46 protein-coding genes (1 of these 46 running past the window's edge) are annotated in these 44,231 nt (G+C 67.6%); 37 read left to right on the top strand and 9 right to left on the bottom strand.

The window, feature by feature from the left end; all coding sequences use genetic code 11:
• From ACODRX_RS03535 to ACODRX_RS03565, 7 genes are all read left to right on the top strand, one after another.
• Positions 1-1,176, top strand: partial view of a TonB-dependent receptor gene (locus ACODRX_RS03535; protein ID WP_488869661.1) — the 3' portion only. 1,086 nt of this gene lie to the left of the window's left edge; the window shows 1,176 of its 2,262 coding nt (coding positions 1,087-2,262); the start codon falls outside the window, past its left edge; it ends in the stop codon at positions 1,174-1,176.
• Between the two features lie 225 nt (positions 1,177-1,401).
• Complete coding sequence (locus ACODRX_RS03540; protein ID WP_488869662.1) at positions 1,402-2,553, top strand: alpha-hydroxy acid oxidase; 1,152 nt, start codon at positions 1,402-1,404, stop codon at positions 2,551-2,553.
• Between the two features lie 95 nt (positions 2,554-2,648).
• Positions 2,649-4,901 (top strand): ATP-dependent DNA helicase RecG, encoded by a 2,253-nt coding sequence (recG, locus tag ACODRX_RS03545; protein WP_488869663.1) that lies wholly within the window; start codon positions 2,649-2,651, stop codon positions 4,899-4,901.
• 145 nt (positions 4,902-5,046) lie between these two features.
• A complete protein-coding gene (locus ACODRX_RS03550) occupies positions 5,047-6,015 on the top strand; it encodes a LysR substrate-binding domain-containing protein (RefSeq protein ID WP_488869664.1) in 969 nt (322 codons plus the stop codon).
• 140 nt (positions 6,016-6,155) lie between these two features.
• On the top strand, positions 6,156-6,704 hold the full coding sequence (locus ACODRX_RS03555) for a Dps family protein (protein WP_488869665.1): 549 nt from the start codon (positions 6,156-6,158) through the stop codon (positions 6,702-6,704).
• A 140-nt stretch (positions 6,705-6,844) separates the two neighbouring features.
• The gene (locus tag ACODRX_RS03560; RefSeq protein ID WP_488869666.1) at positions 6,845-8,233 is read left to right on the top strand and encodes a DUF1800 domain-containing protein; all 1,389 of its coding nucleotides are present in this window, start codon (positions 6,845-6,847) and stop codon (positions 8,231-8,233) included.
• 2 nt (positions 8,234-8,235) lie between these two features.
• Positions 8,236-9,411, top strand: coding sequence for a DUF1501 domain-containing protein (locus ACODRX_RS03565; protein WP_488869667.1), 1,176 nt, complete (start codon positions 8,236-8,238; stop codon positions 9,409-9,411).
• Here the strand turns inward: ACODRX_RS03565 and ACODRX_RS03570 are convergent, their stop codons facing one another.
• The 4 genes from ACODRX_RS03570 to ACODRX_RS03585 form a co-directional block, all read right to left on the bottom strand.
• Positions 9,412-9,750 (bottom strand): DUF4148 domain-containing protein, encoded by a 339-nt coding sequence (locus ACODRX_RS03570; RefSeq protein WP_488869668.1) that lies wholly within the window; start codon positions 9,748-9,750, stop codon positions 9,412-9,414.
• A 125-nt stretch (positions 9,751-9,875) separates the two neighbouring features.
• A complete protein-coding gene (locus ACODRX_RS03575; RefSeq protein ID WP_488869669.1) occupies positions 9,876-13,016 on the bottom strand; it encodes an efflux RND transporter permease subunit in 3,141 nt (1,046 codons plus the stop codon).
• A 23-nt stretch (positions 13,017-13,039) separates the two neighbouring features.
• Positions 13,040-14,311 (bottom strand): efflux RND transporter periplasmic adaptor subunit, encoded by a 1,272-nt coding sequence (locus ACODRX_RS03580; RefSeq protein ID WP_488869670.1) that lies wholly within the window; start codon positions 14,309-14,311, stop codon positions 13,040-13,042.
• On the bottom strand, positions 14,308-15,597 hold the full coding sequence (locus tag ACODRX_RS03585; RefSeq protein ID WP_488869671.1) for a TolC family protein: 1,290 nt from the start codon (positions 15,595-15,597) through the stop codon (positions 14,308-14,310). The genes ACODRX_RS03580 and ACODRX_RS03585 overlap by 4 nt, the downstream gene beginning before the upstream one ends.
• A 129-nt stretch (positions 15,598-15,726) precedes the next feature.
• Here ACODRX_RS03585 and ACODRX_RS03590 point away from each other — a divergent pair, with 129 nt between their 5' ends.
• From ACODRX_RS03590 to ACODRX_RS03605, 4 genes are all read left to right on the top strand, one after another.
• Positions 15,727-16,413: a heavy metal response regulator transcription factor gene (locus tag ACODRX_RS03590; RefSeq protein ID WP_488869672.1), complete on the top strand. Its 687-nt coding sequence runs from the start codon at positions 15,727-15,729 to the stop codon at positions 16,411-16,413.
• Complete coding sequence (locus tag ACODRX_RS03595; RefSeq protein WP_488869673.1) at positions 16,410-17,765, top strand: heavy metal sensor histidine kinase; 1,356 nt, start codon at positions 16,410-16,412, stop codon at positions 17,763-17,765. Before ACODRX_RS03590 ends, ACODRX_RS03595 begins: the two co-directional genes overlap by 4 nt.
• Before the next feature lie 39 nt (positions 17,766-17,804).
• Entirely contained in the window at positions 17,805-18,698 is an 894-nt protein-coding gene (gene ubiA, locus ACODRX_RS03600; RefSeq protein ID WP_488869674.1) for a 4-hydroxybenzoate octaprenyltransferase, read from the top strand.
• Between the two features lie 80 nt (positions 18,699-18,778).
• Positions 18,779-19,045 (top strand): hypothetical protein, encoded by a 267-nt coding sequence (locus tag ACODRX_RS03605; protein WP_488869675.1) that lies wholly within the window; start codon positions 18,779-18,781, stop codon positions 19,043-19,045.
• Positions 19,046-19,335: 290 nt separating this feature from the next.
• Here ACODRX_RS03605 and ACODRX_RS03610 read toward each other — a convergent pair whose 3' ends face one another.
• Positions 19,336-20,616, bottom strand: coding sequence for an aspartate carbamoyltransferase (locus ACODRX_RS03610; protein WP_488869676.1), 1,281 nt, complete (start codon positions 20,614-20,616; stop codon positions 19,336-19,338).
• 228 nt (positions 20,617-20,844) lie between these two features.
• On the opposite strand from ACODRX_RS03610, the gene ACODRX_RS03615 reads away from it, so the two are divergent.
• Positions 20,845-21,489 carry a DUF1269 domain-containing protein gene (locus ACODRX_RS03615; protein WP_488869677.1) on the top strand — a complete coding sequence of 215 codons (645 nt, stop codon included), beginning with the start codon at positions 20,845-20,847 and terminating at the stop codon, positions 21,487-21,489.
• Positions 21,490-21,582: 93 nt separating this feature from the next.
• On the opposite strand, the gene proC is transcribed toward ACODRX_RS03615, so the two are convergent.
• Positions 21,583-22,422, bottom strand: coding sequence for a pyrroline-5-carboxylate reductase (proC, locus tag ACODRX_RS03620; RefSeq protein ID WP_488869678.1), 840 nt, complete (start codon positions 22,420-22,422; stop codon positions 21,583-21,585).
• A 31-nt stretch (positions 22,423-22,453) separates the two neighbouring features.
• Entirely contained in the window at positions 22,454-23,602 is a 1,149-nt protein-coding gene (locus tag ACODRX_RS03625; RefSeq protein WP_488869679.1) for an esterase-like activity of phytase family protein, read from the bottom strand.
• A gap of 223 nt (positions 23,603-23,825) precedes the next feature.
• Between ACODRX_RS03625 and aqpZ the strand changes: the two genes are divergently transcribed.
• Positions 23,826-24,527: an aquaporin Z gene (gene aqpZ, locus ACODRX_RS03630; protein ID WP_488869680.1), complete on the top strand. Its 702-nt coding sequence runs from the start codon at positions 23,826-23,828 to the stop codon at positions 24,525-24,527.
• 70 nt (positions 24,528-24,597) lie between these two features.
• Here the strand turns inward: aqpZ and glpK are convergent, their stop codons facing one another.
• Positions 24,598-26,091 (bottom strand): glycerol kinase GlpK, encoded by a 1,494-nt coding sequence (glpK, locus tag ACODRX_RS03635; RefSeq protein WP_488869681.1) that lies wholly within the window; start codon positions 26,089-26,091, stop codon positions 24,598-24,600.
• A 110-nt stretch (positions 26,092-26,201) separates the two neighbouring features.
• Positions 26,202-26,966: a DeoR/GlpR family DNA-binding transcription regulator gene (locus tag ACODRX_RS03640; RefSeq protein ID WP_488869682.1), complete on the bottom strand. Its 765-nt coding sequence runs from the start codon at positions 26,964-26,966 to the stop codon at positions 26,202-26,204.
• A 173-nt stretch (positions 26,967-27,139) separates the two neighbouring features.
• Between ACODRX_RS03640 and ACODRX_RS03645 the strand changes: the two genes are divergently transcribed.
• The 24 genes from ACODRX_RS03645 to rplQ all read left to right on the top strand — a co-directional run bounded on the left by ACODRX_RS03645 (position 27,140) and on the right by rplQ (position 43,936).
• Positions 27,140-28,213: an ABC transporter ATP-binding protein gene (locus ACODRX_RS03645; protein ID WP_488869683.1), complete on the top strand. Its 1,074-nt coding sequence runs from the start codon at positions 27,140-27,142 to the stop codon at positions 28,211-28,213.
• Positions 28,214-29,296, top strand: a complete 1,083-nt coding sequence (locus tag ACODRX_RS03650) for an ABC transporter ATP-binding protein (RefSeq protein WP_488869684.1) — start codon at positions 28,214-28,216, stop codon at positions 29,294-29,296.
• Positions 29,293-30,201 (top strand): carbohydrate ABC transporter permease, encoded by a 909-nt coding sequence (locus ACODRX_RS03655; protein ID WP_488869685.1) that lies wholly within the window; start codon positions 29,293-29,295, stop codon positions 30,199-30,201. Before ACODRX_RS03650 ends, ACODRX_RS03655 begins: the two co-directional genes overlap by 4 nt.
• Entirely contained in the window at positions 30,194-31,006 is an 813-nt protein-coding gene (locus ACODRX_RS03660) for a carbohydrate ABC transporter permease (protein WP_488869686.1), read from the top strand. The genes ACODRX_RS03655 and ACODRX_RS03660 overlap by 8 nt, the downstream gene beginning before the upstream one ends.
• A gap of 20 nt (positions 31,007-31,026) precedes the next feature.
• Positions 31,027-31,335, top strand: a complete 309-nt coding sequence (locus ACODRX_RS03665) for a DUF2160 domain-containing protein (protein ID WP_488869687.1) — start codon at positions 31,027-31,029, stop codon at positions 31,333-31,335.
• An 87-nt stretch (positions 31,336-31,422) separates the two neighbouring features.
• Entirely contained in the window at positions 31,423-33,156 is a 1,734-nt protein-coding gene (locus tag ACODRX_RS03670) for an ABC transporter substrate-binding protein (RefSeq protein ID WP_488869688.1), read from the top strand.
• Between the two features lie 135 nt (positions 33,157-33,291).
• Positions 33,292-34,899: a glycerol-3-phosphate dehydrogenase/oxidase gene (locus ACODRX_RS03675; protein WP_488869689.1), complete on the top strand. Its 1,608-nt coding sequence runs from the start codon at positions 33,292-33,294 to the stop codon at positions 34,897-34,899.
• A gap of 270 nt (positions 34,900-35,169) precedes the next feature.
• Positions 35,170-35,538: a 50S ribosomal protein L14 gene (rplN, locus tag ACODRX_RS03680; RefSeq protein WP_184705451.1), complete on the top strand. Its 369-nt coding sequence runs from the start codon at positions 35,170-35,172 to the stop codon at positions 35,536-35,538.
• A 10-nt stretch (positions 35,539-35,548) separates the two neighbouring features.
• Positions 35,549-35,869 (top strand): 50S ribosomal protein L24, encoded by a 321-nt coding sequence (gene rplX, locus ACODRX_RS03685; RefSeq protein WP_488869690.1) that lies wholly within the window; start codon positions 35,549-35,551, stop codon positions 35,867-35,869.
• Positions 35,870-35,879: 10 nt separating this feature from the next.
• Entirely contained in the window at positions 35,880-36,419 is a 540-nt protein-coding gene (rplE, locus tag ACODRX_RS03690; protein WP_488869691.1) for a 50S ribosomal protein L5, read from the top strand.
• A gap of 8 nt (positions 36,420-36,427) precedes the next feature.
• On the top strand, positions 36,428-36,733 hold the full coding sequence (gene rpsN, locus ACODRX_RS03695) for a 30S ribosomal protein S14 (protein ID WP_488869692.1): 306 nt from the start codon (positions 36,428-36,430) through the stop codon (positions 36,731-36,733).
• A gap of 18 nt (positions 36,734-36,751) precedes the next feature.
• Entirely contained in the window at positions 36,752-37,147 is a 396-nt protein-coding gene (gene rpsH, locus ACODRX_RS03700) for a 30S ribosomal protein S8 (protein WP_488869693.1), read from the top strand.
• A gap of 27 nt (positions 37,148-37,174) precedes the next feature.
• Complete coding sequence (gene rplF, locus ACODRX_RS03705; RefSeq protein ID WP_488869694.1) at positions 37,175-37,708, top strand: 50S ribosomal protein L6; 534 nt, start codon at positions 37,175-37,177, stop codon at positions 37,706-37,708.
• Between the two features lie 11 nt (positions 37,709-37,719).
• On the top strand, positions 37,720-38,085 hold the full coding sequence (rplR, locus tag ACODRX_RS03710) for a 50S ribosomal protein L18 (protein ID WP_488869703.1): 366 nt from the start codon (positions 37,720-37,722) through the stop codon (positions 38,083-38,085).
• Between the two features lie 15 nt (positions 38,086-38,100).
• A complete protein-coding gene (gene rpsE, locus ACODRX_RS03715) occupies positions 38,101-38,619 on the top strand; it encodes a 30S ribosomal protein S5 (RefSeq protein ID WP_488869695.1) in 519 nt (172 codons plus the stop codon).
• Between the two features lie 14 nt (positions 38,620-38,633).
• Entirely contained in the window at positions 38,634-38,816 is a 183-nt protein-coding gene (rpmD, locus tag ACODRX_RS03720) for a 50S ribosomal protein L30 (protein ID WP_488869696.1), read from the top strand.
• A gap of 11 nt (positions 38,817-38,827) precedes the next feature.
• Positions 38,828-39,259, top strand: coding sequence for a 50S ribosomal protein L15 (gene rplO / locus ACODRX_RS03725; protein ID WP_488869704.1), 432 nt, complete (start codon positions 38,828-38,830; stop codon positions 39,257-39,259).
• Positions 39,260-39,281: 22 nt separating this feature from the next.
• Positions 39,282-40,601: a preprotein translocase subunit SecY gene (secY, locus tag ACODRX_RS03730; protein ID WP_488869697.1), complete on the top strand. Its 1,320-nt coding sequence runs from the start codon at positions 39,282-39,284 to the stop codon at positions 40,599-40,601.
• Positions 40,602-40,709: 108 nt separating this feature from the next.
• Positions 40,710-40,823, top strand: coding sequence for a 50S ribosomal protein L36 (gene rpmJ, locus ACODRX_RS03735; protein WP_460479824.1), 114 nt, complete (start codon positions 40,710-40,712; stop codon positions 40,821-40,823).
• A 22-nt stretch (positions 40,824-40,845) separates the two neighbouring features.
• Positions 40,846-41,211, top strand: coding sequence for a 30S ribosomal protein S13 (gene rpsM / locus ACODRX_RS03740; RefSeq protein WP_460479825.1), 366 nt, complete (start codon positions 40,846-40,848; stop codon positions 41,209-41,211).
• Positions 41,212-41,226: 15 nt separating this feature from the next.
• Complete coding sequence (rpsK, locus tag ACODRX_RS03745; protein ID WP_488869698.1) at positions 41,227-41,631, top strand: 30S ribosomal protein S11; 405 nt, start codon at positions 41,227-41,229, stop codon at positions 41,629-41,631.
• 85 nt (positions 41,632-41,716) lie between these two features.
• On the top strand, positions 41,717-42,340 hold the full coding sequence (gene rpsD / locus ACODRX_RS03750) for a 30S ribosomal protein S4 (RefSeq protein ID WP_488869699.1): 624 nt from the start codon (positions 41,717-41,719) through the stop codon (positions 42,338-42,340).
• A 117-nt stretch (positions 42,341-42,457) separates the two neighbouring features.
• Positions 42,458-43,450, top strand: a complete 993-nt coding sequence (locus ACODRX_RS03755) for a DNA-directed RNA polymerase subunit alpha (protein WP_460479828.1) — start codon at positions 42,458-42,460, stop codon at positions 43,448-43,450.
• A gap of 96 nt (positions 43,451-43,546) precedes the next feature.
• A complete protein-coding gene (gene rplQ, locus ACODRX_RS03760) occupies positions 43,547-43,936 on the top strand; it encodes a 50S ribosomal protein L17 (RefSeq protein WP_488869700.1) in 390 nt (129 codons plus the stop codon).
• The last annotated feature ends 295 nt before the right edge of the window (positions 43,937-44,231 follow it).

Consider the following 44,231-nt stretch of genomic DNA (forward strand, 5'->3'; position numbering starts at 1 on the left):
CTGCAGAACCTGACCGAGTTCAGCGGCCAGGCCTACAGCGGTGGCATCAAGCACCAGTTCGCCATCGGGCTGGAGCTGGCGCGCGAGGAGAGCGACCTCGACAGCTACAAGATGATCGATGCCAGCGGCAAGGACATCAGCAACACCAACCAGTGCGTGAGCGGCCTGTCACCCTACATGTGCACCAGCCTCTACAGTCCCAACGGCAACGACCCGTGGACGGGCAGCATGGCGCGCAACAACAGCTTCACCTACTACAAGGCGAACACCGCCGCGCTGTACGCCTTCGACACGCTCACACTGTCGCCGCAGTGGCTGGTCAACGCCGGCCTGCGCTATGACCGCTACCGCATCCGGCAGTGGAGCGCCACCGCCGACTACGAGCACGACGACAACCTGCTGAACTACCAGCTGGGCGTGGTCTACAAGCTGCAGCCCAACGCCAGCATCTACGCCAGCACCGGCACCTCGTCCAAGCCGGGCGGCGGCGCGGTGGGCCAGGGCAGCGAGGACCAGGCGATCAACATCATCAACGCCGATGCGCTCAAGCCCGAGAAGACCCGCTCCTTCGAGCTGGGCACGAAGTGGGACGTGCTGAACCAGCAACTGTCCCTCACGGCCGCCATCTTCCGCAACCAGACCCAAAACGCCCGCATCACCGATGCGTTCGGCTCCGTCACCATGGCCGGCGAAAAGATCGTCAACGGCCTGGAGCTGGGCTTTGCCGGCCGCGTGACCAAGCAGTGGGACGTGTTCGGCGGCTACACCTACATGGACAGCGAGCAGAAGAACATGGGCTACTCGTGCCGCAGCGGTGTCTGCTCGGCCAGCGCGGCCGAGGGCCAGGCCTTCCCCAATACCCCGCGGCACAGCTTCAGCCTGTGGACGAGCTACCGGTTCACGCCGCAGCTGACCGTGGGCCTGGGCGCGTTCGGGCAAAGCCAGGTGGTCGGCGGCTATTCGTTCAGCAGCAATGGCTCGCTCATCAAGAAGGGCACGGCCGGCTACGTGCGCTACGACGCCATGGCCAGCTATGCGTTCAACAAGAACCTGGCGCTGCAGCTCAATCTCTACAACCTGACCAACAAGGTGTACTACAACATGGCCTACGCCGCCCACTATGCCGGCATGGGCCCGGGCCGCTCGGCGGTCGCGTCGCTCAAGTTCAGCTACTGACAGCTGCGCGGTTGAGCTGGCGCAAAAGCCCCGTTCGCCGCCCGGCGGCGGGGCTTTCCCGTTCTGCTACCTTTGGCTGCTGCCGCCCGCCGTCCATCAATCCCCAACCTCCGGCCCCGTTTCCGCCATGCTGCTGCGCATCCCAGCCCTGCCCACCCCCGACGAAGTCCGCACCTGCCGCCAGGCGCTGGCGCAGGCCATCCAGCTGCGCATGTGGGCCGAGGCATGAGCGCCGCCGTCAACGCACTGAACGCGCTGGGCCAGCCCGTGCTGGCGCCCCATGCGCGCATCCCGGCCGACATCGCGAGCTGCGCCGACTACGAGCGCCATGCGGTCCGGCATGTCGAGGCGCAGGCCTGGCGCCACATTCAGGGCGGCAGCGACCAGGGCCTGGCGCTGGCGCACAACCGCGCCGCGCTCGAGCGCTTGCGCCTGCTGCCCCAGCCGCTGGCCGAGCTGCGCGGCGGGCATACCCGGCTGCGGCTGCTCGGGCAGGAGCTGGCCCACCCGCTGCTGGTCGCGCCGCTGGCCTACCAGCGGCTGGTACACCCCGAGGGCGAACTCGCCAGCGTGCGCGCCGCGATGGCGCTGCGCGCCGGCTACATCGCCAGCACGCTGTCCAGCCATACGCTCGAAGAGATCGCGCAGGCGGCGCAGGCGGCGGTGCGCGAGCTCGGCCATGGCGCGCCGCTGTGGTTCCAGCTCTACAGCCAGGGCGAGCGCGAACACACGCTGGAGCTGGTGCGCCGCGCCGAGGCGGCCGGCTACCAGGCCATCGTCTGGACGGTGGATGCCGCCATCAAGCGCTCCGGCATCGTGCTGCCGCCCGGCGTGCAGGCGGCCAACCTGCGCGGCCGGCCGGGGCTGCGCCACACCACGCAGGCCGGGCAGGGCGGCATCGTGCTCGGCACGCCGCTGGCCGATGCCGCGCCCAGCCTGGCCGAGCTGCAATGGCTGCGCGGCGAAACCCGGCTGCCGCTGATCGTCAAGGGCATACTCGCGCCCGCGCAGGCAGCCGCCGCGGTGGCGCATGGTGCGGATGCCATCGTCGTCTCCAACCATGGCGGCCGGGTGCTGGACGGCGTGCCCGCGCCCATCGAGGTGCTGCCCGCGGTGCGCGCCGCAGTGCCCGCCACGCCGCTGCTGCTCGACAGCGGCATCCGCTGGGGCACCGATGCCGCCAAGGCCATGGCGCTGGGCGCCAGCGCGGTGCTCATCGGCCGGCCCGTGCTGCATGCGCTGGCCGTGGGCGGACTGGTCGGCGTGGCCCATGTGCTGCACCTGCTGCGCGCCGAGCTGGAGCTGACGCTGGCTCAGCTGGGCTGCGCGCGGCTGGAGCAGCTCTCGCCCGCGCTGCTGTGGCAGGGCCGCGGCTGACGGGATAAATGGGGAACTGTTTTTTTAGACAGTGCCCACGAACCATGGTAGCCTTGGCGCGGCGCTTTTGCCCCTGATGTTTGCCGATTGCCGCAGTGCCCGATCCATCCCATGCCACCGACGCCAAGGCCACGCGCAAGCGGGCGGCGGCTGGTGCCCCGCCAGCCAAGGCCGCCGCCAAGAACCCGGCGCAGCAGGCCCTTGCCAAGCTCGGCCTGAGCCGCGACATCGACCTGGCGCTGCACCTGCCGCTGCGCTACGAGGACGAGACCCGCATCGTGCCGATCGCCAGCGCGCGCGAGGGCAGCGTGGCGCAGATCGAGGCCACGGTCATCGCCTGCGAGGTGCAGCTGCGCCCGCGCCGCCAGCTGGTGGTGCAGGTGGAGGATGCCAGCGGCAGCTGCGAGCTGCGCTTCTTCAGCTTCTACCCCTCGCACCAGAAGGCGCTGGCGGTGGGCAATACCCTGCGCATCCGCGGCGAGGTCAAGGGCGGCTTCTGGGGCCGGCAGATGGTGCACCCGGCGTTCCGCCAGGCGGGCGGCGAGCTGCCGCAGTCGCTCACGCCGGTCTACCCCACGGTGGCCGGGCTGCCGCAGCCCTATCTGCGGCGGGCGGTCGTGGGCGGCCTCACGCGGGCCGAGCTGTCGGAGACGCTGCCGCCCGGCGTAGAGCCGCCCTACACCCGCTACTGGGGCCAGAATGCATCGCAGGCCGTGTACAGCCTGCGCGAGGCGCTCACTTTCCTGCACCACCCCACGCCCGACGTGGCGTTGGCCAGCCTGGAAGACCACAGCCATCCGGCCTGGCAGCGCCTGAAGGCCGAGGAGCTGCTGGCGCAGCAGCTGTCGCAGCTGCAAGCCAAGCGTGCGCGCGACCGGCTGCGCGCGCCGCAGCTGGCGGCGCAGCGCTCCCGGGACGGCGGGCTGAGCCTGCACGAGCAGTTCCTGGCCGCGCTGCCGTTCGCGCTCACCGGCGCGCAGCGCCGCGTGTGCGAGGAGATCGCCCGCGACCTGGCGCGCGCCGTGCCCATGCACCGGCTGCTGCAGGGCGACGTGGGCTCGGGCAAGACCATCGTGGCCGCGCTGTCGGCCATGATCGCCATCGATGCCGGCTGGCAATGCGCGCTGATGGCGCCCACCGAAATCCTGGCCGAGCAGCACTTCGCCAAGCTGGTCGGCTGGCTGGCGCCCATCCTGGCGCAGCGCGGCCTGCAGGTGGCCTGGCTGGCCGGCGCGCAGAAGAAGAAGGAGCGCGCCGCCATGCTGGCCCTGGTGGAGAGTGGCGAGGCCGCGCTGGTGGTGGGCACGCACGCGGTGATCCAGGAGCAGGTGCGCTTTGCGCGCCTGGGGCTGGCGGTGATCGACGAGCAGCACCGCTTCGGCGTGGAGCAGCGGCTGGCGCTGCGGCAAAAGCTGGCTGTACGGCCAGGGGCATCGGAGCAGGATGAGCAACGCAGCGGGCCACCCGGGGCTGTGGATGGACGCGGCGCGATATCCTGCTCCGATCCCCCTTGGGAGCCGCATTTGCTGATGATGAGCGCCACGCCCATCCCGCGCACGTTGGCGATGAGCTACTACGCCGACCTGGATGTCTCCACCATCGACGAGCTGCCGCCCGGCCGCACGCCGGTGGTCACCAAGCTGATCGCCGACAGCCGCAAGGACGAGGTGATAGAGCGCATTGCCGCGCAGGTGGCGGCCGGGCGCCAGGTGTACTGGGTGTGCCCGCTGATCGAGGAGAGCGAGGCGCTCGACCTGTCGAACGCCACCGCCACCCATGCCGACCTGAGCGAGGCGCTGCCCGGCGTCATGGTGGGGCTGCTGCATTCGCGCATGCCCACGGCCGAGAAGAAGGCGGTGATGGAGCTGTTCACCAGCGGCGCCATGGGCGTGCTGGTGTCCACCACGGTGATCGAGGTGGGCGTGGACGTGCCCAACGCCTCGCTGATGGTGATCGAGCATGCCGAGCGCTTCGGCCTGTCGCAGCTGCACCAGCTGCGCGGGCGGGTGGGGCGCGGCGCGGCCGCCTCGGCCTGCGTGCTGCTGTACTCGGTGGGCGACAGCGGCCGCCTGGGCGAGACGGCCAAGGAGCGCCTCAAGGCCATGGCGGAGACCGCCGACGGCTTCGAGATCGCGCGCCGCGACCTCGACATCCGCGGGCCGGGCGAATTCCTCGGCGCGCGCCAGTCGGGCGCGCCGCTGCTGCGCTTTGCCGACCTGGAGCGCGACGTGCAGCTGCTGGACTGGGCGCGCGAGCTGGCGCCGCAGATGCTGGACCGCTGGCCCGAGCTGGCGCGCCAGCACGTGTCGCGCTGGTTGGGCGGCAAGGCGGAGTATCTCAAGGCCTGAATCCGGGCATTGCGCTATCGAATACCAGCGAACATGTGAAAAAAATCATCGATCGCGCATTGGCATATTAGAAAAATGCATGATGGTATGCCTTAAATTGCGAACGCCTATTGCACAATAGGCGGCGACTTCGCGAGACCTCCACATGACACTGACCGAACTGAAATACATCGTTGCCGTGGCCCGGGAAAAGCATTTCGGCCGCGCGGCGGATTCTTGCTATGTTTCGCAGCCGACGCTGTCGGTGGCCATCAAGAAGCTTGAAGACGAGCTCGAGGTCAAGCTGTTCGAGCGCAGCGCATCGGAAGTATCGGTCACCACGCTGGGCGAGCAGATCGTGCGCCAGGCGCAGATCGTGCTGGACCAGGCCGCCTCCATCCGCGAGATCGCCAAGCGCGGCAAGGACCCGCTGGCCGGCGTGCTCACGCTGGGCGTCATCTACACCATCGGCCCCTACCTGCTGCCCGAGCTGGTGCGCCAGTCCATCGAGCGCACGCCGCAGATGCCGCTGATGATCCAGGAGAACATGACCGCCAAGCTGCTGGAGATGCTGCGCACCGGCGAGATCGACTGCGCCATCGTGGCCGAGCCCTTTCCCGACACCGGCCTGGCCATGGCGCCGCTGTACGACGAGCCCTTCTACGCCGCGGTGCCCAGCACCCATGCGCTGGCCACCCGCGAGAGCCTGTCGTCCAACGAACTGAAGAACGAAACCATGCTGCTGCTGGGCACGGGCCACTGCTTTCGCGACCATGTGCTCGAAGTCTGCCCCGAGTTCGCGCGCTACTCCAGCAACACCGAGGGCATCCGCCGCACCTTCGAAGGCTCGTCGCTGGAGACCATCAAGCACATGGTGGCCGCCGGCATGGGCGTGACCCTGGTGCCGCGCCTGTCGGTGCCCAAGGATGCGCTGGAAAAGGGCCTGCGCCGCCGCAAGTCCGACGAGACCCACATCCGCTTCATCCCGCTGGTGGAAGAGGGCCGCACCGAGGCGCCCAAGCGCCGCGTGGTGCTGGTGTGGCGTCGCAGCTTCACCCGCTACGAGGCGATCGCCGCGCTGCGCAATGCCATCTACGCCTGCAACCTGCCGGGCGTGACCATGCTCACTGGCTGAGCGGCTACCCGGCACACCTTGTCCAAGCCCCGGATGCGATGCGCCCCGGGGCTTTGCCATTTGTCATATTTGCCCAGCCCTTGGCTGGCATACTGTGACAAGCGTATTTCAGCAACCATTTCGATCCCGGAGGTGCACATATGGCGCAAGACAAGAAATCGCAATCCAAGGCATTCGAGTTCCCCAAGGCGGGCAAGCTGGGGGCGGCCGCGGCGCCGTCCATCAACATCGGCATCAGCGACAAGGACCGCGCCGCCATCGCCAAGGGCCTGGCGCGCCTGCTGGCCGACACCTACACCCTGTACCTGACCACGCACAACTTCCACTGGAACGTCACCGGCCCGATGTTCAACACGCTGCACACCATGTTCATGGGGCAGTACACCGAGCTGTGGAACGCGGTCGACCCGGTGGCCGAGCGCATCCGCTCGCTGGGCCACAGGGCGCCGGGCTCGTATGCCGAATTCGGCAAGCTCACCAGCCTGCCCGATGCGCCCAGCGACTCGCCCAAGGCGCTGGCCATGGTGCGCATCCTGGTCGACGGCCACGAGGCGGTGGCGCGCACCGCGCGCGAGCTGTTCCCGCTGGCCGACAAGGCCGGCGACGAGCCCACCGCCGACCTGCTCACCCAGCGCCTCACGGTGCATGAGCAAACCGCCTGGATGCTGCGCTCCTTGCTTGAAGAGTGATAGCGTAGAGGGCTTGCTGCACAAGGGCTTCGGCCCTTTTTCTTTTTATTGTGCAGGTTTGCGCCGCATTCACATGCGGACACAGTGGCGCACCGCGGCCGGCCTAGAGTGGAGCTCCCATCCCAGGAGTGACTGCAAGCATGCTGGCCGATACCTCCCGCCCCGATGCCGCCGCGGCCGCGCTGAACCGCTTCGGGCTCGGTGCGCGCGCCGACCAGGCGCCGCCCGAGCACCCGCGGCGCTGGCTGCTGCAGCAGCTGGATCGGCTGCCGCAGGCCGCCGCTGCGCGGGCGCCGCAGTTCGGCACCGAGGCGCTGGCGCAGGCATTGCTCGCGCAGCAGCGCCTGCTGCGCGACACCCCGGATCCGGCCGAGAAGATGGCCCAGCGCCAGGCGCTCAACCAGCAGGCCCGCGCCGCCTACCGGCAGGACGTGGCCGCGCGCACCGACAGCGCGCTGGCCAGCACCACGCCATGGACCGAGCACTGGGTGCATTTCTGGTCCAACCATTTCGCGCTGTCCTGCGAAAAGCCCGAGGTGCGCATGCTGGCCGGCGCGTTCGAGGACGAGGCCATCCGCCCGCATGTGCTGGGCCGCTTCGAGGACATGCTGCTGGCGGTGCAGACCCATGGCGCCATGCTGAACTACCTGGACGCAGCCTCGTCCGTCGGGCCCAACAGCCCGGCCATGCGCAAGAATCCCAGGCCGCGCGGCCTCAATGAAAACCTGGCGCGCGAGATCATGGAGCTGCACACCCTGGGCGTGCGCAGCGGTTACTCGCAGGCCGACGTGACCGAGCTGGCGCGCGCGCTGACCGGCTGGGGCGTGCCGGGCATCAGCCCGGGCAAGGGCGAGCTGGCGCTGGGCCTGGGCGCGGTCTACCGCCCCCAGCTGCACGAGCCCGGCGAACGCACGGTGTTGGGGCGCCGCTATGCCGGCACCGGCCTGGACCAGGCCCGGCAGATACTGCACGACCTGTCCACCGCGCCGGCCACCGCGCAGCATGTCAGCACCAAGATCGCGCGCCACTTCGTGGCCGACGAGCCGCCGCCCGCGCTGGTCGAGCGGCTGACCGGCGTGTGGCTGCGCAGCCGGGGCGACCTGCCCACGGTCTACCAGGCGCTGGTGGAGCACGATGCCAGCTGGAGCCCGCAGGCGCGCAAGTTCAAGACGCCATGGGAATGGCTGGTGTCCTCGGGCCGGGCGCTGGGCTGGCGGCAATGGCTGGACAAGCCGCCCGCCGACCAGCTGCTGAACCAGCTGGGCCAGCCCCTGTGGCAACCCGGCTCGCCGGCCGGCTACGACGATATCGCGGCCTCGTGGGCCGCGCCGGATGCGCTGCTGCGCCGCGCCGAGGTGGCCCAGCAGCTCGCCGCCCGCACCCGGGCCGGCGTGGACGCGCGGCGCAGCGCCGCGCTGGTGCTGCCCGGCAGCCTGGGCGAGGCCACGGCGCAGGCCATCGCGCGCGCCGAAAGCCCGGCCCAGGCGCTGGCCCTGATGCTTGTTTCACCTGAATTCCTGCGGAGGTAGCCATGGGCGCTGCATCTTCCTTTCCCTGGACCCGGCGCCGCTGGCTGCAAGGCCTGGGCCTGGCGGCCACGGCCGCGCTGGCGCCGGCCGTCAGCTTCGCGGCCGCGGCCACCGAGCGGCGCTTCGTCTTCGTCATCCAGCGCGGCGCGGCCGACGGGCTGCACACTGTGGTGCCCTATGGCGACCCGGCCTACGCCGGGCTGCGCCGCGACATCGCGGTCGATGGCGCCGCCGCGCTCAAGCTCGACGGCATGTTCGCGCTGCATCCGGCGCTGGCGCAGCTGCATGGCATGTTCCAGCAGCAGCAGGCGCTGTTCGTGCACGCGGTGGCCTCGCCCTACCATGGCAACCGCTCGCACTTCGATGCGCAGAACGTGCTCGAATCCGGCGGCACCGAGCCCTACCAGCTCAAGGACGGCTGGCTGAACCGGCTGGCCGCGCTGCTGCCCAAGGGCCTGCCCGATTCGCTGGCGCTCGCGCCCACGGTGCCGCTGGCGTTGCGCGGCGCGGTGCCGGTGGCCTCGTATGCGCCCTCGGGGCTGCGCCAGCCAGCGGACGACCTGCTGGCGCGCATCGGCCAGATGTACGAGGGCGATGCGCAGCTGCATGCGCTGTGGACCAGCGCCGGCGAGACCCGCGACATGGCGGGCAAGAGCCGCCGCCAGGACCCGGCCAGCATGGGCCAGCTCGCGGCCGGCTTTCTGCGCCGCGCCGACGGCCCGCGCATCGCCATGCTGGAGACCAATGGCTGGGACACGCATGCGGGCCAGGTGGGGCGCATGAATAGCCAGCTCAAGAACCTCGACACCTTGCTGGCCGCGCTGCGCGATGGCCTGGGGCCGCAGTGGCAGCGCACCACCGTGCTGGTCGCCACCGAGTTCGGCCGCACCGCGGCGGTCAACGGCACCGGCGGCACCGACCACGGCACGGGCGCGGTCGCCATGCTGGTGGGCGGGGCGGTGCGCGGCGGCCGCGTGCTGGCCGACTGGCCGGGCCTGCAGGCCAGGGATTTGCTGGAGGGCCGCGACCTGAAGCCGACCATGGCGCTGGATGCGGTGGTTGCCGCGGCCGCCGGCGAAAGCCTGGGGCTGGAGCCCGGCAAGGTGGCGCGCAGCCTGTTCCCCGCGATGCAGCGCAGCGCCCAGGGCTTGCCGCAAGGACTGGTGCACGCGGCCTGATCAGCCGCGCAGCAGCTCCAGCCGCTGGCGGCGCTGCTGCGCGGGCTCGCTGGCGTATTCGTTCGTCACCTGCTGCCGGCTCTTGCCGGCACCGGCTTGCGGCATCTGCGGCGGATAGGCGTTGCCGTTGAAGCGCGATGAGCCGCCCTGGCTGCGCAGCGCGGCCGCGGCCTCGGCGGCCACCTGCTCGCGGGTCTTGTCGCTCTTGAAGTGCTCGGGGTAGAGCTGCACGCCGCGCTCGTCGTTGCTGGGGTGCATGTAGCTGTCGGCCGCGGCCATGGCGGGGGCCAGCAGGGCGGCGCAGCCGAGAAGGGTGGCGAGAAGGGTATTGCGGGTCATGGAAAACTCCTGGATCGGTGGATGGATGCGGCTGGCGGGCAGGGCGCCGGGGCGCCCGCCGCAGCCTGGTATCCACTGTAGAAGTCCGCCCCCGACGCCACCCCCACCGCCCGGTGACAATGCGGTCATGCGGCGCCGTCGGCCGGCACGGCCTTGCGGTAGGCCAGCCAGTACAGCAGCGGCAGCACCAGCAGCGTGAGCATGGTGGACGAGAGGATGCCGCCGATCACCACCGTGGCCAGCGGCCGCTGCACCTCGGCGCCGGTGCCGGTGGCGATCGCCATCGGCACGAAGCCCAGCGAAGCCACCAGCGCGGTCATCAGCACCGGCCGCAGCCGCGCCAGCGCCCCTTCGGTCACCGCGTCGAGCACGCCGCGGCCCGCCTCGCGCAGCGCGCGGATGTGGGCGATCATCACCAGGCCGTTGAGCACCGCCACGCCCGACAGCGCGATGAAGCCGATGGCCGCCGAGATCGACAGCGGTATGCCGCGCAGCCACAGCGCCGCGATGCCCCCGGTGAGCGCGAACGGAATGCCGGTGAACACGATCAGCCCGTCGCGCACATTGCCGAACATCGCGAACAGCAGCACGAACACCATCAGCAGCGCCACCGGCACCACGATCTGCAGGCGCTGGCGGGCCGACTCCAGGTTCTCGAAACTGCCGCCCCAGCGCGTCCAGTAGCCGGGCGGCAGCCGCAGCGACTGCAGGCTTTGCTGCGCCTCGGCGACGAAGGAGCCGATGTCGCGCCCGCGTACGTTGGCGCTGACGACGATGCGGCGCTTGCCGTCCTCGCGGCTGACCTGGTTGGGGCCGGGCGCGATATCGAGCCGCGCCAGCGCCGACAGCGGCACGAAGCTGAGGCGGCCGTCCGGTCCGCGCGGCAGGGCCACCGGCAGCCGCGCGATGGCCTCCATGTCGGCGCGCAGCGCATCGGGCAGGCGCACCTGGATGTCGAAGCGCCGGTCGCCCTCGAACACCTTGCCGGCCTCGCGGCCGCCAAGCGCGGTAGCCAGCGTGTCCTGCACATCGCCCAGGTTCAGGCCGTGGCGCGAGGCTTTCTCGCGGTCGATCTGCACGGTGAGCATGGGCAGGCCGGTGGTCTGCTCCACCTTGACCTCGGAGGCGCCGGGGATCTTCTGCAGCAGGCCGGCAACGGTTTGCGCCGAGCTTTCGAGCACCTGCATGTCGTCGCCGAAGATCTTCACCGCCACGTCGCTGCGCACGCCCGAGATCAGCTCGTTGAAGCGCAGCTGTATCGGCTGCGAGAACTCGTAGTTGCTGCCCGGCAGCGCCTCCACCGCCTGCTGCACCGCGGCCAGCAGGTCTTCGCGCGGGCGGGCCGGGTCGGGCCAGTGCTCGCGGGCCTTGAGCATGATGTAGCCGTCCGAGATATTGGGCGGCATCGGGTCCGAGGCGATCTCGGCGGTGCCGGTGCGCGCGAACACGCGCTCGATCTCGGGAAACCCGCTCTTGAGCTTTTGCTCCAGCTGCATCTGCATGGCCAGCGACTGGCTGAGGCTGGTGCCCGGTATGCGCAGGGCCTGGATGGCGAAGTCGCCCTCGTTGAGATTGGGGGCGAACTCGCTGCCCAGGCGCGAGGCCAGCAGCAGGCTCAGCGCCACGGCCACGCCGGCGGCGGTGAGCACTACCGCCGGCGCGCGCATCACCCGCGCCAGCAGCGGCGCATAGGCGCGGCGCGCCCAGCCCATCAGCCGGTTTTCCTTCTCGGCCACCTTGCTGCCGATGAACAGGGCTATGGCCGCGGGAATGAAGGTGATGGACAGCAGCATCGCGCCGGCCAGCGCGAACACCACGGTCAGCGCCATGGGGTGGAACATCTTGCCCTCCACGCCGGTGAGCGCAAAGATCGGCAGGTACACCACCATGATGATCAGCTGGCCGAACAGCAGCGGCCGACGCGTCTCGCGGGCAGCGGCGAAGACCTCGTGCAGGCGCTCGCTGCGCGTGAGCGGCCGGCCCCTGGCGGCCTGCGCATGCGCCAGGCGCCGCACGCAGTTCTCGACGATCACCACCGCGCCGTCGATGATGATGCCGAAATCCAGCGCCCCGAGGCTCATCAGGTTGGCGCTCACGCGGTAGTGCACCATGCCGGTGAAGGTCAGCAGCATGGACAGCGGGATGATCAGCGCGGTGATGAGCGCCGCGCGCAGGTTGCCGAGAAAGAGGAACAGGATGGCCACCACCAGCGCCGCGCCTTCGACCAGGTTCTTCTTCACCGTGGCCACGGCCTTGTCCACCAGGGTGGTGCGGTCGTAGACGGTGACAGCCTTGACGCCCTCGGGCAGGCTGCGGTTGATCTGCTGCATGCGCGCATGCACCGCCTGCGAGACCTGGCGGCTGTTCTCGCCGACCAGCATGAATACCGTGCCCAGCACCACCTCGCGGCCGTTGTCGGTGGCGGCGCCAGTGCGCAGCTCGCGGCCCAGGCCCACCTCGGCCAGGTCGCGGATGCGCACTGGCTGGCCCTGGGCGCTGCCGACGATGACCTCGCGGATGTCGGCGCTGCCGCGCACCTGGCCGGGCGCGCGGATCAGGTACTGCTCGCCCTGGCGCTCGATGTAGCCCGCGCCCACGTTGGCGTTGTTGCGCTCCAGCGCGGCGACGATATCGGCCAGCGTGAAGCCGTAGGCGGCCAGTCGCGCGGGCTGGGGCGCCACCAGGTATTCCTTGGCATAGCCGCCGATGGAGTTGATCTCGGCCACGCCGGGCAGGTTGCGCAGTTGCGGCTTGATGATCCAGTCCTGGATCTCGCGCAGGTCCATGGGCGTGTAGGGCGAGCCGTCGGGCTTCTTCGCGCCTTCCTCGGCCTCCACCGTCCACAGGTAGATCTCGCCCAGGCCGGTGGAGATCGGGCCCATCGACGGCGCCACGCCCGCGGGCAGCGCGGCGCGCGCCTGCTGGATGCGCTCGCCCACCAGCTGGCGCGCGAAGTAGATGTCGGTGCCGTCCTCGAACACCACGGTCACCTGCGACAGCCCGTAGCGCGACAGCGAGCGGGTCTGCTGCAGGTGGGGCAGGCCGGCCATCGCGGTCTCGATCGGGTAGGTGACGCGCTGCTCGGTCTCCAGCGGCGAATAGCCGGCGGCATGGGTGTTGATCTGCACCTGCACATTGGTGATGTCGGGCACTGCGTCGATGGCCAGGCGCTGGTAGTTGTACAGGCCCAGGCCCGCCAGCCCGAGCACCGCGACGAGAACCAGCCAGCGCTGCTCGATGGCGAAGCGGATGATGCGTTCAAACATGGCTTGCTCCGTTGGTGCGCGCATCAATGCGCATGCTCGGCGCTGGCCTTGCCCAGCTCGGCCTTGAGCATGAAGCTGCCTTCGCCCACATAGCGCTGGCCGGGCGCGAGGCCTTGCAGCACCTCGGTGGCCGTGGCGTCGGCGCGGCCCAGGCGTACCGGCTGGGCGCGAAAGCCGCCGTCCACCGGCACGAAGACCACGCTTTGCTGCTGGTCCAGCTTCTGGATGGCCTGGGTGGCCACCGCCAGCGGCACCTGTTGCGACGAGGCGGTGAGCTCCACATTGACGAAGAGGCCGGGCCGCCACAGGCCGGCGGGGTTGGGCAGGGTGATGCGCGCCGGCGCGGTGCGCGTGTCCTGCCCGATCAGCGCGCCCACGTAGGCCACCGTGCCGCTGGCCGAGGAGTCGAAGGCGATCGCGCTGACGCTGGCCTGCTCGCCCACGCGCACGGCGGGCAGGTCGCCGGCGCTCACGCGCATCTCGGCCCAGACGCTGCGCAGGTCGGAGATGGTGAACACGGCCGTGGCTTCCTGCACCGCCTCGCCGATGGCCAGGTGCTTTTCCACCACCACGCCGTCGAAGGGCGCGCGCAGCTCGAAGCGGTTGAGCTGGCCGCCGCCCAGGCCGGCGCCAGTGGCGGCCAGCTTCTGCTGCGCGTTGGAGACCGCGATCTCCGCCTCGCGCAGCGCCTGCTCGGCCTGCAGGTAGTCCTGCCGGGCCGAGACCTTTTCTTCCCACAGCTGCTTTTCGCGCGCATGCGTGTCGCGGGCCAGCGCCAGGCGCTTTTGCGCGGCCAGCAGCTCGCTGCGCTGCTCGGATACGGCGGCGCTGCTGAGCACCGCCAGCAGCTGGCCCTTCTTCACCGCCTGGCCCAGGTCGGCGGCCACGCTCTCGGCCACGCCGGCCACGCGCGGCACCACATGGGCGGTACGGTCTTCGTTGAGGCGGATCTCGCCGGGCAGCTGCAGCGTGCTGCGCACGGTGGCGGGGCCGGCCTCGGCCAGCTTCAGGCCGGCGGCCTGCATGCGCGCCGCGTCCATGGCGATCAGGCCTGCGTGCTCGTCGTGTTCTGCGGACTCATTGTCGGGCGCGGCGGGCGGCTCCTTGGCCGCCTGGCCGTGGTGTTCTTCGTCGGCATGCCCGGCCGCTTCGGCGTGCCCGTGGCCGGCTTGCGGCGCGGCCGCGCCGCCCGCACCCGGGCGCAGGATCAGCATGGCGGCCAGCGCGCCGGCGGCCAGGATGGCGGCCACGGCGATGGCGGTGCGGCGGCTGGAGGGAGGTGGTGTGGTGTTCATGGTGCGGGGGAAAGAGGGGGCTGGCCGGAGCCGAGCAGGCGGTCGATACTGGCGGCGGCGCGGTGCGTGGCCAGCAGCTGGTTCAGGTACTGGCTGCGGGCCTCGGACCAGGTGCGCTGGGCATCGAGCACGTCGAGGTAGCCGAACTTGCCCAGCGCAAAGCCCTTGGCGGCGACTTCGTAGGCCGACTGCGCGGCCGGCAGCACCTGCCGGGAGAGCTGCTCGGCCTGCTCGCGGCTGGTCTGCAGTTGCTCGCGCGCTTCCTGCAGCTGCGCCTGCAGCACGGTGCGCACGGCCAGCAGTTCCTCTTCGGCCTGGTCGGCGCGGCGCAGGGCCTGCAGCTGGTTGCCGTAGTTGCTGTCGAACACCGGCAGCGGCACCGAGATGCCGAATACCACCTGGTTGCGGCCCACCTCCTGCGCGCGTTTGACACCCAGGCTCACGGTGGGGTCGGGCAGGCGTTTGGCGCGCTCCAGTTCGGCCGCGGCCCGGCTTTGCTCCAGCACCTGGCGGGCGCGCAGTACGGCGGGAGCCTGCTCCATCTGCTGCTGCAGCGTGGGGGCCTCGGGTACCGGTGGCAGCGCATCCATGGCACCTTCGGCATCGCCGAAGCCGGCGCTGGGCTCAGCGCCGCCGCCCCACAGCGCCTGCAACTGCTGGCGCGCCACGCGCAGGCCCGACTGGGCCTGCGACAGCTCCAGGCGCGCGCCGGATTCGGCGACGCTGGCCTTGGTTTCCTCCAGCGGCGCGCTCTTGCCGGCGGCCACGCGCCTGGCGGCAGCCGCGCGGGCGCTGGCGGCGATATCGAGGGTCTGGCGCGACAGCGCCACGCGCTGCTGCGCGGCCAGCAGGCCGAAGAAGGCGCTGCGCACCTCGGCCTGCAGCGCGGCCCGGGCGGCGGCCAGCTCGGCCCGGGCCAGGTCGCGGCCATGCTCGGCCACGCGCATGCGGGCCTCGCGCTTGCCGCCTATCTCGATCGGCTGGCTCCACTGCAGCGTGCTGGTGCGGCTGCTGCTGCGGGTGTCTTCCTGGGTATAGGAGAGTTCCGGATTCGGGCGCGCGCGGCTTTGCAGCAGGCCGCCTTCGCTGGCCGCCACTCCGTGCTGCGCCGCGCGCAGCGCGGGGCTATGCGCCAAGGCCAGGGCCTGGGCCTGCTCCAGCGACAGCGGCGGTGGCAATGGCGGTGGCAATGGCGGCGATGGGTCCGCGGGCTGCGCGGCGGCGCCCAGGGCCAGCAGCAGCGCGGCACCCAGCAGCCCGCAGCGCAGTGACGATGCATGGGACATGGAAAAAAACTCCCGGAATGGAGCGGGCACTCTAGGAAGCGGCGCGCGACGCGGCTCTGACCGGAAGATGACAAATTCGTCATCTGGCTGCACGCGGGCCGAGCGCTCGCATCGCGCACAATGCGGGCCATGAAGCTGCTGGTGATTGAAGACGAGGCCAAGCTGGCCGACTACCTGCGCAAGGGCCTGACGGAAGAGGGGTTCATCGTCGACGTTGCCCACGACGGCATCGACGGCCTGCACCTGGCGACCGAGCTGGCCTACGACCTGATCGTGCTCGACGGCATGCTGCCCGGCATCGACGGCCTGGCCGTGCTGGCGGCGCTGCGCCAGTCGCGCCAGACGCCGGTGTTGATGCTGACCGCGCGCGGCCAGGTGGAAGACCGGGTCAAGGGGCTGCAGGGCGGGGCCGACGACTATCTGGTCAAGCCCTTTGCGTTCTCGGAGCTGGTGGCCCGCATCCATGTGCTGCTGCGCCGCGGCGCGGCGGTGCAGTCCGCGCCCGAGGCCACGCTGCTGCGCCTGGCCGACCTCGAACTCGACCTGATCCGCCGCCGCGCCACGCGCGCCGGCCAGCGCCTGGAGCTGACGGCCAAGGAGTTCAACCTGCTGAGCCTGCTGCTGCGCCGCCAGGGCGAAGTGCTGTCGCGCACCGAGCTGGCCTCGCAGGTCTGGGACATGAACTTCGACAGCGAGACCAATGTGGTCGAGGTGGCGGTGCGGCGCCTGCGCCTCAAGCTCGACCAGCCCTTCTGCCAGCCGCTGCTGCACACGGTGCGCGGCATGGGCTACGTGCTGGAGTCGCGCGCGCCGTGATACCCGGCCAGGCTGGCGTTCCCCACCTGGGCCGGCGCCTGTCGCGCTGGCTGGCGCTGCAGACCATGCTGGGCCTGGGGCTGGTGTGCGTGGCGGTGTATGTGGTCATCGCGCTGACGCTGTCGCTGCGCCAGCAGGAGGCGCTGGCCCACAAGCAGCAGGCGGTGCAGCACCTGCTGGCCGAGGGGCGGGTGCTGCACGGCCCGCCGGATCTGGCGCATATGCTGGACGACTTCCTGACCGGCCACGACGAGCTGTCGCTGCGCATCTCCGATGCCCAGGGCGCGCCCATATATGAAAGCAGCCGCCGCCCGGCGGCCGGCGCGCGTGTGCTGCAGCAGCGCTTCGCGGTGTTGCTGCCAGGCTCGGCGCAGCCGGCCTGGGCCCAGCTGCTGCTGGACCGCAGCGACGACGATGCGCTGCTGCGCCACCTGGCCTGGACGCTGGGGCTGGCCGCGGTGATCGGCACGCTGCTGGTGTCGCTGGCCGGCATCTGGCTGGTGCAGCGGGGGCTGGCGCCGCTGCATTTGCTGGTGGAGCAGACGCGGCGCCTGTCGGCGCAGGACCTGCAGCGCCGGCTCGACGACACCGGCCAGCCGCAGGAGCTGCGCCCGCTGGTGGCGCAGTTCAATTCGCTGCTGGAGCGCCTGGCCGTGGCCTACCGCCAGATGGAGGCCTTCAACGCCGACGTGGCCCACGAGCTGAACACGCCGCTGGCCACGCTGATCAGCAGCAGCGAGCTGGCGCTGCGCAAGCCGCGCAGCGAGGCCGAGCTGCGCGAGGTGCTGGGCTCGAACCTGGAGGAGCTGCAGCGCATGGCGGGCATCGTGGCCGACATGCTCTTTCTCTCGAATGCCGACCGTGGCCAGGGCGCGCGCAGCGCGCGGGTGAATAGCCTGGCCGCGCTGGCGCACGAGGTGGCCGAGTTCCACGAGGCCGCGCTGCAGGAGGCCGGCGTGCAGGTGCGGGTGCGCGGCGATGCGGCCGCGATGGCCGATGCGCGCCTGCTGCGCCGGGCGCTGTCGAACCTGCTGGGCAATGCCACGCGCTATGCGGCGCCGGGCACCACCATCGCGATCGAGATCCGCGAGGACGCGGAGCGCTGCGAGGCCTGTGCGTCGCAGGTGGTGCTGGAAGTGGACAACCGGGGGCCGGGCATCGATGCCGAGCACCTGCCGCGCCTGTTCGACCGTTTCTACCGCGCAGATGCCGCGCGCCTGCAGGCCGATGGCAACCACGGCCTGGGCCTGGCGATCGTCGCGGCGATTGCGCGCCTGCATGGCGGGCGCTGCTTCGCGCGGTCGCACGATGGCGTGACGCGCATCGGCATGGAGCTGCCCAAAGGCCTTTGACCCGCGGCAGACAGGCTATGAGGCTATGCTTGCCGCACCATGGTCAGTCCTTCCTCTTCCCCTGCTTCCGTCTCGTTGTCCGAGCGCATTGCGCTGTATCTGAACCTCGTGCGCTGGGACCGCCCCGCGGGCTGGCTGGTGCTGGTGTGGCCCACGCTGGTGGCGCTGTGGGTGGCCGCGGATGGCTTTCCGGGCTGGCACCTGCTGGCCGTCTTCGTGCTGGGCACGGTGCTGATGCGCAGCAGCGGCTGCTGCATCAACGACATCGCCGACCGCAAGTACGACAAGCATGTCAAGCGCACCGCGCAGCGGCCGATCACCTCGGGCAAGGTCTCGGTCGCCGAGGCGGCGGTGCTGGGCGCAGTGCTGGCGCTGGTCTCGCTGGGCCTGGTGCTGACCACGCGCTGGGAGGCGGTGGCCTGGTCGGTGCCAGCGGTGCTGTTCACCATCCTCTACCCGTTCACCAAGCGCTTTTTCTCGATGCCGCAGGCCTTCCTGGGCATTGCCTTCAACTTCGGCGTCATCATCGCCTTTGCCGCAGTGCAGGGCCAGGTGCCGCTCACCGGCTGGCTGCTGTGGCTGGCCAATATGTGCATGGTGCTGGCCTACGACACCGAGTACGCGATGGTGGACCGCGATGACGACCTGAAGATCGGCATGCGCACCTCGGCCATCACGCTGGGGCGCTTCGACGTGGCGGGCATCATGCTGTTCTTCGCGCTGTGCTGGTGGCTGACCGCGTTTGCGCTGCGGCCCTCGGCGCTGGGCTGGCCGCTGTGGCTGGGCATGGGCGCTGCCGCGGCGCAGATGGCCTGGCACTACGGCCTGATCCGCGAGCGCACGCGCGAGGGGTGCTTCCGGGCTTTCAGCAAGAGCCACTGGATCGGCGCGGCGCTGTTCGCCGGCGTGGCGCTGGGCTTTGCGCTGAAGTGAGCGCCGCGGCTGGCGCCGCCAGGTTGATCGGCCTATGATCCGCAATGGCGGCATGTGCCGCAAAAACCAGGAGGACGATCATGTCCAGATCCTGTTCCTTGGCCACTCTGGTATTGGCCGTGCTGGGCACGGCTGCCCTGGGCGCCGCGGCCCAGAATGATGCGGGGCGCGCGGCGGGCGCGCCCTTGAAGGGCGTGGGGGTGTCGCTGGGCAAGCAGGCCGCGGCCCGCCCCGATGGCCATGGCCCGGGCAAGGATGCGGCCAAGAAGGCCCGCCAGCCGCCCGCGGGCGCCCAGCCCGCGCAGGGCGCGGCCGTCAAGTCCAAGTCGAACATCAGCAACAACTGACGAAAAAAATGACACCCCACGCTCCCCACTGCGTTGGGTCGCTGCCCCTCCAAGAGGGGCGCTTTTCATCTTGGGGCGGCCCGGCGATGAAAAATGACACCCCACGCTCCTCACTGCGTTGGGTCGCTGCCCCTCCGAGAGGGGTACTTTTATCTTGGGGCGGCCCGGCGATAAAAAAGCGGCCATCGTTTCGATGGCCGCTAACACTGGAGTCGCAGAAAAAAACCGTCAGCGAATGCGCAACGGTGTGTACATTGGCGCATTCAATCTGCAAGGATGTAAGCAGTAGTTTAATCCAAAGTGTCGAACACTGCATCGTCCGGCCCGACAAAGGCCGGAGAGCGCCAGGTGACATCGCGCATCGAGCGCGCCACCTGGTTCTCCACTCCCATCAGCACCGCGAACAGCGCCATGCGCACCGGGATGCCGTTGTCGGTCTGGCGGAAGATGGCCAGGCGCGGGTCGTGGTTCAGGTCGGTCGAGAGGTCGTTGGCGCCGGGGCGGGCATCGCGCGGCAGCGGGTGCATGATGATGGTGTCGGGCTTGCAGACCGCGTCCACCAGCGATTTCTGCACCTGGAACTCGGGCGTGTAGCCTTCGATGTTCTCGCCCTCGAAGCGCTCCTTCTGGATGCGCGTGGCGTAGACCACGTCGGCGCCCTTGAGGTCGTGCAGCGAGGTGGACACCTCCACCACATGGCCGTTCTTCGAGGCCAGCTCCACCAGGTAGGCCGGCATCTCCAGCGACGAGGGCGAGATCAGCGTGAACTTCATGCCCTTGTACAGCGACAGCAGGCGGATCAGCGAGTGCACCGTGCGGCCATACTTGAGGTCGCCCACCATGGCGATATGCGCGCCGTCCATCAGCTTGCCCAGGCGTGAGAACTCGCGCTGGATGGTGTACATGTCCAGGATGGCCTGGCTGGGGTGCTCGCCCGGGCCGTCGCCGGCGTTGATGACCGGGATGTTGGTGGCGCGCGCGAACTCGGCCACCGAGCCCTGCTCGGGGTGGCGGATCACCAGCGCGTCCACGTAGCCAGCCATCACGCGGCTGGTGTCGTAGATGGATTCGCCCTTGGCCATGGACGAGAAGGTGAAGCCGGTGGTGTCGCACACCGAGCCGCCCAGGCGGCTGAAGGCGGCGCCGAAGCTCACGCGGGTGCGGGTGCTGGCTTCGAAGAACAGGCTGCCCAGCACCGCGCCCTCGAGCACGCGGCTGACCTTGTGGCGGCGGGCGATGGGCTGCATCAGGTCGGCGATGCGGAACAGCTCCTCCAGGCTTTCGCGCTCAAGCTGGGCCACCGACAGCAGCTGCGGCCGGCCGTCGGCCGCCATGCGCTCGGCCAGCGGCCGGGCGTGCTTCTTCGCGTCCTGGCCCGAGGCCTCGCGCGACAGGATCTCGGTGACGAACTTCTGCGCCATGTCGGGCATGGCGCGGGCCTCGCCCGAGGCCTCGGGCAGCAGCCAGGTGTCGAGCGTGCGGCGGCGCACGCCCAGGCGCTCGGCAAACGCGTCGCGCGTCAGATTCAAGCGGCGCATCGCGTCGCGCAAAAAGTCCTGTTGGCTGTCCATGGAGGGTCCTTGTCGGCAAATATCGGTGAAATTATACGCTTTGCGTTAAATATTTGTGTCGTATATACGCATTGTGTTGCCGATCCGCTCTGTGTCAGACAACTTCGCCAGCTGTGCCGTTTTGTTTGCGCCGGCCGGGCGCTGGCGCTACCGTGGAGCGGTCCGGGTGGGGGGCAGGCGCCGCGGTGTCGCGGCGCGCCACGCGCGGACGTATGCGGAGGAATATCCATGGACAAGAATGTGGTGGTGCTGAGCTTCGCCGAGGCCAGCAAGGCTTACCAGGCGCTGTCGGAGCTGAAGGCTGCGGCCTTGCAGGAGCGCGTGCGGCTCGAGACGGCGGCGGTGGTCGCGCGCGAGGCCGATGGCCGCGTGGTGGTCAAGGATGCGGCCAGCGACGGCGAGATCAGCTCGGGGCCGCTGACCGGCACGCTGCTGGGCGCGCTGATCGGCCTGCTGGCGGGGCCGCTCGGTATGCTGCTGGGCGGCATGTCGGGCGCGGTGATCGGCAGCTCGGTGTCGCTGGACAAGATGCAGGATCGCCTGAGCGTGGCGGACCAGATGATGCGCGCGATGCCGGTGGGCTCGACCTCGCTGATCGCGGTGGTGCAGGAGCCCGCGGTGGAGGTGGTGAACCAGCTGGCCGCGGGCCTGCAAGGCACGGTGCTGCGCCGCCCGCTGGAGGCGGTGCAGGCCGAGGTGGATGCGCAGATCGAGGCCCACGAGGCCGCCAGCCGCGAGGCGCGCCGGGTGCTGCGCGACAAGCAGAAGGACGAATGGCAGGGCAAGTTCGACAACTGGAAAGAGGAGCTGGGCGAGGGCATCGACCGGCTGCAGGCCCGGATCTCGGATTTGTTCGGCAGCCGGAAGTCGTAAAACGATAGCTGCTGGCGCTTTGTTTTTAATGGTTTCATTATGAAAATTATCTGAAATCCATTGTTTTTAAGCGCTTGCAGCTATATTTTTTCTTCAGCGCCCGAACTCGTCGCCCAGCTCGGCCGCACGCTTTTCGGCGGCGCGCATGGCGGCGATGAAATGCTCGGCAACCTGGCTGGCGCGCATGCTCTGCAGCGCCGCATAGGTGGTGCCGCCCTTGCTGGTGACGCGCTCGCGCAGCACGGCCGGCGGCTCGCTCGACTGCGCGGCCAGCTGCGCGGCGCCGATGAAGGTGCCCACGGCGAGCTGGTGCGCCTGCTCGGGCGCCAGGCCCATGTCCGCGCCCGCCTGGGCCATGGCTTCGAGAAAGTAGAACACATAGGCCGGGCCGGAGCCCGACAGCGCGGTGACCGCATCGAGCTGCTCCTCGCGCTGCACCCACAGGTACTGGCCGGTGGTGGCGATGACCTGCTCGACCAGCTGCTTTTGCGCTGCGCTGACGCCGGCGCGCGGGAACAGCCCGGTCATGCCCAGGCCCACCAGCGCGGGGGTGTTGGGCATGGCGCGCACGATGTGTTCGCTGGCCAGCCACTGCGCCATGCTGTCCGAGCGGATGCCGGCCGCCACGCTCAGGTGCAGCGCGCGCGCGGCATGCGGCGCGACTGCGGCGGCGGCGTCCTTGAAGGTCTGCGGCTTGACGGCCCAGACCACCAGCGCGGCCTCGGCCAGCGTGGCGCCAGCGGCTTGCAGCACCTGCACGCCGAACTGCTGGCTCAGCTTCTGGCGCTGGGCCTCGAAGGGCTCGACCACGGTGATGCGCGCGGCCGGTGCGCCGCGCCGGATCAGCCCGCCGATGATGGCGCTGGCCATGTTGCCGCCGCCGATGAAGGCGATGGGCGGAAAGGAGAATGGGGTGGATTGCGGATCGGTCATGGATACGAGGGTAGAGGGCGGCCAGGCCGCATTATGGCGCGCCGCACCGCCCGGCTTCGGCCAGCGCGAGCAGCTGCGTCACCTCGGCCGGATTGAAGTTGTTGTCGCTGAGCACCAGCAGCACCCGTTCGCCGCCGGCCAGCGGCGGGCCCCAGGCCATGGCTTCGAGGTTGTCCAGCGTGGCGAGGCCGAGTGCGGCGAAGTCCAGCACCAGGGTCTTGGCCGCCACGCGGTGGTTGCCGGGGGCCAGGCGCTCAAGCGCCAGCGTGTCGCTGGCGGCATCGGGGGCCATGCGGGTGGCTATGCGGTACAGCCGGGCGCCAAAGCCGTGGCCGAGCACGTACGAGCGCTCCAGCACCAGCAGCTGGCCGGGGCCGTCGGCCAGGATCTCGCTCACGCCGTTGACCGCGGCGCGCGGCAGCAGCGGGCTGGGAGCGGCAGGCAGTGGATCGGGCTGGTAGGCGATCTGGCGCAGCGGCCGGCCGCTGGCGGCGTCGAAGGCGGTGATGCGCACCGGCGCGCCGGGCCGGGTGTGCGTGGGCAGCGGCCCGTCCTGCTGCAGCGGACCCTCCATCGCGGCCCAGACGGTGCTGCGGTCGTCGTCCAGCGCGATGCCTTCGAGGCTGAGGTTGTTGCGCGGGCCCCGGCCGGGCACGCGGGGCTGGGGCAGCTGCAGCTGCGCTGGCAGGGCCCAGCTGCGCAGCCAGCGGCCGTCGGGCCGCATTTCGTTGAGCTCGGGGCCGAAGCCGCGCGCGAAGTCGCCCTCGCTGCTCCATAGCAGGCGGCCGGCGCCGGGCAGCAGGCGCAGCGCTTCCGGGTCGGGCACGGCCAGCTGCGGCTGGGCGGCGCGGGCACTGGCGTACGGCTGGCCGAGCGGGTTGCGCAGCGGCTGCATGCCGGTGAGCGCGAACGCATGCAGGCCGGCGGCGTCGTAGCGGATGCGGGCGGTGTACAGGCGCGCCGGGTCGTGGGCCGAGCGGTCGTCGCTGAGCAGGTAGTACTGCTCGCGCGCCGCGTCGTAGTCGATGGCCGAGAGGCCGCCGACCGTGGTGCCGGCGAACACGGTGTCGTGGCCCCAGCGGATTTCGCCGAGCAGGCGCCAGGCGCTGCCGTCGGCGGCGCAGAAGCTGGCCGGCGGCTGCGGCGCGCTGGCGCAGCCGGCCAGCCACAGCGCTGTCATCAAGGCCGCCCACAATCGAGCCGGGGTCGGGGCATGGCTGGGCGGGCGCCCGGGGGCGCGGGTGGGGCGGGGAGCAGGGGCTGGCATGGCGTATGGCGGAGTCGGGTGATCCCCTATTGTTCACATTTACCCGGTTATGCAACGGATGGCCGCCCCCTATGATTCCAGGCACTTCGGCGCGGGCATGTGGCCAGCGCCGCATGCAATAGGAGGAGAGTCTGTCATGACTACGAATGTGAAGAAATGGTCGGCTGAATTCATCGGCACTTTCTGGCTGACCTTTGGCGGTTGCGGCAGCGCGGTGCTGGCCGCGGCGTTTCCGAACGTGGGCATCGGCCTGCTGGGCGTGTCGCTGGCCTTCGGCCTGACGGTGCTGACCGGCGCCTATGCGCTCGGGCCGGTGTCGGGCGGGCATTTCAATCCGGCGGTGTCGGTGGGGCTGGCGGTGGGCGGGCGCTTCAAGGCGTCGGAGCTGCCGGGCTACATCATCGCCCAGGTGCTGGGCGCGATCGCGGCCGGCGCGGTGCTGTACGTGATTGCCACCGGCAAGGCGGGCGCCGACATCGGCGGCTTCGCCACCAACGGCTATGGCGAGCATTCGCCTGGCGGCTACTCGATGGCCGCCGCCGCGGTGGCCGAGATCGTGCTGACCGCGATCTTCGTGATCGTGATCCTGGGCGCGACCGCCAAGCGGGCCGCCGGCGGCTTTGCCGGCCTGGCCATCGGCCTGTGCCTGACGCTGATCCACCTGATCTCGATCCCGGTGACCAACACCTCGGTGAACCCGGCGCGCAGCACCGGCGTGGCGCTGTTCGGCCCGTCGATCGCCACGGCCCAGCTGTGGTTCTTCTGGCTCATGCCCATCGTGGGCGCCATCATCGGCGCGGTCATCTACCGGGCGCTGCTGGCCGACGAGCAGGACTGAGCTGGCGGCGCCGCTCGCGGCGTGGCCCAGGCACCAGGCATGCACCGCAAGGTGCATGCCTTTTGTTTTGTCAGTCTGCGGTCGCCTGGCGCACCGCATGCTCCCATTGCTGCATCAGCGCCTCGGCGCGCGTGCGCTCCAGCGTGGGGTGGAAGCGCCGCTCGGCCTGCCACAGCCGGGCGATCTCGTCGGTGCCGGCGTAGACGCCGCTGGACAGGCCGGCGAGGAAGGCGGCGCCCAGCGCGGTGGTTTCCACGCAGGCCGGGCGCACCACCGGTATGCCCAGCAGGTCGGCCTGGAACTGCATCAGCAGGTCGTTGACGCAGGCGCCGCCATCCACGCGCAGCTCGCTCACCGGGCGGCCGCCGGCAGCAGCGGCGTCACGGCTCATCGCGGTGAGCAGCGCGGCGCTCTGGTAGGCGATGGATTCGAGCGCCGCGCGGGCGATGTGGGCCAGCGTGGTGCCGCGGGTGATGCCGGCGATGGTGCCGCGCGCATCGGGCTTCCAGTAGGGCGCGCCCAGGCCGGTGAAGGCCGGCACCACCATCACGCCGCCCGAGTCGGGCACGCTCTCGGCCAGCTGCTGCACCTGGCCGCTGTGCTCGATGGCACGCAGCCCGTCGCGCAGCCACTGCACCACCGCGCCGCCGACGAAGACGCTTCCCTCCAGGGCATAGGCCGGCGCAGCGGTGGGCTGTGCCGCAGCGGTGGTCAACAGGCCGTTGGCCGAGGTCTGGAACACGCTGCCCGTATGCATCAGCATGAAGCAGCCCGTGCCATAGGTGTTCTTGGCCATGCCGGCCGAAAAGCAGGCCTGGCCGAAGAGGGCGCTTTGCTGGTCGCCCGCCACGCCGCCGATGGCGATCTCTCCACCCAGCACTTCGGCCGCCGTGCGGCCGAAGTCCGAGGCCGAAGGCAGCACCTCGGGCATGAGCGCGCGCGGAATGTCTAGCAGCGCCAGCAGATCGTCGTCCCACTGGTTGGTGTGGACGTTGAACAGCATGGTGCGGCTGGCGTTGGACACATCGGTCACATGGCGGCGTCCGCCCGTGAGCTGCCAGATCAGCCAGCTGTCCACGGTGCCGAAGGCCAGCTCGCCGCGCTCGGCCGCCGCGCGTGCGCCGTTGACGTTGTCCAGGATCCAGCGCAGCTTGGTGCCCGAGAAATAGGCATCGATCAGCAGGCCGGTCTTGCTTTGGATGGTGTCGGCATGGCCTGCCTCGCGCAGCTGGGCGCACAGCGGCTCGGCGCGGCGGTCCTGCCAGACGATGGCATGGTGCACCGGCTCGCCGGTGGCGCGGCTCCACAGCACCGTGGTTTCGCGCTGGTTGGTGATGCCCAGGGCACGCACGTCGGCGGCGCTGATGCCGGCCTGGGCCAGCGCCGCGCGCGCGGTGGCGAGCTGGGTGCGCCAGATCTCGCGCGGGTCGTGCTCGACCCAGCCGGGGCGCGGATAGATCTGCGGCAGCTCCATCTGGGCCTGGGCCACCGGGCGGGCCTGGGCATCGAAGACGATGCTGCGCGAACTGGAGGTGCCCTGGTCCAGGGCGAGCAGGTAGGTCATGGTGCGATGTCTATGAAAAAGAGAGCTGCTAGCGCTTGTTTTTACTGGGTTTCAAGGTAAAAGTATTATGAAACCAAGAATGGATAGGCGCCAAAAGCTCCTGTTTTTGATCAGTCGGCAACGATGCACTGCACGCCGGCTTCGCCCAGCAGCGCCGGAAACGGCTCGGGCGGCGGCAGGTCGGTGAACAGGCGCTGGATCTGGCTCAGCCGCGCCAGCTCCACCATGGCCTGGCGGTGGAACTTGCTGTGGTCGGCGGCCAGCCAGACCTCGCGCGCATGGTCGATGATGGTCTGTGCCACCTTGACCTCGCGGTAGTCGAAGTCGCGCAGCGAGCCATCGGGCTCGATGCCCGAGATGCCGATGAGCGCGATGTCCACCCGGAACTGGCGGATGAAGTCCACCGCCGCCTCGCCGACGATGCCGCGGTCGCGCGTGCGCACCACGCCGCCGGCCACGATCACCTCGCACTCGGGGTTGCCGCTCAGGATCGCGGCCACGTTGAGGTTGTTGGTCAGCACGCGCAGGCCGCGGTGGTTCAGCAGCGCGCGGGCGACGGCTTCGGTGGTGGTGCCGATGTTCAGGATCAGCGAGCAGTCGTTGGGCACCTGGGCCGCGACCGCGCGGGCAATGCGCGCCTTGCCTTCGGCATGCAGGTTCTCGCGCTGGGTGTGGGCCAGGTTCTCCACGGTGGAGCTGGGCATGCGCACGCCGCCATGGAAGCGCATGACCAGGCCTTGCTCGGCCAGCCGCTGCACGTCGCGGCGCACGGTCTGCAGGGTCACGCCGAGCGTCTCGGCGAGCTGTTCCACGGTGACGGACTGGCGCAGCCGCACCTCATCGAGCAGCTGCAGTTGGCGGGGATTGGTATTCACGCGGGTTCGAACGCTCCTGAAAGATCACTGTAAACGAACAAAAAAAGAAAGCATTCAGGGTAAACCTGTATTCAAAACGATCAAAAAAGAACAAAAATGAACTAAATCGAAGCGGCTCCCACCGCTTCGCAGCTACAACAGGGCAGCCCTTCGATGGGTTGGGAGACACGGCGATGGAGTTGGTTCTGGATCGCATCACCAAGCGGGTGGGGGCCGAGACGTGGCTGCACAGCATGGATATGGCGCTGCGCAGCGGCGCCGTGACCGTGCTGCTGGGCGCCACCCAGGCCGGCAAGACCAGCCTGATGCGCATTATGGCGGGCCTGGATGCGCCCAGCACCGGCCAGGTGCGGGTCGATGGCCGGGACGTGACCGGCATGCCGGTGCGCGAGCGCAACGTGGCCATGGTCTACCAGCAGTTCATCAACTATCCCTCGCTCACCGTGGCCGAGAACATCGCCTCGCCACTCAAGCTGCGCGGCGAAAAGAACCTGGAGCAGCGCGTGCGCGAACTGGCCGGGCGGCTGCACATCGAGATGTTCCTCGACCGCTATCCGGCCGAGCTCTCGGGCGGCCAGCAGCAGCGCGTGGCGCTGGCGCGGGCGCTGGCCAAGGGCGCGCCGCTGATGCTGCTGGACGAACCGCTGGTCAACCTCGACTACAAGCTGCGCGAGGAGTTGCGCGAAGAGCTGTCGCAATTGTTCGCGGCCGGCGATTCCACCGTGGTCTATGCCACCACCGAGCCAGGCGAGGCGCTGCTGCTGGGCGGTTACACCGCGGTGCTGGATGCCGGCGAGCTGCTGCAGTACGGGCCCACGGCCGAGGTCTTCCATGCGCCGAATTCGCTGCGCGTGGCGCGCGCCTTCAGCGACCCGCCGATGAACCTGCTGGCCGCCGAGGCCGCGCCGGGCGGCCTGCGCCTGCCCGACGGCACGGCGCTGCCGTTGCCCGGTGCGCCGCAGGGCGGCGGCGCCGCGACCCTGGGGCTGCGCGCCAATGCGCTGCGCCTGCAGTCCCGGCCGGGCGACGTGGCCGTATCCGGCCGGGCCCTGTTGGCCGAGATCTCGGGCTCGGACACCTTCGTGCACGCGGCCACGCCCTGGGGCGAGCTGGTGGCGCAGGTCACCGGCGTGCACTACATCGAGCTGGGCAGCGCGGTGACGCTGTACCTGAACCCGGCGCAGGCCTATGTCTTCGGCGCCGACGGCGCCCTGGCGCTGGCGCCGGCGCGCACCGGGAGGATCTGAATGGCCCGCATAGAACTCGATCTCGCGCATTCGTACCGGCCCAACCCGCGGCAGGACAGCGACTATGCGCTGCTGCCGCTGAGCATGGCTTTCGACGACGGCGGCGCCTATGCGCTGCTGGGGCCGTCGGGCTGCGGCAAGTCCACCATGCTCAACATCATGTCGGGCCTGCTCGTGCCTTCGCAGGGCAAGGTGCTGTTCGATGGCCGCGACGTAACGCGCGCCACGCCGCAGCAGCGCAACATCGCCCAGGTGTTCCAGTTCCCGGTGATCTACGACACCATGACCGTGGCCGAGAACCTGGCCTTTCCGCTGAAGAACCGCGGGGTGCCCGAGGCGCGCATCCGCCAGCGCGTGGGCCAGATCGCCGAGATGCTGGAGATGAGCGGGCAGCTGGGCCAGCGCGCGGCCGGCCTGTCGGCCGATGCCAAGCAGAAGATCTCGCTGGGCCGCGGCCTGGTGCGCGAGGACGTGGCGGCGGTGCTGTTCGACGAGCCGCTCACCGTGATCGATCCGCACCTCAAGTGGCAGCTGCGGCGCAAGCTCAAGCAGATCCACCATGAGCTCAAGCTCACGCTGATCTATGTGACGCACGACCAGGTGGAGGCGCTGACCTTCGCCGACCGGGTGGTGGTGATGACGCGCGGCCGCGCGGTGCAGGTGGGCACGCCGGGCGAGCTGTTCGAGCGCCCGCGCCATGCCTTCGTGGGCCATTTCATCGGCTCGCCGGGCATGAACTTCCTGCCGGCCGAGGCGCGCGCGGGCTTTCTGGACATCGCCGGGCGGCGCGTGCCCGCGCCGCGCGAGCTGCCGGCCGGCAGCCTGCAGGTGGGCGTGCGGCCCGAATACCTGGCGCTGGCGGGCGAGGGCGCGCCGGGCGCCTTGCCCTGCCGCGTGCTGCGCGTGCAGGACGTGGGCACCTACCAGATGCTGACGGCCGAGGTGGCCGGCGACGTGCAGGGCCATGTGCTCAAGGCGCGCTGCGCCAGCGAGCAGCGCTTGCCCGCGGTGGGCGAGAGCGTGTGGCTGCAGGTGCTGGGCGGGCACACCTGCTTCTACCAGAACGAGGAGCTTTTGCCATGAGCAGCACCAACAGCGCAAGCACCAAGCCGGTCAACCAGAAGGCCTGGTTCCTGATCCTGCCGGTGATCCTGTGCGTGGCCTTCTCGGCCATCCTGCCCTTGATGACGGTGGTGAACTACTCGGTGCAGGACATCATCTCGCCCGAGCGCCGCGTCTTCGTCGGCACCGAATGGTTCGCGGCGGTGATGCGCGACGAGGAGCTGCACGGCGCGCTGTGGCGCCAGATCGGCTTCTCGCTGGCGGTGCTGGCGGTGGAGATACCGCTGGGCATACTGCTCGCGCTGGCCATGCCGGCCAAGGGCTGGAAGTCCTCGGCGGTGCTGGTGGTGGTGGCGCTGTCGCTGCTGATCCCGTGGAACGTGGTCGGCACCATCTGGCAGATCTACGGCCGCGCCGACATCGGCCTGCTGGGCGCGGCGCTGAACGCGCTGGGCCTGGACTACAGCTACACCGGCAATGCCACGCACGCCTGGCTCACCGTGCTGGCGATGGATGTGTGGCACTGGACGCCGCTGGTCGCGCTGCTGTGCTATGCCGGGCTGCGCTCCATCCCCGATGCCTACTACCAGGCGGCGCGCATCGACGGTGCGAGCAAGTTCGCGGTGTTCCGCTACATCCAGCTGCCCAAGATGCGCGGCGTGCTGATGATCGCGGTGCTGCTGCGCTTCATGGACAGCTTCATGATCTACACCGAGCCCTTCGTGCTCACCGGCGGCGGGCCGGGCAATGCGACCACCTTCCTGAGCCAGTACCTCACGCAAAAGGCCGTGGGCCAGTTCGACCTGGGGCCGGCCGCCGCGTTCTCGCTGATCTATTTCCTCATCATCCTGCTGCTGTGCTTCATCCTCTACAACTGGATGCAGCGCGTGGGCACGGCAGACAAACAAGGAGCCGGCCATGAATGAGCCCCGCTTCCACAAGCGCACGCTGTTCCTGATCGCCTACCTGGTCTTCGCGGTGCTGCCCATCTACTGGATGGTCAACATGAGCTTCAAGACCAACGAGGAGATCCTGTCGAGCTTCTCGCTGTGGCCCCAGCATTTCACCTGGGACAACTACAAGACCATCTTCACCGACGAGAGCTGGTACTCGGGCTACATCAACAGCCTGATCTACGTGGCCATCAACACCGTGATCTCGATCTCCGTGGCGCTGCCCGCCGCCTATGCGTTCTCGCGCTACCAATTCCTCGGCGACAAGCATGTGTTCTTCTGGCTGCTGACCAACCGCATGACGCCGCCGGCCGTGTTCCTGCTGCCCTTCTTCCAGCTCTACACCACCGTGGGGCTGATGGACACGCACATCGCCGTGGCCCTGGCCCACCTGCTGTTCAACGTGCCGCTGGCCGTCTGGATCCTGGAGGGCTTCATGAGCGGCATCCCGCGCGAGATCGACGAGACGGCCTATATCGACGGCTACTCCTTCCCGCGCTTTTTCCTCACCATCTTCCTGCCGCTGATCAAGGCCGGCGTGGGCGTGGCGGCTTTCTTCTGCTTCATGTTCAGCTGGGTCGAGCTGCTGCTGGCGCGCACGCTGACCAGCGTCAACGCCAAGCCCATCGTGGCGACCATGACGCGCACGGTCTCGGCCTCGGGCATGGACTGGGCCACGCTGGCCGCGGCCGGCGTGCTGACCATCGTGCCGGGCGCGATCGTGATCTGGTTCGTGCGGCACTACATCGCAAAAGGTTTTGCGATGGGTCGCGTTTAAGGGTTTAAGGGAGAAGCGCCATGTTCGACTGGATGGCCTGGACCACGCCGGTGGCGGTGTTCTTTACCTGCATCGTGCTCATGCTGATCGGCATGACGGTGTGGGAGATCAAGTCTCCCACCACGCTGCGCAAGGGCTTTTTGCCGATCGCCACCACGCGCGGCGACCGGCTCTTCATCGGCCTGCTCACGGCCGCCTACATCAACCTGGCCTGGGTGGGCCTGGGCGAGAAGATGGCGCAATGGTTCTCGCTGGAGACCGAGCCCTCGGTGTGGCTCAGCTTCGCGCTGTCCATGCTGGTGCTGGCGCTGGTGCTGCGCAAGGGCTGAAGCATCGAGGGTCAAGGCGCCGGCCCGATCCTCCCCCGGAGGCCGGCGCTGTAACGCAGAAGGGGAGTTCCCTATGAGGAGACAGCAATGAAGATGCAGTTCAAGGCGATCGCATTCGCCGCCGCGGCCCTGGCTTTGGGGCAGGCCACGTGGGCCGGCGAGGCCGAGGCCAAGAAGTGGATCGACAGCGAGTTCCAGCCTTCCACACTCACCAAGGACCAGCAGGCGGCCGAGATGAAATGGTTCATCGATGCCGCCAAGAAGCTGCAGGCCAAGGGCGTGAAGGAGATCTCGGTGGTCTCCGAAACCATCACCACGCACGAGTATGAAAGCAAGGTGCTGGCCAAGGCCTTCAGCGAGATCACCGGCATCCAGGTCAAGCACGACCTGATCCAGGAAGGCGACGTGGTCGAGAAGCTGCAGACCTCGATGCAGTCGGGCAAGTCCATCTACGACGGCTGGATCAGCGACTCCGACCTGATCGGCACGCACTACCGCTACGGCAAGATCATGAACCTGACCGACTACATGGCCGGCCCGGGCAAGGAATGGACCAACCCCGGCCTTGACGTCAAGGACTTCATCGGCACCAGCTTCACCACCGCGCCCGACGGCAAGCTCTACCAGCTGCCCGACCAGCAGTTCGCCAACCTCTACTGGTTCCGCGCCGACCTGTTCGCGCGCAAGGATCTGCAGGACAAGTTCAAGGCCAAGTACGGCTACGAGTTGGGCGTGCCGCAGAACTGGAGCGCCTACGAGGACATCGCCGAATTCTTCTCCAGCGACGTCAAGCAGATCGACGGCAAGCCCATCTATGGCCACATGGACTACGGCAAGAAGGACCCCTCGCTGGGCTGGCGCTTCACCGATGCCTGGCTGTCCATGGCCGGCAGCGCCGACAAGGGCATCCCCAACGGCATGCCGGTGGACGAATGGGGCATCCGCGTGGCCGACGACAAGTGCACGCCGGTCGGCGCCTCGGTCTCGCGCGGCGGCGCCACCAACTCGCCCGCGGCGGTCTATGCGCTCACCAAGTACGTGGACTGGATGAAGAAATACGCGCCCAAGGAAGCCATGGGCATGACCTTCGGCGAATCCGGCCCGGTGCCGGCGCAGGGCCAGATCGCGCAGCAGATCTTCTGGTACACCGCCTTCACCGCCGACATGACCAAGGCCGGCCTGCCGGTGGTCAATGCCGACGGCACGCCCAAGTGGCGCATGGCGCCCGGCCCGCACGGCCCGTACTGGAAGGACGGCATGCAAAACGGCTACCAGGACGTGGGCTCGTGGACCTTCTTCAAGGACCATGACGCGAACCGCACCGCCGCCGCCTGGCTGTATGCCCAGTTCGTCACCGCCAAGACCACTTCGCTGAAGAAGTCCATCCAGGGCCTGACCTTCATCCGCGACTCCGACATCCGCAGCGACTTCTTCACCAAGAACGCCAACAAGTACGGCGGCCTGATCGAGTTCTACCGCAGCCCGGCGCGCGTCGCCTGGACGCCCACCGGCACCAACGTGCCCGACTACCCCAAGCTCGCCCAGCTGTGGTGGAAGAACGTGGCCGAGGCGGTGACCGGCGAGAAGACCCCGCAGAAAGCCATGGACAACCTGGCTGACGAGATGGACAACGTGATGGCCCGCCTGCAGCGCGCCGGCATGGCCCACTGCGCGCCCAAGCTCAACCCCAAGGGCGACCCCGCCAAGTGGCTCAGCGACCAGCACGCACCGTGGAAGAAGGTGGCCAACGAGAAGCCCAAGGGCGAAACCATCGCCTATGACACCCTGCTGCAGGCCTGGAAGGACGGCAAGGTGCGCTGATACCGATTCGCCTGCGAACCGGTATGAAGCCCTCACCCCGGCCCTGCGGCCGGGGTGCCGAGAGTCCGATCCGGGCTCTCCGAAATCCTAGTGAAAACCCTAGGATTGACATGAAAGCGTGGACAATTGCAAGCCATGACGACAACCGAATCCTCTGCCCCCCTGCCCACCGCGCGCGCCGAGCTGATGGCCCGGCTGGCCGAGCCCGGGACCTACGACCTCGCGGTGATCGGCGGCGGCGCGACCGGCCTGGGCGTGGCGCTGGATGCGGCCGCCCGGGGCTTCTCGGTGGTGCTGCTGGAGTCGCATGACTTTGCCAAGGGCACCTCGTCGCGCGCGACCAAGCTGGTGCACGGTGGGGTGCGCTACCTGGCCCAGGGCAATATCTCGCTGGTGCGCGAGGCGCTGCACGAGCGCTCCACGCTGCTGCACAACGCGCCGCACATCGCGCAGCCGCTGGCCTTCGTGATGCCCTCGTACAAGCTGCTGGACACGCCCTTCTACGGCATCGGCCTCAAGATGTACGACGCGCTCGCCGGCAAGGCGGGCCTGGGCAGCACCCAGTTCCTGAGCGCCTGCAAGACCCGCGAGCTGCTGCCCACGGTGCGGCAGCGCGGGCTCAAGGGCGGCGTCAAGTACTGGGATGGCCAGTTCGACGATGCCCGGCTGGCGCTGGCGCTGGCGCGCACCGCGGCGCGGCGCGGCGCGCTGCTGCTGAACTACTGCCCGGTCACCCGGCTGATCCACGACAACGGCCGCGTGGCCGGCCTGGTCTGCCAGGACCAGTACAGCGGCCGCAGCTACGAGGTGCGGGCGCGCTGCGTGGTCAACGCCACCGGCCCGTGGGTGGACGCGCTGCGCGAGATGGACGGCGCCGAATCCGGCCGCGCCACCCGCCCCATCGTCGCGCCCAGCCAGGGCGTGCATGTGGTGGTGGACCGCGACTTCCTGCCCAGCGACCATGCGCTGCTGGTGCCCAAGACCGCCGACGGCCGGGTGCTGTTCGCGGTGCCCTGGCTGGGCAAGGTCATCCTTGGCACCACCGACACGCCGCGCCATGACCTGGCGCGCGAGCCCGAGCCTTTCCAGGCGGAGCTGGACTTCATCCTCACCGAGGCCGGCCATTACCTGAGCCGGCGCCCCGCCATGACCGACGTGCGCAGCATGTGGGTCGGGCTGCGCCCGCTGGTCAAGCCCCAGGGCGAGGATGGCGAGAACACCAAGGGCCTGAGCCGCGAGCACACGGTGCTGACCAGCGCCTCGGGCATGGTCACCGTGACCGGCGGCAAGTGGACCACCTACCGCGCCATGGCCGAGGATGTGCTGGACACCTGCTTCACGGCCGGCGCCTTGCCCCGGCGCGCCGGCGGCGCCACCGTGCACCTGCCACTGGTGGGCGCGCCGCTGGGCGGGCAGGCGCAGCACAGCATGCACATGCCCCAGGGCCTGCATTCCTATGGCAGCGAGGCGGCTGTGCTCAACGCGCTGCCCGGCGCCGACCACTGGTTGGCCGACGGCCTGAGCGAGGCCATGGTGCGCTTTGCCGCGCGCCACGAATACGCCCGCACGGTGGAAGACATGCTGGCGCGGCGCTCGCGCCTGCTCTTCCTCGACGCGCGCCGAGCCGCCGCCGTGGCGCCGCAGGTGGCCGCCATCCTGCAGCAGGAGCTGGGTCTGGACGATGTGGGCCTGCCGGCGTTTTTGGCGCTGGCGCAACAGTACGCCGGCCAGAAGGCGCAATGAGGCATCCTCGGGGGATAGGGGCTTGACCCAGTCGCCCATCTTTGCGATAATCATGAGCTTCGCATTAATTTCTGCGGCGGCTATGGCTATGGAGCTTGTTGCTCTTGCCCTGGCTTTGCAGTGAGGCGTGCGGAAATTCTGCCCAGGTGAAGCACCGCGTGGTTGCGGTGTGGACGACGGGCCCAAGACTGACTGGCTGCTGGCAGCTCATGAAGAAGTTCATTCTTTTGGGCTGTCCGGTCCTGCTGGTGCAAGTTGGGAAATATTGAAATGATCCAGACAGAATCTCGACTAGAGGTTGCCGACAACACCGGCGCGAAGTCTGTCCAGTGCATCAAGGTGCTGGGCGGTTCGCATCGTCGCTATGCGAGTGTGGGTGACATCATCAAGGTGAGCGTGAAAGAAGCCGCTCCGCGTGGCCGCGTCAAAAAGGGCGAGGTCTACAGCGCGGTTGTGGTGCGTACGGCAAAAGGCATTCGCCGCGCCGACGGATCGCTCGTGAAGTTCGACGGCAACGCCGCAGTGTTGCTCAACGCCAAGCTGGAGCCTATCGGCACCCGCATCTTCGGCCCCGTGACGCGCGAGCTGCGTACCGAGCGCTTCATGAAGATCGTGTCCCTGGCACCCGAAGTTCTTTGAGGACAGCACCATGAACAAGATTCGCAAAGGCGACGAAGTGGTCGTGCTGACCGGGCGCGACAAGGGCAAGCGCGGCGTGGTGACGCTGCGCTCCGACGACTCCCACCTGGTGATCGAAGGCATCAACCTCGTGAAGAAGCACGTCAAGCCGAACCCCATGAAGGGCACCACCGGCGGCATCGTGGAAAAGGCCATGCCCATCCACCAGTCCAACGTGGCTATTTTCAACGCGGCGACCGGCAAGGCCGACCGCGTGGGCATCAAGGTCCAGGCCGACGGCACGCGTACCCGCGTGTTCAAGTCCAATGGCGCCGAAATCAAGGCTGCCTAAGGAGTAACACATGGCACGACTGCAAAAACAATACCGTGAGCAAATCGCTCCCGAACTGATGAAGAAGTTCGGCTACACCTCTCCGATGCAGGTTCCGCGTCTGACCAAGATCACCCTGAACATGGGCGTGAGCGAGGCGGTGGCCGACAAGAAGGTGATGGACAACGCTGTTGCCGACCTGACCAAGATCGCCGGCCAAAAGCCCGTGGTGACCAAGGCCAAGAAGGCTATCGCCGGCTTCAAGATCCGCGAAGGCCAGGCCATCGGCTGCATGGTGACCCTGCGTGGCGTCCAGATGTATGAATTCCTGGACCGCTTCGTGACCGTTGCCCTGCCCCGCGTGCGCGACTTCCGTGGTATCTCGGGCCGCTCGTTCGACGGCCGCGGCAACTACAACGTCGGCGTGAAAGAGCAGATCATTTTCCCTGAGATCGAGTACGACAAGGTCGATGCACTGCGTGGTCTCAACATCAGCATTACGACGACTGCGCAGACTGACGATGAGTGCAAGGCACTCCTGCAGGCTTTCCGCTTCCCGTTCAAGAACTGAGGTGATGCATGGCTAAAGTAGCATTGATCCAGCGCGAACTGAAGCGCGAAAAGCTGGCAGCCAAGTTCGCTGCCAAGTATGCAGAGCTGAAGACGGCTTCCAAGAACGCCAAGCTGAGCGAAGAAGAGCGCGATGCCGCACGCCAGGCGCTGCAGCAGCTGCCCCGCAACGCGAACCCCACCCGTCAGCGCAACCGTTGCGAGATCACGGGCCGTCCGCGTGGCACCTTCCGTCAATTCGGTCTGGGCCGCGCCAAGATCCGTGAGCTGGCTTTCAACGGCGACATCCCCGGTGTCACCAAGGCCAGCTGGTAAGCAGTCAGGAGATTAAACATGAGCATGAGTGATCCTATCGCTGACTTGCTGACCCGCATTCGCAATGCACAAATGGTGTCCAAGGCCACCGTGTCGGTGCCGTCTTCCAAGGTGAAGGTTGCCATCGCCAAGGTGCTGCAGGACGAGGGTTACATCGACGGCTTCGAAGTGAAGACCGAAGATGGCAAGTCTGAACTCGCAATTACCTTGAAGTACTACGCTGGCCGTCCGGTGATCGAGCGCATCGAGCGCGTGAGCCGCCCCGGTCTGCGTGTCTACAAGGGCTGCGATGCCATCCCGCAGGTCATGAATGGCCTGGGCGTTGCCATCGTCACCACCCCCAAGGGCGTGATGACGGATCGCAAGGCGCGTGCTGCCGGTGTCGGCGGCGAAGTGCTTTGCTACGTGGCTTAACCGTGGCATTGAAGGAGAAATACTGAAATGTCCCGAGTTGCAAAAATGCCGGTGAGCATCCCCCAAGGTGTGGATGTCTCCATCAAGGAAGACCAGATCAGCGTCAAGGGCTCCGGCGGCACGCTGAGCCTGGCGCCCAACGCCCTGGTCAAGGTGTCCAGCGCCGACGGCAAGCTGTCGTTCGAACCCGCGAACGACTCGCGCGAAGCCAATGCCATGAGCGGCACCATGCGCCAGCTGGTGAACAACATGGTGGTGGGCGTGAGCAAGGGCTTCGAGAAGAAGCTGTCGCTGGTGGGCGTGGGCTACAAGGCCGCTGCCTCCGGCAGCAAGCTGAACCTGAACGTGGGTTACTCGCATCCCGTGAACTTCGAGATGCCCGCAGGCATCGCCGTGGCATGCCCGACCCCGACCGAAATCGTGATCAAGGGTGCTGATCGCCAACGCGTGGGCCAACTGGCCGCCGAGATCCGCGCCGTCCGTCCTCCCGAGCCTTACAAGGGCAAGGGCATCCGTTATTCGGATGAAAAGGTCGTGATCAAAGAGACCAAGAAGAAGTAAGGAGCTGCATGATGTTGAACAAGAAATCGCAGCGTCTTCGTCGTTCCCTGCAGACCCGCTACCGCATTGCCGAGCAAGGCGTGGCGCGTCTGACCGTGAACCGTACGAACCTCCATATCTACGCTACCGTGATTTCCGGCGACGGAACCAAGGTGCTGGCCACTGCTTCCACGCTGGAAGCCGAGGTGCGCAGCAGCCTGGGCGCAGCCGGCAAGGGTGGCAATGCCGCCGCGGCCCAGATCATTGGCAAGCGCATCGCCGAGAAGGCGAAAGCTGCCGGTGTCGAGAAGGTTGCATTCGATCGCGCAGGCTTTGCATACCACGGCCGCGTCAAGGCACTGGCAGACGCAGCCCGCGAAGCCGGCCTGCAGTTCTAAGCGGAGTGGATAGAAATGGCAAAGTTTACCCCCAAGGTGCAAGACGAAGGTCGTGACGACGGTCTGCGCGAAAAGATGATCGCGGTCAACCGCGTGACCAAGGTCGTGAAGGGTGGCCGTATCCTCGGCTTCGCAGCACTGACCGTGGTCGGCGACGGTGATGGCCGCGTGGGCATGGGCAAGGGCAAGTCCAAGGAAGTGCCGGCTGCCGTGCAGAAGGCCATGGAAGAAGCCCGCCGCAACATGATCAAGGTGTCGCTGAAGAACGGCTCCATCCACCACCAGGTGATGGGCCACCACGGCGCCGCCAACGTCATGCTGGCTCCTGCTCCCAAGGGTACCGGCATCATCGCCGGTGGCCCGATGCGCGCAGTTTTCGAAGTGCTGGGTATCACCGACATCGTGGCCAAGAGCCACGGTTCGTCCAACCCCTACAACATGGTTCGCGCCACTTTCGACGCTTTGAACAACTCCACGACCCCTTCGGAAGTGGCAGCAAAGCGTGGCAAGTCGGTGGAAGACCTGTTCGCCTGATTGGAGTCTTCACAATGACGACGCAACAAACTGTCAAGGTCCAATTGGTGCGTAGCCCGATTGGCACCAAGCAAGACCACCGCGCCACGGTGCGCGGTCTGGGCCTGCGCAAGCTCAATAGCGTGAGCGAACTGAAGGACACCCCCGAAGTGCGCGGCATGATCAACAAGATCAGTTATCTGGTCAAGGTGCTCTGAAAGGATTGATGATGGAACTCAATAGCATCAAGCCTGCAGCAGGTGCCAAGCACGCCAAGCGCCGCGTGGGCCGTGGCATCGGCTCCGGCCTGGGCAAGACCGCAGGCCGCGGCCACAAGGGCCAGAAGTCGCGTTCGGGCGGCTACCACAAGGTGGGCTTCGAAGGCGGTCAAATGCCTCTGCAGCGCCGTCTGCCCAAGCGCGGCTTCAAGTCCGCTTCGCTCAAGTTCAACGCCGAGGTGACTCTGGCGGCGCTGGAAAGCCTCGGCCTGGCCGAAGTCGATCTGGCTGCGCTGAAGCAGGCTGGCCTGGTGGGTCAGTTGGCCAAGGTGGTCAAGGTGGTCAAGAGCGGTTCGCTCAGCAAGGCTGTCAAGCTCAACGGCATCGGCGCTACCGCCGGCGCCAAGGCTGTGATCGAAGCTGCTGGCGGCAGCATCGCCTAACCCTTTCTGAAAGAAGACATCAGTGGCTACGAGCAACGCAACGATTGCAAAGACCGGCAAGTACGGCGATCTGCGCAAGCGCCTGGTTTTCCTGCTGCTGGCGTTGGTGGTGTACCGCATCGGGGCTCATATCCCGGTGCCGGGCATCGATCCGACCCAGCTGCAGCAATTGTTCAATAGCCAACAAGGTGGGATTCTCAACCTGTTCAACATGTTCTCGGGCGGGGCGCTGTCGCGCTTCACCGTGTTCGCGCTGGGGATCATGCCGTATATCTCGGCATCGATCATCATGCAGCTGATGACCTATGTGGTCCCCAGCTTTGAACAGATGAAGAAGGAAGGTGAAGCGGGCCGCCGCAAGATCACCCAGTACACCCGTTACGGTGCGCTGGCGCTGGCGCTCTTCCAATCGCTCGGCATTGCCGTGGCGCTGGAAGGCACGGCCGGTCTGGTGCTGAATCCGGGCTTCGGGTTCCGCATGACCTCCGTGGTCAGCCTGACCGCAGGTACCATGTTCCTGATGTGGCTGGGTGAGCAGATCACCGAGCGTGGTCTGGGCAACGGTATCTCGATCCTGATCTTCTCGGGTATCGCTGCGGGCCTGCCCGGCTCGATCGGCGGACTGCTGGAACTGGTGCGCACGGGTGCGATGAGCATCCTGGCCGCGATCTTCATCGTGCTCGTGGTGGCTGGCGTGACGTATTTCGTCGTGTTCGTCGAACGCGGGCAGCGCAAGATCCTGGTGAACTATGCGCGCCGCCAGGTGGGCAACAAGGTGTATGGCGGCCAGTCTTCGCACTTGCCGCTGAAGCTGAACATGGCCGGGGTCATCCCGCCGATCTTCGCTTCGTCCATCATCCTGCTGCCGGCCACCGTGGCAAACTGGTTCAGCACTGGCGAGTCGATGCGCTGGCTGAAGGACATTGCAGGTACGCTGACCCCCGGCCAGCCGATCTATGTGATGCTCTATGCAGCCGCGATCATCTTCTTCTGCTTCTTCTATACCGCCTTGGTCTTCAACAGTCGCGAGACTGCGGACAACCTGAAGAAGAGTGGTGCGTTTATTCCCGGTATCCGACCAGGGGATCAGACTGCACGGTATATTGACAAGATTTTGGTCCGTTTGACGCTTGCGGGTGCTATCTACATCACCTTCGTGTGTCTGCTGCCAGAGTTCTTGATCCTGAAGTACAACGTTCCGTTCTATTTCGGTGGCACTTCCTTGTTGATCATTGTGGTGGTGACCATGGACTTCATGGCCCAGGTCCAGAACTACATGATGTCTCAGCAATACGAGTCGCTTCTGAAGAAGGCGAACTTCAAGGCCTCGCCCAAAGCTTGAGGCGAGTAGCTGAGACCCAAAGGAAAGTGTGCCCTCCAGCCAGTTCGGGGCCTTTGACAAGGAATGCCGCCGGCAGGCTGGAGCGGATGGAAGTTTTAGGAGAATGACATGAGAGTTTCGGCTTCGGTAAAGAAAATTTGCCGCAACTGCAAGATCATCCGCCGCAAAGGCATCGTGCGCGTGATCTGCACCGACCAGCGCCATAAGCAGCGCCAAGGTTGATTGAAAGTATTAGAGGACTAATATGGCACGTATTGCTGGTATTAACATCCCGCCGCACAAGCATGCTGAAATCGGCCTGACCGCCATCTTTGGCATCGGTCGTACCACGGCACGCAAGATCTGCGACGCCTGCGGCATCGAGTATTCCAAGAAGATCAAGGATCTGACGGACGGCGATCTGGAAAAGATCCGCGACCAGTTGGCTCCGCTGACGCTGGAAGGCGACCTGCGTCGTGAAACCACGATGAACATCAAGCGCCTGATGGACATCGGCTGCTATCGAGGCTTTCGCCATCGTCGCGGCCTGCCCATGCGCGGTCAGCGCACCCGCACCAATGCCCGTACCCGCAAAGGTCCGCGCAAGGGCGCAGCGGCACTGAAGAAATAAGGGAATTAGATCGCTATGGCAAAGTCTCCTGCAAGCAACGCAGCCTCGCGCGTTCGCAAGAAGGTCCGCAAGAACATTTCGGACGGTATTGCGCACGTTCACGCTTCGTTCAACAACACCATCATCACCATCACCGACCGCCAGGGCAACGCCCTGTCGTGGGCTTCGTCGGGTGGCCAGGGCTTCAAGGGTTCGCGCAAGTCGACGCCTTTCGCTGCCCAGGTGGCTTCCGAAGTGGCCGGCCGCGCCGCGATGGAACAAGGTATCAAGAACCTGGACGTCGAGATCAAGGGCCCCGGCCCGGGTCGCGAGTCCTCGGTGCGCGCCCTCGGCGCGCTGGGTATCCGCATCACCTCCATCTCGGACGTGACGCCGGTCCCGCACAACGGCTGCCGCCCTCAAAAGCGCCGTCGTATCTAATTCATCCATAAGCCCACCGCCGCCTGTGCTGACCAGCGCCGGCGGCTCCCGCAATGTTTGCGGCAGATGACACAAGGAAGATCAAGTGGCACGTTACATCGGCCCCAAGGCCAAACTCTCCCGCCGTGAAGGCACCGACCTGTTCCTGAAGAGCGCCCGCCGCTCGATCTCGGACAAGGCCAAGTTCGACACCAAGCCCGGCCAGCACGGCCGCACCTCCGGCTCGCGCACCTCCGACTACGGCCTGCAGCTGCGTGAAAAGCAGAAGGTCAAGCGCATGTACGGCGTGCTGGAAAAGCAATTCCGCCGCTACTTCGAGGAAGCCGACCGCCGCCGCGGCAACACCGGTGCGAACCTGCTGTCGCTGCTGGAATGCCGCCTGGACAACGTGGTGTACCGCATGGGCTTCGGCTCGACCCGCGCCGAGGCTCGCCAGCTGGTGTCCCACAAGGCCATCGTGGTGAACGGCCAGGCCGTGAACATCCCTTCCTACCTGGTGAAGGAAGGCGACGTGGTTGCCGTGCGCGAAAAGTCCAAGAAGCAGGCCCGCATCATCGAGGCGCTGCAACTGGCGCAGCAGGTCGGCATGCCGGCATGGGTGGAAGTGAGTGCGGACAAGGTCGAAGGCACCTTCAAGAAGGCGCCGGACCGCGATGAGTTCGGTTCCGACATCAACGAATCGCTGATCGTCGAACTGTATTCTCGTTAATTCCCCTGTCGTTTCGACTGCAGAGGTACCTGTTCCAGAACCGCGAGGCATCGCGGTTCTGGCGCTTCACCAGCCTTACCGGTGTAACGAGCCGGGGGTATTGAGAGGAAGTTTTGCATGCAAACCAATTTGCTGAAGCCCAAGACCATCAACGTAGAGCAGCTCGGCCACAATCGCGCCAAGGTGGAGCTCGAGCCCTTTGAGCGTGGATATGGCCATACGCTGGGCAATGCGCTGCGCCGCGTGCTGCTGTCGTCCATGGTGGGCTATGCAGCGACCGAAGTCACCATTGCAGGCGTTTTGCATGAGTACTCGTCGATCGACGGCGTGCAGGAGGACGTGGTCAACATCCTGCTGAACCTCAAGGGCGTGGTGTTCAAGCTCCACAACCGCGACGAGGTGACGCTCTCGCTGCGCAAGGACGGCGAAGGCGTGGTCACGGCGGCTGACATCCAGACGCCCCACGATGTGGAGATCATCAATCCCGAGCATGTGATTGCCCATCTGTCGCAAGGCGGCAAGCTGGACATGCAGATCAAGGTCGAGAAGGGCCGTGGCTACGTGCCGGGCAATGTGCGCCACTACGGCGACGAGTCGACCAAGTCGATCGGCCGCATCGTGCTGGACGCATCGTTCTCGCCGGTCAAGCGCGTGAGCTACACCGTGGAAAGCGCCCGTGTGGAGCAGCGCACCGACCTGGACAAGCTGGTGCTCGAGATCGAGACCAACGGCGCCATCGCCGCCGAGGATGCGGTCCGCTCGTCGGCCAAGATCCTGGTGGAGCAACTGGCGGTGTTCGCGCAGCTGGAAGGTGGCGCGCTCGACGTGTTCGACCAGCCGGGCAGCAACCGCAGCAACGCCACCTTCGATCCGATCTTGCTGCGTCCGGTGGACGAGCTCGAGTTGACGGTGCGTTCCGCGAACTGCCTGAAGGCCGAGAACATCTACTACATCGGCGACCTGATCCAGCGCACCGAGAACGAGCTGCTCAAGACCCCGAACCTGGGCCGCAAGTCGCTCAACGAGATCAAGGAAGTGCTGGCCTCGCGCGGCCTGACCTTGGGCATGAAGCTCGAGAACTGGCCGCCGGCTGGCTTGGAAAAGCGTTAAACGCTACAATAGCGGGTTCCGCAGTTTTGCGGAACAGTGCATTGGGCAGTACCTGATACGGCTGCCCGATTTAATTAAAGTGAAGGAAAAAGCACCATGCGTCACGGAAATGGACTCCGTAAACTGAACCGTACCAGCGCTCACCGCAAGGCGATGCTGCAGAACATGATGAACTCGCTCATCGAGCACGAGGCCATCAAGACCACGGTCCCCAAGGCCAAGGAACTGCGCCGCGTGATCGAGCCCATGATCACCCTGGCCAAGACCGACTCGGTGGCCAACCGCCGCCTGGCTTTCAACCGCCTGCGCAACCGCGACAACGTGACCAAGCTGTTCAACGTGCTGGGCCCCCGTTCGGCCAACCGTCCCGGTGGCTACACCCGCATCCTGAAGATGGGCTTCCGCGTGGGCGACAACGCCCCGATGGCCTATGTCGAGTTGGTGGACCGCGCTGAAGAAGCTGCGGCCGAAGGCGCAGCCGAGTAAGAGCCGCTAACACAACCCTTGATACGTTGTTGCTTCGCCTTGTCGTACTACCCGTACTGCCTGCGGCTTCGCGCCTCGTCTCAACCGCAAATCTTCGATTTGCTGGGTTGTGTTAGCAGCTCAAAGCCTCTGCCGCATGCACGAAAGCCCACTTCGGTGGGCTTTCGTCTTTCTTGCGGGGCCATCTTTTATAAAGTGAGATGGTTTTTCATATGGAGGTCATCTTTGGCGTATAATCCGTATCGCGCGATGGAGCAGTCTGGTAGCTCGTTGGGCTCATAACCCAAAGGTCGGA

Source organism: Comamonas sp. FG99 (assembly GCF_057808605.1).

Bases quoted from the DNA above. Each gene is read 5' to 3' on its own strand.
- ubiA (WP_488869674.1), top strand. From the start codon at position 17,805: ATGGTCAGTCCTTCCTCTTCCCCTGCTTCCGTCTCGTTGTCCGAGCGC.
- rpmD (WP_488869696.1), top strand. From the start codon at position 38,634: ATGACGACGCAACAAACTGTCAAGGTCCAATTGGTGCGTAGCCCGATT.
- rpsH (WP_488869693.1), top strand. From the start codon at position 36,752: ATGAGCATGAGTGATCCTATCGCTGACTTGCTGACCCGCATTCGCAAT.
- ACODRX_RS03660 (WP_488869686.1), top strand. From the start codon at position 30,194: ATGAATGAGCCCCGCTTCCACAAGCGCACGCTGTTCCTGATCGCCTAC.
- rpmJ (WP_460479824.1), top strand. From the start codon at position 40,710: ATGAGAGTTTCGGCTTCGGTAAAGAAAATTTGCCGCAACTGCAAGATC.
- ACODRX_RS03645 (WP_488869683.1), top strand. From the start codon at position 27,140: ATGGAGTTGGTTCTGGATCGCATCACCAAGCGGGTGGGGGCCGAGACG.
- rplO (WP_488869704.1), top strand. From the start codon at position 38,828: ATGGAACTCAATAGCATCAAGCCTGCAGCAGGTGCCAAGCACGCCAAG.
- ACODRX_RS03585 (WP_488869671.1), bottom strand. From the start codon at position 15,597: ATGTCCCATGCATCGTCACTGCGCTGCGGGCTGCTGGGTGCCGCGCTG.
- ACODRX_RS03650 (WP_488869684.1), top strand. From the start codon at position 28,214: ATGGCCCGCATAGAACTCGATCTCGCGCATTCGTACCGGCCCAACCCG.
- ACODRX_RS03565 (WP_488869667.1), top strand. From the start codon at position 8,236: ATGGGCGCTGCATCTTCCTTTCCCTGGACCCGGCGCCGCTGGCTGCAA.
- ACODRX_RS03755 (WP_460479828.1), top strand. From the start codon at position 42,458: ATGCAAACCAATTTGCTGAAGCCCAAGACCATCAACGTAGAGCAGCTC.
- rplX (WP_488869690.1), top strand. From the start codon at position 35,549: ATGAACAAGATTCGCAAAGGCGACGAAGTGGTCGTGCTGACCGGGCGC.
- rplF (WP_488869694.1), top strand. From the start codon at position 37,175: ATGTCCCGAGTTGCAAAAATGCCGGTGAGCATCCCCCAAGGTGTGGAT.
- rplR (WP_488869703.1), top strand. From the start codon at position 37,720: ATGTTGAACAAGAAATCGCAGCGTCTTCGTCGTTCCCTGCAGACCCGC.
- ACODRX_RS03665 (WP_488869687.1), top strand. From the start codon at position 31,027: ATGTTCGACTGGATGGCCTGGACCACGCCGGTGGCGGTGTTCTTTACC.
- rplN (WP_184705451.1), top strand. From the start codon at position 35,170: ATGATCCAGACAGAATCTCGACTAGAGGTTGCCGACAACACCGGCGCG.
- ACODRX_RS03590 (WP_488869672.1), top strand. From the start codon at position 15,727: ATGAAGCTGCTGGTGATTGAAGACGAGGCCAAGCTGGCCGACTACCTG.
- rpsE (WP_488869695.1), top strand. From the start codon at position 38,101: ATGGCAAAGTTTACCCCCAAGGTGCAAGACGAAGGTCGTGACGACGGT.
- ACODRX_RS03625 (WP_488869679.1), bottom strand. From the start codon at position 23,602: ATGACAGCGCTGTGGCTGGCCGGCTGCGCCAGCGCGCCGCAGCCGCCG.
- rpsN (WP_488869692.1), top strand. From the start codon at position 36,428: ATGGCTAAAGTAGCATTGATCCAGCGCGAACTGAAGCGCGAAAAGCTG.
- ACODRX_RS03560 (WP_488869666.1), top strand. From the start codon at position 6,845: ATGCTGGCCGATACCTCCCGCCCCGATGCCGCCGCGGCCGCGCTGAAC.
- proC (WP_488869678.1), bottom strand. From the start codon at position 22,422: ATGACCGATCCGCAATCCACCCCATTCTCCTTTCCGCCCATCGCCTTC.
- ACODRX_RS03550 (WP_488869664.1), top strand. From the start codon at position 5,047: ATGACACTGACCGAACTGAAATACATCGTTGCCGTGGCCCGGGAAAAG.
- ACODRX_RS03555 (WP_488869665.1), top strand. From the start codon at position 6,156: ATGGCGCAAGACAAGAAATCGCAATCCAAGGCATTCGAGTTCCCCAAG.
- ACODRX_RS03575 (WP_488869669.1), bottom strand. From the start codon at position 13,016: ATGTTTGAACGCATCATCCGCTTCGCCATCGAGCAGCGCTGGCTGGTT.
- ACODRX_RS03615 (WP_488869677.1), top strand. From the start codon at position 20,845: ATGGACAAGAATGTGGTGGTGCTGAGCTTCGCCGAGGCCAGCAAGGCT.
- aqpZ (WP_488869680.1), top strand. From the start codon at position 23,826: ATGACTACGAATGTGAAGAAATGGTCGGCTGAATTCATCGGCACTTTC.
- rplQ (WP_488869700.1), top strand. From the start codon at position 43,547: ATGCGTCACGGAAATGGACTCCGTAAACTGAACCGTACCAGCGCTCAC.
- ACODRX_RS03570 (WP_488869668.1), bottom strand. From the start codon at position 9,750: ATGACCCGCAATACCCTTCTCGCCACCCTTCTCGGCTGCGCCGCCCTG.
- ACODRX_RS03655 (WP_488869685.1), top strand. From the start codon at position 29,293: ATGAGCAGCACCAACAGCGCAAGCACCAAGCCGGTCAACCAGAAGGCC.
- ACODRX_RS03540 (WP_488869662.1), top strand. From the start codon at position 1,402: ATGAGCGCCGCCGTCAACGCACTGAACGCGCTGGGCCAGCCCGTGCTG.
- glpK (WP_488869681.1), bottom strand. From the start codon at position 26,091: ATGACCTACCTGCTCGCCCTGGACCAGGGCACCTCCAGTTCGCGCAGC.
- ACODRX_RS03580 (WP_488869670.1), bottom strand. From the start codon at position 14,311: ATGAACACCACACCACCTCCCTCCAGCCGCCGCACCGCCATCGCCGTG.
- ACODRX_RS03675 (WP_488869689.1), top strand. From the start codon at position 33,292: ATGACGACAACCGAATCCTCTGCCCCCCTGCCCACCGCGCGCGCCGAG.
- rpsM (WP_460479825.1), top strand. From the start codon at position 40,846: ATGGCACGTATTGCTGGTATTAACATCCCGCCGCACAAGCATGCTGAA.
- rpsK (WP_488869698.1), top strand. From the start codon at position 41,227: ATGGCAAAGTCTCCTGCAAGCAACGCAGCCTCGCGCGTTCGCAAGAAG.
- ACODRX_RS03610 (WP_488869676.1), bottom strand. From the start codon at position 20,616: ATGGACAGCCAACAGGACTTTTTGCGCGACGCGATGCGCCGCTTGAAT.
- ACODRX_RS03605 (WP_488869675.1), top strand. From the start codon at position 18,779: ATGTCCAGATCCTGTTCCTTGGCCACTCTGGTATTGGCCGTGCTGGGC.
- rplE (WP_488869691.1), top strand. From the start codon at position 35,880: ATGGCACGACTGCAAAAACAATACCGTGAGCAAATCGCTCCCGAACTG.
- ACODRX_RS03670 (WP_488869688.1), top strand. From the start codon at position 31,423: ATGAAGATGCAGTTCAAGGCGATCGCATTCGCCGCCGCGGCCCTGGCT.